This window comes from Pantoea sp. EKM10T (genome assembly GCF_011800685.1).
Lineage (GTDB): Bacteria > Pseudomonadota > Gammaproteobacteria > Enterobacterales > Enterobacteriaceae > Pantoea > Pantoea agglomerans.
On record NZ_JAALEU010000002.1, the window covers coordinates 455,983 to 513,653 of the forward strand.

Here is a 57,671-nt window from a genome sequence, read left to right on the forward strand (position 1 = left end):
CTGGCTATCCCAGCCACGGGTTAACAGCGCCAGCAGAGTGGATTTGCCGCAGCCGGTCGGCCCCAGCAGTGCAATGTGTTCACCGGCTGCCACCTTAAGGGTAAAGCGGTTCAGCACCTTATCCGGGCGGTCGGGATAGCTGAAGTCGAGCTGATCGATAGCAACCGCGAGTCGTCCTGGCCGGGCGTCTGAATCTGCCGGAAAGGTGATAGCGGGTGACTGATCGATAATGTCATTGACTCGCTGAGCGGCATTTATCACCTGCGACATGGGCAGAAAGGCCCCTGCAACCGGTGCCAGCGCCTCGAAAGCAGCCAGCGCGCAAAACACCACCAGGGCAATCAGCGAGCCGGGCAACTGCTGCTGGCTGATTGTCGCCGCACTGAGCCAGAGCAACAGTGTGACGGTTACGCCGCTGATCAGCAGCAGCAGGCTCTGTGCCGCAGCCTGCAAGCGCTGTTGCTGGCTCTGAGCCTGCTGCCAGCGCTGTTCATCTTCATCAAGTTGCTGACGCCAGCCCCGCGAGGCACCGTACAGGGTGAGTTCAGCCTGAGCCGCCAGCCACTGCATCAGCTGTAAGCGCCAGCGGGCGCGCCCACGGGCAATCGCGCCGCCTGCGGGCGATCCCAGACGGTAAAACAGCGCTGGCATCACCACCAGCGTACTCAGCATGATGCCGCCCAGCGTCAGTGCAAGCTGAAGATCGATAAAGCTCATTCCGAGGGTAACCACGACAATCACCACCAGTGCGCCGATCAGCGGCGAGATGACGCGCAGATAGAGATGATCCAGCGTATCGACATCGGCCACGAAGCGGTTGAGCAGGTCCGCCTGCCGGAACCGCGAAAGCTGGCCTGGCGAAAGGGCCATCAGGCGGCTGAAGGTGTGGACACGCAGATGCTGAAGAACCCTGAATGTTGCATCGTGGCTGACCAGCCGTTCAGCATAGCGTGCGGCAGTGCGAATGATGGCGGCGCCACGTACGCCTGCCGCAGGCAGCATATAGTTGAAGGTATAGAGACCGGCTACGCCTGCCACTGACGAGGCGGCCAGAAACCAGCCTGAAAGCGTCAGCAGGCCGATGCTGGCCAGCAGGGTAACAATCGCCAGCACGATGCCCAGCACCAGGCGATAAGGGTGGCGCAGCCAGAGACGAAGAAAAGGACGCAAGGCGGACATCAGCGAATCTCCTGTTGACGATGCTTCAGCATCTCACTGAACGCACCCGGCTGTTGCGACAGCTGCTGCCAGTTACCCTGTTGCACCAGCTTACCGGCTTCCATTACCCAGAGGGTCTGCCAGTGACTTAGCGTATCAATCTGATGGGTTATCATCAGCGTGGTCTGGCGGGCTGCCGCCTGGTTCAGCGCCAGCATCACATGACGTTCACTGAGCGCATCCAGGCTGGCTGCGGGTTCATCGAGCAGCAAAAAATGCGAGGATTTATAGAGTGCGCGCGCGACCGCGACCCGCTGCGCCTGACCCACCGACAGCTGATTACCGCCATCGCCTGGCAGGGTGTCAATGCCCTGGGGCAGACGAGGCAGGAACTCATTAATGCCGCACGACTCCAGCAGTGCCGCAAAACGCTCGTCATCCCAGGCCGCATTCATCACGATGTTGTCGCGCAAGGTGGCGGCCGGTAACTGAGGATTCTGTCCTACCCAGCTGAGCTGCTGATGCCAGTCATTCCGTCGTATATCGCGGAGTTCAACGCCATTCGCTTTCAGCGAACCCTGATAAGGCAGAAAACCGAGCAGGGCGTTCATCAGGGCCGTTTTACCGGCCCCGCTTTGACCGACCAGCGCAATCTGTTCGCCGGGGGCGACAGTAAAAGAGAGCGGGCCGCACAACACCTGACCATCAGGCGCACAGACACGCAGATCTTCGGCGGTAAGTGCGATTGAGCGATCGGCAGTGAAGGGCAACTGGCCTTCCTGCGGCGCGGTGGCAGGCGTCGCCTGCATAAAGGCTTCAAGGGCATCGGCACCGCCTACAGCCTGGGCTTTGGCGTGATAGAAAGCGCCGAGATCGCGCAGCGGCTGGAAAAACTCCGGGGCGAGGATCAGCACCAGAAAGCCGGCAAACAGCGTCACGCCCTGGCCGTAATCACCAAAATGCAATTCGCCCAGATAGGAGAAGCCAAAGTAGACGGCCACCACGGCAATCGCCAGCGAGGCAAAAAACTCCAGTACGGCAGAGGAGAGAAAGGCTAAGCGCAGCACTTCCATGGTGCGCTGGCGAAAATCGGTGGTGGCGGCGGCAACCGCCTCCTGCTCCGCTACGCCACGATGAAACAGCCGCAGCGTCTCTCTGCCGCGCAGGCGGTCGAGAAAGTTACCGCTCAGGCGGGCCAGCACCAGGAAGTTCCGGCGGTTGGCCTCGGCCGCACCCATCCCGACCAGCGCCATAAACAGCGGAATCAGTGGCGCGGTGGCAAACAGGATCAGACCCGCCGTCCAGTTGAGCGGAAAAATAGTCAGCAGAATGCAACAGGGGATCAGCACCGCCAGGGTCATCTGCGGCAGATAGCGCGCGTAATACTCCTGCATCTCTTCGATCTGCTCCAGCAGCAGCGTCGCCCAGCTGCCGGCTGGCTTTCCCTGAATCCACGCCGGCCCCAGATCAGATAACCGATCTAATACCTGCTGACGTAAAGCCTGACGGATAGCCTGTCCGGCACGATAACCGGTCAGTTCACGGGCATAGTTAATCAGGGCGCGGAGCACAAAGCAGAGCAGTAACAGCAGGATGCTGACTGTCAGGGATTCACGCGGCTGCTGGTCAACAATCAGAGCCTGCAGCAGCGAGGCCAGTAAACCCGCCTGAGCAATGATCAGAAGTGCACTTGCCATGCCCAGCAGGGTGTTGAGTCGCAACCAGCGACCGGCGAAATGACGTTGCTGACGAAGCCAGCGGGTAAGATGCTGCTGCCGCGATTTGTCCATGCGAGACCATGATGAATGTCGATGACGGGTGAAAATGGAAAGACATTTCCATCTCTTCAGGCGCAAGAATCTAGCATGAGAGCAATAAAAAAGGCGACGGAAAAACCGTCGCCTGGAACATTTGAGATCAGAGGGTTAACAACTTACTGATCGTTTTTAACCAGTCCGTCAAGAAAGCGCTCAGCGTCTAACGCGGCCATACAGCCGGTGCCCGCAGAGGTGATCGCCTGACGATAGATATGGTCCATCACATCGCCTGCCGCAAAGACGCCAGGGATGCTGGTCTGAGTGGCGTTGCCGTGCAGACCTGACTGAACTTTGATGTAACCGTTCTCCAGCGCCAGCTGACCCTCAAAAATGGCCGTATTCGGGCTGTGTCCGATAGCAACAAAGAGACCCGCCACCTCCAGCGCTTCTGTCTCATCACTGTTCTGGGTAGAACGCAGCGTCAGACCGGTGACACCCATCTGATCGCCCACCACTTCTTCCAGCGTGCGATGAGTGTGCAGCACGATATTGCCATTGCGCACTTTTTCCATCAGGCGGTCGATCAGGATCTTCTCTGCGCGGAAGCTGTCACGACGGTGAATAAGGTGCACTTCAGCCGCAATATTCGCCAGGTAGAGCGCCTCTTCCACAGCCGTGTTGCCACCGCCAATCACCGCGACTTTCTGGTTGCGATAGAAGAAGCCGTCACAGGTTGCACAGGCAGAGACGCCTTTGCCTTTGAAGGCCTCTTCGGAAGGCAGACCGAGGTAGCGCGCTGACGCACCGGTGGCGATGATCAGGGCATCTGCCGTGTATTCGCCGCTGTCACCCGTAAGGCGGAACGGACGGTTCTGCAAATCGACGGTGTGAATGTGATCGAAAATGATCTCAGTATTAAATTTTTCGGCATGCTCATGCATCCGCTCCATCAGCGATGGACCTGTCAGATCGTGCGGGTCGCCCGGCCAGTTCTCCACCTCGGTGGTAGTGGTCAGCTGTCCGCCTTTTTCCAGACCCGTAATCAGTACCGGGTTCAGGTTGGCGCGTGCAGCATAAACGGCTGCGGTATAACCCGCTGGGCCGGAGCCCAGAATGAGTAACTTACTGTGTTTGGCCGTACTCATGCGTTCCTCAGTTTCATTCGGCTGACATAGCCTGCGATTGTAGGGAATATCCGGCGACAATGACAAGGCTTAGGCAATTTTGTTAACGATAGCTGCAAACGGCGTAGACGATGAGCGACGGTTTTGCCTGGCCAATGCGCCAAAAGGGGGCAAAACTCGGGTTAGAGGGGTGCAATAGTGGAAAAATAGTCATTTAAAAACAGATACCCAGCGGACTGTCTGGCATCTTGTCCTGAATTTGGTGATTTTACTTTGACAATCGCCTGCGCTTTTGCGAAAACATTATCAGAAGCGAATAACATTTATCGGAACAAAACAGGTTTTCATCGCCCGTTTTGCACGTAACGCCGAATAAAAGCAGCCTGATATGGATAATGACGCATGATGTGGACAGACAACATGCGTCATATCGATAGGTGTCAGAACACAGGCTCTGTTAGCTCACTTCAGAAATGCCCCGAACAATGAGCGTTTTCAGGGCGTGGCAGGTAAAGGGAAGGAATTAAGAGAGACAATAATAATGGTAGACAATAAGAAACGCCCCGGGAAAGACCTCGACAGAATTGACAGGAACATTCTGAATGAACTTCAGAAAGATGGTCGCATTTCAAACGTAGAGCTTTCCAAACGCGTAGGCTTATCGCCTACGCCATGTCTTGAACGCGTGCGTCGTCTCGAACGTCAGGGATTTATTCTTGGCTACACCGCGCAGCTGAACCCGCACTATCTGGATGCGTCGCTGCTGGTGTTCGTTGAGATTACTCTGAATCGTGGTGCACCAGATGTGTTTGAGCAATTTAACGCCGCTGTGCAAAAACTTGAGGAAACTCAAGAGTGTCACCTCGTTTCCGGCGATTTCGACTACCTGCTGAAAACGCGCGTACCTGATATGTCAGCCTACCGTAAGCTGCTGGGTGAAACCCTGTTGCGCCTGCCGGGCGTAAACGACACGCGTACATATGTGGTGATGGAAGAGGTTAAACAGAGCAATCGACTGGTGATCAAAACTCGCTGATGCGGGGCAGGTGCAAAACCTGTGAGATTTCGGTACACTCCTGTGCATTCATACAGGATCAGCGTCGGGCTCGCCCGGCGCTGTTGCTTCTTACTTTACAGGCACCTGGAGAGTCCTCTTGAGCCAGGAATATACAGAAGATAAAGACGTTTCGTTACAATCGATGAGCAGTGGACGTCGTCTGCTGGAAGCAATGCTCATTCTGGTGGCGCTGTTTGCCATCTACCTGATGGTTTCTCTGGTCAGTTTTAACCCTTCCGACCCGAGCTGGTCGCAAACGGCCTGGCATGAACCTATCCATAATATCGGCGGCAGCGTCGGTGCCTGGCTGGCTGACACCTTACTCTTCATCTTTGGTGTGATGGCGTATGCCATTCCGCCCGTCATCCTGGGTCTGTGCTGGATTGCTTTCCGTCAGCGCGACAGCCAGGACTATTTTGACTACTTTGCCGTCGGGCTGCGCTTAATTGGCGTCCTCGCGCTGGTGGTGACGACCTGTGGTATGGCGGCGCTGAACGCTGATGATATCTGGTACTTTGCCTCGGGCGGCGTGATCGGCAGCCTGGTCAGTAATGCTATTGCACCCTGGTTCAGTCCGGCTGGCGGCACGCTGATGCTGCTCTGCGTCTGGGCGGCGGGTATTACCCTTTACACTGGCTGGTCATGGCTCACCATTGCAGAAAGAATTGGTGGCGTAGTCATGGGCGTACTGACGTTTGCCAGCAACCGCTCTCGTCACGATGAACCCTGGCAGGAAGAGGATGACGAGCGGGACGCGCGTGAATACGCGGATGTGCCTGAGCTTCATGCCGCCGATCAGGATGATGATGTGCTGCTTTCTGCCCCACGTGCAGCTGCTGAGCCTGCGACGTCACAACAGGATCCGCTGCTGGCTAAAGCTGCAGCAGCCACCAGTGCGGCAGTCGCGGCTACCGCTGAAGCCGCCGAGGTGACCCTCGCCCCGGCAGCCACGGTGACGCCTGCACCTGTCGCCGCATCTGCTGCTGCTGTGGTTTCAGCTTCGGCGCCTGCCGCGTCAGCGACATCCATTCCTGCATCGCCGTCTGCACAACCTGCGCCTGCGTACGCACAGAGCGCGCCAGCTCCGCAGAGTGTGGCGAACTCCCCGACGCCGCCGCAGAGTGCTTCTGCACCCGCAGACTCACCACCGCTTTATCACTTTGAAATGCCACACGACGCTCCGGCTACGCCGTCGTTCAGTGCTTACGACGATGATGAACCTAAAATGGGTAACTGGCGGGATACGTCAGCTATCCCTGCGGCATCGGCGGCAGCGGCATCCGCTGCAACGGCAGCCCAGGCAACAACGCGTACTGCGCCTGTTTTTGATTTAGCCCCTGAAACCAATCTCAATCCGCAGGTTAAACAAGGTATCGGTCCGGCACTGCCGCGTCCTAACCCGGTAAAACTGCCAACCCGTCGTGAGCTGGCCTCTTATGGCATTAAGCTGCCTTCTCAGCGCATGGCAGAAGAGAAAGCGAAAACGGAAGAGACCGAACCGGTTAGTGCTGGCTCCGTTTCCTCTGCTCCGGATGCTGAAGAGGCGCTGCAGCAGGCTGAACTGCGACAGGCTTTCCAGTCTGAACAGCAGCAGCGTTACGGCACCAGCTGGCAGCAGGACGAGGAAGATGAACAGGATGCACAGCAGCAGGATGCACTGGCCCGTCAGTTCGCCGAGCAGCAACAGCAGCGCTATGAGCCAGAAGTGAAAAAAGAGCCGGTATTCAATATTGATACCGCCTCAGCGTTTGATTTTTCACCGATGAAAGATCTGGTGGATGACGGTCCTTCTGAACCGCTGTTTACCATTGCGGCGACGCCAGAACCTGAAGCTCCAGCGGTTTCACACGAACCCTGGCAGCAGGTGAGTGAGGTTTCAAGACCTCAGGCTCCGGCTCATGTTCCTGCACCAGCCAGCTTTGCCCCGGCAGAACCTGCCTATAGCGCCCCGACAGCACCGTCTGAACCTGACTATGCTTCGCCTGCGGCAACCTCTGCGCCCGCTTATGGTGCCCCTGCGGCTCCTCAGGCTCCGGCTTACGCTGCGCCTGCCTTTGGCACGCCAGCGGCAGCGCCGGTTCAGCCGGTGGAAGAGGCGAAACCTTCACTGCATGACAGCCTGATTCATCCATTCCTGATGCGTCACGAGCAGCCGCTGGAGAAACCTTCCACGCCACTGCCTTCGCTGGATCTGCTGACCGCACCGCCTGAAGAGGAAGAGCCGGTTGATATGTTCTCGCTGGAGCAGACGGCCCGTCTGGTGGAGTCGCGCTTAGGCGATTATCGCGTCAAAGCGGAGGTGGTCGGTATCTCGCCTGGCCCGGTTATTACCCGTTTCGAACTTGACCTGGCACCGGGCGTGAAAGCGGCGCGTATCTCAAACCTGTCCCGCGATCTGGCGCGTTCGCTGTCGACGGTAGCGGTTCGTGTGGTGGAAGTGATCCCAGGCAAACCTTACGTAGGTCTGGAACTGCCAAACAAGCATCGTCAGACCGTCTATCTGCGTGAAGTGCTGGATTGCCCTAAATTCCGCGACAACCCTTCACCGCTGGCCGTCGTGCTGGGTAAAGACATTGCCGGTCAGCCGGTGGTGGCCGATCTGGCGAAAATGCCACACTTACTGGTCGCCGGTACCACCGGTTCCGGTAAGTCTGTGGGCGTGAACGCCATGATTATCAGCATGCTGTATAAGGCGACGCCGGAAGAAGTTCGCTTCATCATGATCGACCCGAAAATGCTTGAGCTGTCGGTCTATGAAGGTATTCCGCATCTGCTGACCGAAGTGGTCACAGACATGAAGGATGCTGCCAATGCGCTGCGCTGGAGCGTCGGTGAAATGGAGCGCCGCTATAAGCTGATGTCGGCGCTGGGCGTGCGTAATCTGGCGGGCTACAACGAAAAAGTGGAACAGGCCGAAGCGATGGGTCGTCCGATTCCCGATCCGTTCTGGAAGCCGGGCGACAGCATGGATATGACGCCGCCGGTTCTGGAGAAGCTGCCTTATATTGTTGTGATGGTCGATGAGTTTGCTGACCTGATCATGGCAGTCGGTAAAAAGGTGGAAGAGCTGATTGCCCGCCTGGCACAGAAAGCACGTGCTGCCGGCATCCATCTGGTACTGGCGACACAGCGTCCATCCGTGGATGTCATTACCGGTCTGATCAAAGCGAACATTCCGACGCGTATCGCCTTTACCGTTTCCAGCAAAATTGATTCACGTACCATTCTCGATCAGGGCGGCGCGGAGTCATTGCTGGGTATGGGTGACATGCTCTACATGCCGCCGAACTCCTCGCTGCCGATTCGTGTTCACGGTGCGTTTGTTCGTGACCAGGAAGTGCATGCAGTGGTTCAGGACTGGAAAGCGCGTGGTCGTCCGCAATATATCGACAGCATTACGGCGGGCGAAGAGAGCGAAAATGCCGGTGGCATCGACAGTGATGAAGAGCTCGATCCGCTGTTCGATCAGGCGGTCGGTTTTGTGGTCGATAAGCGCCGTGCGTCGATTTCAGGCGTTCAGCGTCAGTTCCGCATCGGCTATAACCGCGCGGCACGTATCATTGAACAGATGGAAGCGCAGGGCATCGTTTCTGCACCAGGACACAATGGTAACCGTGAAGTGCTGTCGCCACCGCCACACGATATGTAGTGGCTAAATGTTTTGAAACACAACGCAATGAGCCAGTTCCGACTGGCTCATTGTTTTTATGCGGTTAAACCCCATATCTGAATCAGCTTTCGGTTTTTTCCTCTGTTCTGATGGCGGAACGGCGGCCAGGCTTAATGCAGTTATCGATGGGAACGTTTAAATAAGGAATTGAAGCAGATGAAATTACGCGTAATCGCTCTGGGCCTGTTGACCACCTTTTCTTCAGCCAGCGTTCTGGCTGATGCTTCCAGTGATCTGCAACAGCGCCTGAACAAGGTCAGCAGCTTCCACGCCAGCTTCACCCAAAAAGTGACCGACAGCAGCGGCGCGAATGTGCAGGACGGCGAAGGCGAATTGTGGGTGAAACGTCCCAGCCTGTTTAACTGGCACATGACCGCGCCGGACGAAAGCATCATCATCTCCGACGGTAAATCGCTGTGGTTCTACAACCCGTTTGTTGAGCAGGCGACAGTCAGCCTGTTGCAGAATGCGACCAGCAACACGCCCTTTATGCTGATTGCCCGCAACCAGTCAAATGACTGGAAGCAGTACAATATCAAACAGCAGGGTGACAATTTTGAACTGACACCTAAGAACAGCGACGGCAACCTGAAACAGTTCACCATCCAGGTGACGTCCAGCGGGACCATCAACCGCTTCAGTGCTATCGAGCAGGATGGCCAGCGCAGCGATTACCAGCTGAAAAGCCAGCAGAATGGCGCTATCAGCCCGGATAAATTCACGTTCACACCGCCAAAAGGCGTGACGGTGGACGACCAACGTCAGTGAGGTCACGGTGAGTAACCTGTCCCTGGATTTTTCCACCGAAAATTTCAAACCTCTGGCCGCGCGTATGCGGCCAGAAACATTGAAACAGTACATTGGTCAGCAACATCTGCTGGGCGCAGGCAAACCTCTGCCGCGCGCGATTGAAGCAGGGCACCTGCATTCAATGATCCTGTGGGGACCTCCCGGGACCGGCAAGACCACGCTGGCTGAGATCATTGCCCATTACGGTAACGCCGATGTGGAGCGTATTTCGGCCGTCACCTCCGGCGTAAAAGAGATCCGTGAGGCGATTGAGCGGGCCCGTCAGAATAAACATGCCGGGCGGCGCACGATCCTGTTTGTGGACGAGGTCCATCGGTTCAACAAGAGCCAGCAGGATGCCTTTCTGCCCCATATCGAAGATGGCACCATTACCTTTATTGGTGCGACCACTGAAAACCCCTCTTTTGAACTTAACTCTGCGTTGTTGTCACGCGCCCGCGTTTACCTGCTGAAATCACTAACCCTGGAAGATATTGAGCAGGTGCTGGATCAGGCGATGCAGGATAAAGCGCGAGGTTATGGGGACAGTGACATCGTGCTGCCGGACAACACACGCAGGATGATCGCTGAACTGGTTAATGGTGATGCACGTCGGGCGCTGAACACGCTGGAGATGATGGCTGATATGGCCGAAATCACCGCATCAGGTCAGCGAGAACTGACGCCGCAGCTGCTTAACGAAGTCTCTGGTGAGCGATCCGCGCGGTTTGATAATAAAGGCGATCGTTTTTACGATCTGATTTCTGCACTGCACAAATCGGTACGCGGCTCCGCACCGGATGCGGCGCTCTACTGGTATGCGCGCATTATCACTGCGGGCGGCGATCCGCTCTATGTGGCTCGTCGGTTGCTGGCAATCGCCTCCGAAGATGTCGGCAACGCCGATCCGCGCGGTATGCAGGTGGCGATTGCGGCCTGGGATTGCTTCACGCGCGTCGGTCCGGCAGAAGGGGAGCGCGCGATTGCCCAGGCCATTGTTTATCTGGCTTGCGCGCCTAAAAGTAATGCGGTCTACAACGCGTTTAAAGCCGCAATGCGTGATGCACGCGACCATCCCGATTACGATGTGCCGGAACATCTGCGCAATGCCCCGACTAAGCTGATGAAAGAGATGGGCCTGGGTAAAGAGTACCGTTATGCCCATGATGAAACCAACGCCTATGCCGCGGGTGAAGTCTATTTTCCGCAGGAACTGGCCAGCGCGCGCTATTATACCCCAACCCAGCGCGGGCTTGAGGGCAAGATTGGTGAAAAGCTAAGCTGGCTGGCCGAGCAGGATCAAAATAGCCCGACAAAACGCTACCGCTGAAACAGACGTTACGGTAATGTGGGCAATGTTTTCAACGCATTCCGCTGGAATGCGTCCCTTCTTTCAACCAACTTTTTATACACAGGATAAGCATGCTCGATCCCAATCTGCTGCGTAACGAGCCAGACGCAGTCGCAGAAAAACTGGCACGCCGGGGATACAAACTGGATGTGGAAACGCTGCGTTCGCTTGAAGAGCGTCGCAAAGTGCTGCAGGTGGAAACAGAAAATCTGCAGGCAGAGCGTAACTCCCGATCCAAATCCATCGGTCAGGCCAAAGCACGTGGGGAAGACATCGAGCCGCTGCGTCAGGAAGTGAACGCGCTGGGCGAACGCCTGGATGCCGCAAAAGCAGAACTGGATGAACTGCAGAATCAAATCCGTGACTTCTCACTGGCACTGCCGAACATTCCGGCCGATGAAGTGCCGCTGGGCAAAGATGACAGCGAAAATCAGGAAGTGAGCCGCTGGGGTACCCCGCGCGAGTTCAGCTTCCCGGTTAAAGATCACGTTGAGCTGGGTGAAGCGGCTAAAGGCCTGGATTTTGCGTCTGCCGTGAAACTGACCGGTTCACGCTTTGTGGTCATGCAGGGGCAGATTGCCCGCCTGCACCGTGCACTGAGTCAGTTTATGATTGACCTGCACACCGAGCAGCATGGCTACCTTGAAACCTACGTGCCATATCTGGTTAACCACGAAACGCTTTACGGTACCGGACAGCTGCCTAAGTTTGGCGAAGACCTGTTCCACACCCGTCCGCTGGAAGAGGAGTCAGACAGCAGCAACTATGCGTTGATTCCTACCGCAGAAGTGCCGCTGACTAACCTGGTGCGTGATGAGATCCTCGAAGAGGATAGCCTGCCGGTTAAACTGACCGCGCATACGCCGTGCTTCCGTTCTGAAGCGGGTTCTTACGGTCGTGACACGCGTGGCCTGATCCGTATGCACCAGTTCGACAAAGTTGAGATGGTGCAGATCGTCACGCCGGAGCAGTCAATGGATGCCCTGGAAGAGCTGAGCGGTCACGCTGAGAAAGTGCTGCAGCTGCTGAACCTGCCATATCGTAAGGTTTTACTCTGCACCGGCGATATGGGCTTTGGATCGACTAAAACTTACGATCTGGAAGTCTGGCTACCGGCGCAGAATACCTATCGTGAAATTTCATCCTGTTCCAACATGGGTGATTTCCAGGCGCGTCGTATGCAGGCGCGTTGCCGCAACAAACAGGATAAGAAACCGCGTCTGGTTCATACCCTGAATGGCTCAGGGCTGGCCGTAGGCCGTACCCTGGTGGCGGTGCTGGAAAATTATCAGCAGGAAGATGGCCGCATCACTGTGCCTGAGGTTTTACGCCCCTATATGAATGGCGTCGAAATTATCGGCTAAGCAACAGTAACTCTCTGAACCCGGCCATGGCCGGGTTTTTTTATATTATTGCTCCGGAAAAACTGTTCTGTCAGGCCTCATTTTAATCACAAATAAACGTTATCGATATCAGCCAGGCCGGAATGGCTAAAAACCTAGTTTTTCATAGAGATAGCATTTAGCGACCTGCCGCTTCTTACGATTGTAACCCACTGAAGATTAGTAAATTAAATTGTCGCACAGCAAAATGTGCTGCCGTTAAAGTTCGCCCATTGACTTTAAAAAAGCCAGTGGCAAACTGCGCGCAATTTCCTTCATTTGCTCTGGTTTCTATCCCCTATGTCAACCTGGTCACGCCCCGTGATATTGCTGCTTTGCGGCCTGATGTTAATGACGGTCGCAATTGCCGTGCTGAATACGCTCGTTCCACTATGGCTGACGCATGACTTACTGACAACCTGGCAGGTGGGCATCGTAAGCTCCTCCTATTACACCGGTAATCTCGCAGGAACTCTGCTGGCTGGCTGGTTAATCAGGCATTACGGCTTCAACCGCAGCTACTACCTGGCTACCTTGATGTTTGCCGTCGCAACCCTGTGCCTGGCGATGATGTCGGGTTTCTGGGCATGGAGTTCAATGCGTTTCATCGCCGGTGTCGGCTGTGCGCTGATGTGGGTGGTGGTCGAGAGCGCACTTCTGTGCAGCGGAACGGTACGTAATCGGGGACAGCTGCTGGCGGCCTATATGGTTGTCTATTACATCGGCACCGTGACAGGCCAGTTGCTGGTCAGCAAACTGTCTACGGAATTACTCAGCGTGATTCCGTGGGTGACGTCGCTGGTCTTCTGCGCCGTGCTGCCACTGGTCTTTACTCGCGTCTCCGCCAGCGGTGAAGCGACAGAAGCCGCTCCGGCCCGCATCTGGCCGATGCTGCGTCGCCGTAGCTCACGTCTGGGCATCAATGGCTGCATTATCTCTGGCATCCTTCTGGGCTCGCTTTATGGCCTGATGCCGCTTTACCTGTCACATCAGGGAATGAGTGATGCCAATGTGGGTTACTGGATGGCGTTGCTGGTCAGCGCAGGCATTGTGGGCCAGTGGCCCATTGGCCGTCTGGCCGATCGTTTTGGTCGCATGCTGGTGCTGCGAGTTCAGGTCTTTGTGGTTATCCTGGGTGCGATGGCCATGTTAACCAATGCCGCGATGGCACCAGCGCTATTTGTTCTGGGGCTGGCGGGCTTTACACTCTATCCGGTGGCGATGTCCTGGGCTTGCGAGACGGTTGCACATCATGAACTGGTAGCGATGAATCAGGCACTGCTGATGAGTTATACAGTGGGCAGTCTGGCTGGACCGGCAATGACCTCTGTTCTGATGCAGAATTATTCTGACCAGCTGCTGTTCGTGATGATCGCTGCTGTGGCACTGATTTATCTGGTGATGCTGCTGCGCAAAGCGAATCATCAGGCTACGCCAGTGGCACATGCCTGATCGCTGAACAGCAAAAAGGGAGCGTTAAGCTCCCTTTTTTTGTGGCAGATTCTTCAGTACATCACTTCGTGGCCATAGCTGGCGAGAATGTTTTTCACGCGATCCATTGTCTCTTTGCTCGGTGGCTTCACCCCGTCCAGCTTGTACTCTTCACCCATCGCAATCCATTTATGCTTACCCAGCTCATGATAGGGCAGCAATTCAATCTTCTCAACGTTCTCCATGTCACGCGTGAATTCCCCCAGCCGATGCGCGGTGTCATCATCGTCGGAATAGCCGGGCACCACGACAAAACGAATCCATGTCCGTTTGCCTTTTTTCTGCAGGTAACGGGCGAAGTCCAGCGTACGGTGATTAGAGACACCCACCAGAATCTGATGGACGTCATCATTCATCTGTTTCAGGTCGAGCATCACTAAGTCGGTAACGTCGAGCAGTTCATCGATCACCGGATCATAGCGGCGTACGAAGCCGTTGGTGTCGAGACAGGTATGAATACCTTCGGCCTTACAGGCACGGAACCAGTCGCGCACAAATTCAGCCTGGAGAATGGCTTCACCGCCTGAGGCCGTGACGCCGCCACCAGAGGCGTTCATAAAATGGCGATAGGAGAGCACATCCGCCATCAGCGCTTCGACGCTGATCTCTTTGCCCCCGTGCGTATCCCAGGTGTCGCGGTTGTGACAGTAGAGGCAGCGCATCAGGCAGCCCTGGAAAAAGGTGATAAAACGGATACCGGGACCATCGACGGTGCCGCAGGATTCAAATGAGTGGATACGACCGTTAACTGACATTGCGATGTTTTCTCCAGTAAGTGCCGGGACAGACGGCGCAATCTCTGTTGCGCTCAGGGCAGGAAATCGATTCTGGTGGGAACCTTGATGGAGATGACCATCAGAACAGACTTTTAATTAAAAGGCTCCGCGAGGAGCCTTTTTTATCAGGTAGAGCAGTAATTACAGTGACTTAGTGAAGGTTCGGGTAATCACATCCTGCTGCTGTTCTTTAGTCAGTGAGTTAAAGCGTACAGCGTAACCGGAAACGCGAATGGTCAGCTGCGGATATTTCTCTGGATGTTCCATCGCATCCAGCAGCATTTCACGGTTCATAACGTTAACGTTGAGGTGCTGACCGCCTTCGATGCTGGCTTCGTGATGGAAGTAACCATCCATCAGACCGGCAAGGTTGGTTTTCCGCACGTTATCATCTTTACCCAGCGCGTTTGGTACGATTGAGAAGGTATAAGAGATACCATCTTTCGCGTAGGCAAACGGCAGTTTCGCGACGGAAGTCAGTGAGGCAACTGCACCTTTCTGGTCACGACCATGCATCGGGTTAGCACCTGGTCCAAACGGCGCGCCAGCGCGACGTCCATCTGGTGTGTTACCGGTTTTCTTACCATATACCACGTTCGAGGTAATGGTCAGAACAGACTGCGTCGGCACGGCATTACGATAGGTGTTCAGCTGCTGAATTTTCTTCATGAAGCGTTCAACCAGATCGCAGGCCAGGTCATCTACCCGTGAGTCGTTGTTACCGAACTGCGGATATTCGCCTTCAATATCGAAGTCGATGGCCAGACCATCTTCGTCACGAATCGGTTTCACTTTGGCATATTTAATGGCAGAAAGTGAATCCGCAGCGACGGAGAGACCTGCGATACCACAGGCCATGGTGCGGTAGACATCCCGATCATGTAAGGCCATCAGTGCCGCTTCGTAGCTGTATTTATCATGCATGTAGTGAATGATGTTCAGCGAAGTCACATACTGTTTTGCCAGCCAGTCCATGAAGTGATCCATACGCTCCATGACGGTGTCGAAATCCAGTACGTCGTCGCTGATTTTGTCGCCTTTCGGTCCAACCTGCATTTTCAGCTTTTCATCCACGCCGCCGTTGATTGCGTAGAGCAGCGTTTTCGCCAGGTTGGCACGTGCGCCAAAGAACTGCATTTGTTTGCCGACAATCATCGGGCTCACGCAGCAGGCGATTGCGTAGTCATCATTGTCGAAATCAGCACGCATCAGGTCATCGTTCTCATACTGCAAAGATGAGGTATCGATAGAGACTTTAGCGGCATATTTTTTGAAATTAATTGGCAGTTTTTCTGACCACAGGATGGTCATGTTCGGCTCAGGTGAAGGACCCATGGTGTAGAGGGTATTCAGGAAGCGGAACGTACTTTTTGAGACCAGGGTACGGCCATCAACGCCCATACCTGCCAGGGATTCTGTTGCCCAGATTGGGTCACCTGAGAACAGCTCATCATATTCAGGTGTACGCAGGAAGCGAACCATACGCAGTTTCATCACCAGATGGTCAATCAGTTCCTGTGCCTGCTCTTCAGTTAGTTTACCGGCTTTAAGGTCACGTTCGATGTAAACATCAAGGAAGGTTGAGACGCGGCCAAATGACATGGCAGCACCGTTTTGTGATTTAACTGCAGCCAGGTAGCCATAGTAAGTCCACTGTACTGCTTCAACCGCATTGGTAGCCGGACCGGAGATGTCATGGCCATATTTTGCTGCCATCTCTTTAATCTGGGCCAGCGCATGATGCTGGTCAGAAATCTCTTCACGCAGACGAATAGTCGCTTCCAGATTAACGCCATTCTCTAAATCTTCCTGCAGTGAGGCGAACTGAGCGAATTTATCCGCCATCAGGAAATCGATGCCGTACAGCGCCACACGACGATAGTCACCGATAATACGGCCACGGCCATAAGCATCAGGAAGGCCGGTCAGGATACCTGATTTACGGCAGCGCAAAATGTCCGGGGTATAAACATCGAACACGCCCTGGTTGTGCGTTTTGCGGTATTCGGTGAAGATTTTTTTCAGTGAAGGGTCGAGTTCACGGCCATACACTTTGCATGACCCTTCGACCATTTTGATGCCGCCATAAGGAATGATGGCGCGTTTTAATGGCGCTTCGGTCTGCAGACCAACAATTTTTTCCAGTGGCTTAATGATGTAACCCGCGTCGTGCGAGGTAATGGTTGAGGCGAGATCGGTGTCGAAGTCGACTGGCGCGTGGGTGCGGTTCTCAATTTTGATGCCTTCCAGCACGCTTTCCCACAGTTTGGTGGTCGCTTCAGTGGCACCCGCCAGGAATGACTCGTCACCTTCATATGGGGTGTAGTTTTTCTGAATGAAGTCGCGCACATTGACGCTATTCTGCCATTCGCCTTCAGCAAATCCTTCCCATGCTGAAGCCAGTTTTGCATTAAGTTCGGTCATAATATACCTGCCTTATATGAGGAGACTTTACGGTCGGGCACAGCCAACTTCCTGTGCCGTCAAAAATGCGTTTAATGAACCTGGTCACCTTTACGGAGATAGATAACCCAGTAGGTCAACCCAACCAGAACGCCGCCGCCGATAATGTTTCCGATGGTCACGGGAATCAGGTTGTCGATAATAAAGTTACTGAGGGTCAGCGAGTGAAACTGTGCCGCCGTGGTGCCAGCTGCCTGCCAGAATTCAGGTGTCGCGAAGTCACGAATAGCAATGGCATAGGGTATAAGAAACATGTTGGCGATACTGTGTTCGAAACCGCTTGCGACAAACATCGCAACAGGCAGAATCATCACGACCAGCTTATCGGTCAGGGTGCGGCCTGAGTAACTCATCCAGACGGCGAGACAGACCAGCAGATTGGCCAATGTACCCAGACAAACCGCCTCTATGAAGGTGTGATGCATCTTGTGATCGGCAGTTTGCAGGACATTCAATCCCCAGGCACCATTCGCGACCATGTGCTGTCCGGCAAACCACATCAGGGCGACAAAGAAGAGTGCACCTGCAAGGTTACCGGCGTAGACGTTAATCCAGTTGCGGGCCAGCTGTCCCCAGCTGATGCGGCCACTGGCTTTGGCGACAACGATTAATACAGTAGAGGTAAAAAGGTCGGCACCACATACCACGACCAGCATTAAGCCGAGTGAAAAGCAGATACCTCCAATCAGTTTGGCTATGCCATAGGGCATCGCGCCGCTACCGGTGGTCGCTGTAATATAAAAAACGAATGCGATTGAGATAAATACGCCGGCGTTTATTGCCAGAAAGAAGGTCGTAAAAGGATGTTTGGTTGCTTTATAGATACCCGCGTCTTCGGCCACTTTCGCCATCGCGGCGGGTAATAAAAGATTAAAAGGGTTGTCAGTTTTCACACTAACTTACTCCTGAAGTTGTCTGAAAAAATACTAACAAAGGAGTATAGGTCAGTAATTGATATGGATCATGTTTGCCAGGGTGGTAACCCACTGGTCGCAAATTAATGAGAAAATAATGAATTAACTAGCTGAATATAGACAAATAAATTTATTTTAAAAATACAAAAATATTTTAATATAAAGTGATGCGCCACTTTTTTAGTTCAGCCTGTGTTATTAATTAATGGCTTATATGTTAATTAAAATGATGTGATGTAATGGGAAGGAATTTTAAAGTAGCTAATGTTTCATAGAGAAAGTGGGGAAGGATGGCACCAGATAAATCCAGTGCCATGTTTAACCGTCTGCTTTCAGTCTGACGCGTCAGGGCTTACGCGTTTTTCCAGTAGTGACGTTTGGCGTTTTGCAGTTTTTCGTAGGCGGCAAGCAGCGACTGATGGGCAGGGAAGGCCTGCAGCTCATCATCAACAGCCTGAAGGCCGTTAAACGGATTCTCACCACTGATCGCGGCGGAGGCTGCTTCCATTGCGCTCTCACCATACATCCGCAGGAAAGCGTGATGATACTGCAATGGATCACGCTCATCTTCCATAGCCAGTAACAGCAGGGTCTGCAGGCAACGATAGTAGTTAGCGCGCTCTGGCGTAAAGATTGAGCTGTTAAACTCCATCGTCCATTCTGTCCAGATCAATGCCTGATCCAGATCGCCGCCCGCTAGCGCCAGCATCGCTTTTAATTCGCCAACACGCAGCGTGTACCAGCCATTGTCTTTACCGGTCGCCAGACCCAGCAGCTCACGAACGCGGGTGAAGTCATCAAAGCCTTCATCATCAAGCTGTCCAATCAGATCCAGATACTCTTCCGGATTCCAGTTGCTGTCAGGCAGGGCCAGCAGGGTTTCACGCATGCCCGCTCCCATGCTGTTGTTCGCCAGGAACAGGTCTTCTGCCGGGTAGATATCAGACATGCCTGGCACGATGATGCGGCAGGCATAGACACCCAGATGCTCGTAGTCTGCAATATAAACTTCCTGATCTTCCGAGGCGAAGATTGCCATCAGCGTGGCGAATTCCTGTTCGGTGCTGCCCGCGAATGACCAGTCGACAAAAGGATAATCCGCAGTTTCTTTAAACAGATCCCAGGAGATCAGGCCGCTTGAATCGATGAAGTGTGTTTCAAGGTTGGCATGCTCAGCCACTTCTTCGTCATCAAAGGTCGGTGGGGTAAACACATCCAGATCTTTGAGGCTTCGGCCCTGCAGCAACTCGGTAACGGTACGCTCCAGCGCCACACCGAAATCAGGGTGAGCACCAAATGAGGCAAAACAGGTTCCGTTGGTTGGGTTAAACAGCACCACGCAGATAACCGGATATTTACCGCCGAGAGAGGCGTCATAAGCGAAAATCGGGAAGCCTTCCGCTTCAAGACGTGCAATCGCTTCGATCACTTCAGGATAACGTTGCATCACGTCATCTGGAATCGCAGGCAGGCTGATCGCTTCAGCAATAATGCGGTTTTTAATGTAGCGCTCAAACACTTCAGACAGCCCCTGAACACGCGCTTCGTTCGCGGTATTACCTGCCGACATGCCGTTTGAGACATAGAGGTTGCCGATAATATTCATCGGGATATAGACAGTCTGCTGGTCGGACTGACGGGTAAAGGGCAGGGCGCAGATACCACGTTCAGTATTCCCGGACTGCAGATCAATCAGGCCGGAAGCCGTCAGTGCATTGTCGGGATCGTAAAATGCGCGCAGGCGCGGATCCAGAATACCTTCAGGTAAGGACTCATCATCAGGTAACGCAAACCATTTTTCATTGGGATAGTGAACAAAATCACCGTTAGCGATCTTTTTTCCCAGCCAGAAGTCAGCAAAAAAATAGTTAGTTGAGAGACGCTCGAAATACTCGCCAAGCGCGGAGGCCAGCGCCGCTTTTTTACTGGCGCCCTTGCCGTTGGTAAAACAGAGCGGGCAATCGCGGTCGCGGATATGCACTGACCAGACATGGGGGACAGGATTCAGCCAGGATGCTTCTTCAATGTTAAAGCCAAGATCCTGCAGCTTGTTCTGGAAACGCGCAATGGAGTCTTCCAGTGCGGCATCTTTGCCCGGGATAAATGTTTGCGTCATAGTGCCGCTCTCTCAGTTGTCATAGGGTGCGTAAAGCGCGCAATGATACGGATTTTGCTAACAGACCGCTATCAGGGCGGGACATTTTTACCGGCTTACTTTTCATCACTTCTGCTCTCAGGCCAAACGCGAATTAATGGCGCTGGATAAAGCCTCACAAAATTCCGCGCAGATTTGCATTGGTAACATAACCTCCGGCGAGCCGGATTCAGAAAATGTGACCGCTCCCTGATTTATGATTGCAGCTATCAGAATGCAGTGATAAAACCGGATGGTTATTCATAACCGTTCGATATGACAGTGGTGAGGGGAAATGACGCAAGTTTATAATTTTAGCTCTGGCCCGGCGATGCTACCGGTTGAAGTGCTTCGTCGTGCAGAACAGGAACTGACGAACTGGCGCGGTCTGGGTACCTCTGTAATGGAGATCAGTCACCGCAGTAAAGAGTTTATTCAGGTGGCTGAAGAAGCGGAGCAGGACTTCCGTGATCTGCTAAAAATACCGTCGAATTACAAAGTTTTATTCTGTCATGGTGGGGCGCGTGCGCAGTTCGCTGCCGTACCGGGAAATCTGCTGGGTAAAGCGACCCGTGCCGACTATGTTGATGGCGGTTACTGGGCGCATAGCGCAATAAAAGAAGCGGAAAAGTTTTGTTCCCCACGCACGCTTGATGTCAAAACAACGCGCGACGGTAAACGAGCCATCCTGCCGATGAGCGAATGGGAGGTGAGTGAGACGTCCGCTTACCTGCATTTCTGCCCGAATGAAACCATTGATGGCATCGCGATTGACGAACAGCCCGACTTTGGCAGTAAAACCGTTGTTGCTGATTTCTCATCCACCATTCTGTCACGCCCTATCGATGTGAGTCGTTACGGTGTGATTTATGCGGGTGCGCAGAAAAATGTGGGCCCGGCCGGATTAACGCTGGTTGTCGTTCGCGAAGATCTGCTGGGTCAGGCGCACGCCTCTGTGCCCTCAATCCTCGATTACAAAGTGCTGGCCGATAACGATTCGATGTTTAACACCCCGCCGACTTTTGCGTGGTATCTCTCAGGGCTGGTGTTTAAATGGCTGAAAGAGAAGGGCGGTGTGGCTGAAATTGATCGTATCAATCAGGCAAAATCTGACCTGCTTTATGGCGTAATCGATCACAGTGGCTTCTATCGTAATGATGTGGCAACAGAAAACCGCTCACGCATGAACATCCCTTTCCAGCTGGCCGATGCTTCACTCGATGCGCTGTTCCTGGAAGAGTCGTTTAAGGCGGGATTACACGCGCTTAAAGGCCATCGTGTAGTAGGCGGTATGCGCGCCTCTATTTATAATGCGATGCCGCTGGAAGGTGTGAAGGCCCTGACCGATTTCATGGTCGATTTTGAACGCCGTCACGGCTGATTATTAAGATATCAGCATTGATGCTGATGCCAGACCTCGTCACACGGCGAGGTCTCTGTATTTTTTGAGGATTTCGTTTCACATGCAGGACTCCCTGACTCTCCAACCGATTGCGCGCGTCAACGGCACGGTAAATCTGCCCGGCTCAAAGAGCGTTTCCAATCGTGCATTGCTGCTGGCTGCTCTGGCTAAAGGTACAACCCGTCTTACCAACCTGCTCGACAGCGACGACGTTAAGCACATGCTGAACGCGCTGACCGCGCTTGGTGTAAGCTATACGCTTTCCAGCGATCGCACCCTGTGTGAAGTGACGGGAAATGCCGGGCCACTGCACGCATCTCAACCGCTGTCACTGTTTCTGGGCAATGCCGGAACCGCAATGCGTCCGCTGGCCGCGGCGCTTTGTCTGGGCCAGCACGATATCGAACTGACCGGCGAACCCCGCATGAAAGAGCGTCCAATCGGGCATCTGGTTGACGCACTTCGTCAGGGCGGAGCAACCATTGAGTACCTGGAAAACGAAAACTACCCGCCGCTGCGTTTACGCGGTGGTTTTACCGGGGGTGAAGTCAGTGTGGATGGCAGCGTTTCCAGCCAGTTCCTGACAGCGCTGCTGATGACCGCGCCGCTGGCACAGCAGGATACCTGCATCACCATCAAAGGTGATTTGGTGTCGAAACCTTACATCGATATTACCCTTAATCTGATGCAGTGCTTTGGCGTCGAGGTTGAGAATCAGAACTATCAGCGCTTCCTGATCAAGGGACAGCAACAGTATCAGTCGCCGGGTGATTACCTGGTTGAAGGCGATGCCTCTTCCGCTTCCTATTTCCTGGCCGCTGCCGCTATAAAAGGCGGAACGGTTCGCGTCACCGGGATTGGACGCCAGAGTGTGCAGGGTGACATCCGGTTTGCTGACGTGCTGGAAAAGATGGGCGCGACGATTGAGTGGGGCGATGATTACATTGCCTGTACGGCCGGCAAACTGCAGGCCATCGATATGGACATGAATCATATTCCGGATGCTGCAATGACCATCGCGACTACGGCGCTATTTGCAGAGGGCACCACCCGGTTACGCAATATTTATAACTGGCGGGTAAAAGAGACCGATCGACTGAGCGCAATGGCCACAGAGCTGCGTAAAGTCGGGGCAGAAGTCGAAGAGGGTCATGACTACATCCGCATTACGCCGCCAGCGACGCTGATTCATGCGGATATTGGCACCTACAATGACCACCGCATGGCGATGTGTTTCTCTCTGGTTGCACTTTCTGATACCCCGGTGACCATTCTCGATCCTGGCTGTACTGCAAAAACCTTCCCGGACTATTTCGTTCAACTGGCTAAAATCAGCCAGAGCGCCTGATATCTCCCTTTCCGGTGCGGTTCGCACCGGAACTCCCCTGATTTTATCTGGCTGTAACAGGCCAGAGATCCTCTGAATTGACTAAGATTACGAACCTGATCAGTGCGAAAGGGTAACCAAGCCGTGCTATGCAGCGTATAATGCTAGTCATTAATGGTGACCGAAAGGTCAGGAAGCACGCAGCAACAGGAGGGAATAATGACAGTAACTGCCCCGGTCATAACTATTGATGGGCCAAGTGGAGCGGGAAAGGGAACCCTGTGCAAAGCGATGGCGGAATCGCTGCAGTGGCATCTGCTGGACTCCGGTGCTATTTATCGCGTGCTGGCGTTGGCCGCATTGCATCATCAGGTGGAGATTGAATCTGAAGAAGCGCTGGTGCCGATTGCTGCTCACCTGGATGTGCGCTTTGTGTCACAAAATGGTGAAATGCAGGTCATACTTGAAGGTGAAGATGTCACCGGTGAAATCCGTACTCAGGAGGTCAGCAACACCGCTTCTCGTGTTGCCGCTTTTCCCCGGGTACGCGAAGCATTATTGCGCCGCCAGCGCGGTTTCCGCGAGATGCCGGGCCTGATTGCTGATGGCCGTGATATGGGCACCGTGGTTTTTCCGGATGCGCCAGTGAAAATTTTCCTTGATGCCAGCCCGGAAGAGCGTGCTCAGCGCCGTATGCTACAGTTGCAGGATAATGGCTTTAATGTTAACTTTGACCGCCTTTTAGCCGAGATAAAAGAACGCGACGACCGCGATCGTAATCGCGCAATTGCGCCTTTAGTAGCCGCTGGCGATGCACTGGTTCTGGACTCTACCGAGATGTCTATCGATCAAGTCATTGAAAAAGCGCTACAATATGCCCGCGAGAAGCTGGGTATTACGGCTTAACTGAATCTACCACCCTGTACCATGGATCCGGTGCCGGGCATGTGAAACAACCCCATCCGACATGAAGTCAGATGGACGTTAAATTGAAGAATCCTGAAGATTATCAATATGACTGAATCTTTTGCTCAACTATTTGAAGAATCCTTAAAAACAATCGAAACCCGCCCGGGTTCTATCGTTCGTGGCATCGTCGTTTCTATCGACAAAGATGTCGTTCTGGTTGATGCGGGTCTGAAATCTGAATCTGCAATTCCTGCAGAGCAGTTCAAGAACGCAGCCGGCGAACTGGAAATCCAGGTAGGCGACGAAGTTGATGTTGCTCTGGATGCAGTGGAAGACGGCTTCGGTGAAACCCTGCTGTCCCGTGAGAAAGCTAAGCGCCATGAAGCATGGATCACGCTGGAGAAAGCTTACGAAGACGCTGAAACTGTTACCGGTGTTATCAACGGCAAAGTTAAAGGCGGCTTCACAGTTGAGCTCAACGGTATCCGTGCGTTCCTGCCAGGTTCACTGGTAGATGTGCGTCCGGTGCGCGATACGCTGCACCTGGAAGGCAAAGAGCTTGAATTCAAAGTGATCAAGCTGGATCAGAAACGCAACAACGTCGTGGTTTCACGTCGTGCGGTTATCGAATCCGAAAACAGCGCAGAGCGCGATCAGCTGCTGGAAAACCTGCAGGAAGGCATGGAAGTCAAAGGTATCGTTAAGAACCTGACTGACTACGGTGCATTCGTTGATCTGGGCGGCGTTGATGGCCTGCTGCACATCACTGACATGGCATGGAAACGCGTTAAGCATCCAAGCGAAATCGTCAACGTGGGCGACGAAATCACCGTTAAGGTGCTGAAGTTCGACCGCGAGCGTACCCGTGTTTCTCTGGGTCTGAAGCAGCTGGGCGAAGATCCATGGGTTGCTATCGCTAAACGCTATCCGGAAGGCACTCGCCTGACCGGTCGTGTTACCAACCTGACTGATTACGGCTGCTTCGTGGAAATCGAAGAAGGCGTTGAAGGTCTGGTACACGTGTCTGAAATGGACTGGACCAACAAAAACATCCATCCGTCTAAAGTTGTTAACGTAGGCGACGTGGTTGAAGTTATGGTTCTGGACATTGACGAAGAGCGTCGTCGTATCTCCCTGGGTCTGAAGCAGTGTAAATCTAACCCATGGCAGCTGTTCGCTGAGACGCACAACAAAGGCGATCGTGTTGAAGGTAAAATCAAGTCAATCACTGACTTCGGTATCTTCATCGGCCTGGATGGCGGCATCGACGGTCTGGTTCACCTGTCTGACATCTCCTGGAACGCGACTGGCGAAGAAGCCGTTCGTGAGTACAAAAAAGGCGACGAAATCGCTGCCGTTGTACTGCAGGTTGATGCAGAGCGCGAGCGTATCTCTCTGGGCGTTAAACAGCTGGCAGAAGATCCGTTCAACAACTACATCACTTTGAACAAGAAAGGTGCCATCGTCACCGGTAAAGTGACTGCAGTTGATGCTAAAGGTGCTACAGTTGAATTAGCAGACGGCGTTGAGGGTTACCTGCGCGCTTCTGAAGCTTCACTGGACCGCATTGAAGATGCAACTCTGGTTCTGAACGTTGGCGACGACGTTGAAGCTAAGTTCACCGGCGTTGATCGTAAAAACCGTGTCGTAAGCCTGTCTGTCCGTGCGAAAGACCAGGCTGATGAGAAAGAAGCTATCAATACTGTTAACACCAAACAGGAAGAAGGCAATTTCTCTAGCGCTATGGCTGAAGCGTTCAAAGCGGCTAAAGGCGAGTAATCGGCCTGAAGCACCGGGTGGGCAACCACCCGGTTTCGGTAAAAGCTGTCATACATTCCCATAGGGATAAACCGGAGGTTACATGACCAAGTCAGAACTGATCGAAAGACTGGCGGGACAGCATACTCATATACCGGCGAAAGTCGTTGAGGATGCAGTAAAAGAGATGCTTGAGCACATGGCCACTACGCTGGCACAGGGCGAACGCATCGAAATCCGGGGATTCGGCAGCTTTTCTTTGCACTATCGCGCTCCGCGTACTGGACGTAACCCGAAAACGGGTGACAAAGTGGATCTGGAAGGCAAATACGTTCCCCACTTTAAGCCAGGCAAAGAGCTGCGCGATCGCGCAAATATCTACGGCTAAGCCGATACCGAACCAGATAAACGACATCTCCGGATGTCGTTTTTTTTTGCCTGCGATTCAGGCTCAGATCTGACATCCGGATTGCTGTCATCAACACTGCAACACAGCACTCTCTTTGTGAGACCGCTCCAGCCTGCCTGATCATCCGCTATTACTTTTACTTCCTTTGCCCAGAATAATCGAACTGAATCAATGGATACGATTATGCTGACATGGACCGTTCTGGCGCGACTGGCGATCGTTGCAACGTTACCGCTATTGCTGATGGCCCGGCTGCCTTCCGGTGAGGTGATGGGGGGCTTCCTCCTCACAGGACTGGCTCTGCTGCATTGCCCTTACCAACCCGTCCGTCTGGCCGGTATTACTCTGCTGTTTCTGGCATGGGCCTGTAACGACGCCCGTCTGATGGTGCGGGATATCGAAAAGTTCTCGGCGCGTCCTGCCACCTACACCCTTCAGATCAGTGAACTGCGGAAAGAGCGGAAGCAAATCCGGGTTCGTCTGCTGAAAGAGGAGGGCAGGATGATTTTTCCGCCTCGCTTTGCCTGGATCTGGTTTGATGCTGATCCGGAGGTCTACTGTCCAGGACAACGCTGGACGATGAAACTGCGTCTGCGACCGGTACATGCCCGCCTTAATGAGGGCGATTTTGATGCGCAGCGTTTTGCACTGGCTAATAATACGCCGCTTCAGGGACGAATCCTTAAGCAGACTGCGGTAAGCGATCGCTGTGATAGCCGCTGGCGATTTATTTTATGGCATCGTGACAGGACCCGTGCAATGCCTGCACGTGCAACGCTGGAGGCACTGGCTTTTGGCATTCGGGATGAGATGAGCCAGCAGACGCGTCAGCTACTGCGGGATACCGGTACCGCGCATCTGATGGCGATATCGGGCATGCATATCGCCCTGGCCGCCAGCACCGGCTGGATGATTGCGCGTGGGGTGCAATTTATCTTGCCAGCCCGTTATATCAGCTATCTTTTCCCCCTCATCGTGAGCTGGCTGTTTGCTGCAATCTATACCTGGCTCTCCGGTGCACAGCCTCCCGCAGAGCGTTCGCTGCTTGCCCTGACGCTATGGGCGATAACACGGTTTGCGGGAGTTCAGCTGAATAGCTGGCAGGTCTGGACGTTCTGTATTGCATTGCTGCTGGTAACCGACCCGCTGACCGTGCTCTCTGACAGCTTCTGGCTCTCGGTACTGGCTGTGGGCATGCTGCTGGTCTGGTATCACTGGTTCCCGCTGCCTGCGGCGTTCCGTCAGCAACGGCGCTGGATTCCGGTACAGTTGCTGCATTTACAGGCGGGCATGATGATTTTAATGGTGCCGTTGCAGGTGGCGATTTTTAACGGCATCAGCCTGACTGCGCTGGTGGCGAATGTTGTCGCGATTCCGGTCGTCTCGTTTATTACCATGCCTCTGGTGACGCTCGCCCTGCTGCTGCCGGTGGCGCATTTATCTGGCTTCTTCTGGGGAGCGGCCGATCTCTCTTTACGTGCACTGTTTCATTGCCTGACGTTGCTGCCACCAGGCTGGTGGCCGCTGAGTGGCACAACCTGGTTTACGGTTATGGTATGGGGCGGCCTGACTCTCTGGCGTGCGCAGCTCTTCTTCTCTCTGCCACTAAGCAGCTGCGCCTTAGCGCTGGCGATGATACTGAGTCGCCAGCCAAATCAGGAGCAGGGCTGGCGCATCGATATGCTGGATATCGGGCACGGTCTGAGTCTGGTGATCAGCCAGGGCGACGAGGCCGTGATGTATGACACCGGCCCGCGCTGGCAGAACGATAATGCGGGGAGTCGGGTGATCATTCCATGGCTGGAGCGCAGGCAGTTACGGTTAAAACAGGTCATCCTGAGTCATAAACATCTGGATCATACTGGCGGGCTGGCGGCGATTACTCAACGCTGGCCAGCGGTTGAAGTCAGAAGTGCGCTGGCTGATGAGGCACACTTACCCTGCGTACGGGGCACGCAGTGGCGCTGGCGGCAGCTCCACTTTCGGGTGGTCTGGCCGCTGACGGCACCCCTGCCGGGCGGAAATAATGACTCCTGTGTGGTGATCGTCGATGATGGTCAGGTCCGGCTGATGTTAACCGGTGATATTGAAGCGAAAGCGGAACGCCAGCTGGTGGCGCTGGAGAAGCAGGGGCTGAAGGTCGATATTCTGCAGGTCCCGCACCACGGTAGCCGGACGTCGTCGACCTCATTGCTGCTGCGTAAAGCCGCAGGCCACACCGCTATCGCCTCGCTGGCACGCTACAATGCATGGCGTATGCCCGCGAAAAATGTGCTGGAAAACTATCGAACGGCCGGTTTTCAGTGGCTGGATACGGGCCAGTCAGGACAAATCAGTATCAGGATAGAGCAGGGCAGAGCGCAGGTTTCTACCCTGCGGGAACAATTAATGCCCCGTTGGTATCATCAGTGGTTTGGCGTCAAACGCGAATCCAGGTAGAATGGCCGGCTATTTCCAACAGCGTGAATAAATAATGCATCAAGATAAAGATCTCTCTACGTGGCAGACGTTTCGCCGACTCTGGCCGATGATCGCGCCTAATAAAGCGGGATTAATTGCGGCCTCAGTCGCCCTGATTATTAATGCTGCGGGCGACGCCTTAATGCTCTCACTGTTGAAACCGTTACTGGATGATGGTTTTGGTAAAGCTGACAGATCGGTGATGCTGTGGCTGCCGTTAGTGGTTATTGGCCTGATGCTGGTACGCGGAGTCACCAGTTATATCTCCAGCTACTGCATCTCCTGGGTCTCTGGCAACGTCGTGATGAACATCCGCCGTCGTCTGTTCAGCCATATGATGGGCATGCCGGTTTCGTTTTTCGACCAGCAGTCAACCGGCACCCTGTTGTCACGCATTACTTACGATTCTGAGCAGGTCGCCTCCTCTTCTTCGGGCGCGCTGGTCACCGTAGTGCGTGAAGGGGCTTCCATTATTGGCCTGTTTATCATGATGTTCTACTACAGCTGGCAGCTGTCGCTGATCCTGATTGTACTGGCACCTATCGTCTCCTTTGCTATCCGCACCGTCTCTAAGCGCTTCCGCACCATCAGCAAAAGTATGCAGAACACTATGGGGCAGGTGACAACCAGCGCCGAGCAGATGCTGAAAGGGCACAAAGAAGTGCTGATTTTTGGCGGACAGGACATTGAATCGGAGCGCTTTTCCCGCGTCAGTAACCGGATGCGTCAGCAGGGAATGAAACTCGTTTCAGCCTCCTCCATTTCCGATCCGATTATTCAGCTGATCGCGTCGCTGGCACTGGCTTTTGTGCTCTATGCCGCCAGCTTCCCCAGCGTCATGGATACCCTGACAGCCGGTACCATCACCGTGGTCTTCTCCTCGATGATTGCCCTGATGCGCCCGCTTAAGTCTCTGACCAACGTCAACGCCCAGTTCCAGCGTGGGATGGCGGCCTGTCAGACACTGTTCTCTATTCTGGATAGTGAGCAGGAAGTAGATAACGGTACGCGCGAAATCACCCGTGCTAAAGGGGATATTGAATTCCGTGATGTGACCTTTACCTACCCAGGTCGTGAAATTCCGGCACTGCGTAATATCAATCTGTCGCTGCCAGCAGGAAAAACGGTGGCGCTGGTGGGCCGTTCCGGTTCCGGTAAGTCTACGATGGCGAGCCTGCTGACCCGCTTTTATGATATCCAGCAGGGCGAAATCCTGCTGGACGGTCATGATCTGCGTGAGTACAGCCTGCGCTCATTGCGTAATCAGGTGGCGCTGGTGTCACAGAATGTGCACCTCTTCAACGACACGATTGCCAATAACATCGCGTATGCCCGCAGTGAGCAATACAGCCGTGAAGAGATCGAGCAGGCGGCCACCATGGCGCATGCCATGGACTTTATCAATAAAATGGATAAGGGCCTGGATACGATGATTGGCGAGAATGGCGTGCTGTTATCTGGCGGTCAGCGTCAGCGTATTGCCATTGCCCGTGCGTTGTTACGTGATTGCCCGATCCTGATCCTCGATGAAGCCACCTCGGCGCTGGATACCGAGTCTGAACGCGCGATTCAGTCTGCACTGGATGAGTTGCAGAAGAACCGTACCTCGCTGGTGATTGCACACCGACTCTCTACCATCGAGAAAGCGGATGAAATCGTGGTAATTGAAGATGGCCAGATTGTTGAACGCGGTACGCATCAGGTGCTGTTAGCAGAACGCGGTGCCTATGCACAGCTGCACAAGATGCAGTTCGGCCAATGATTGAACGTATCTGGAGTGGTCGCTCACCGCTATGGCTGCTGCTATGGCCATTCAGCCTGCTGTATGGTGCGATCACGGCCCTGATACGCTTCAGTTACAGGCGCGGCTGGCGTAAAAGCTGGCGTGCGCCTCTGCCGGTCGTGGTGGTAGGTAACCTGACTGCTGGCGGGAATGGAAAGACGCCGGTGGTCATCTGGCTGGTCGAGGCGTTACAGCAGCGCGGCCTGCGCGCTGGCGTGGTCTCCCGAGGATATGGCGGCAAGGCGGACCACTATCCCTTGCTGGTCACGGCGCAGACCCCCACCGAACAGGCCGGGGATGAGCCGGTATTGATCGCCCAGCGCACCGGGGCGCCGGTCGCGGTCGCCCCTCAACGGCGACGGGCGATTGAGGCGTTACTGAAACAGGGTTCGCTGGATGTGATCATCACGGATGATGGCCTGCAACATTACGCCCTGCAGCGCGATCGCGAAATCGTGGTGGTTGATGGGGTCCGTCGCTTTGGTAATGGCTGGTGGTTGCCTGCCGGTCCGATGCGTGAACGTGCCGATCGTCTGCAGCAGGTCGATGCCGTGATCATTAACGGCGGCGAAGCACAGCCCGACGAGATTGCCATGCAACTTCAGCCCGGGCTGGCCACCAATCTGCTGACCGGTGAAACCTGCCCGCCGGAGCAACTGGGTGCGGTAGTCGCCATGGCCGGTATTGGTCATCCCCCGCGTTTTTTCACCACGCTGAAACAGCAGGGTATAACGCCGGTCGCAGAGATCGCCTTTGCCGATCATCATGCCTACAGCAAAGATGAACTGACCCGATTACTCCAGGCGGGTCAGCAACTGCTGATGACCGAAAAAGACGCGGTGAAATGCCGTCACTTTGCCCAGCCTGACTGGTGGTATTTGCCGGTCGATGCCCATTTAACTGGTAATGCCGTGACGCCGTTACTGGATGACATTGAACAACTCTGCCGCCATATTTCCTGATACCCGCCCCCGTTCAGGTGAAGCCTGATAAGGAAGAGGATGAACAGTACGCATTCACTTTCGTTTCAGCAAGCACGCCACCTTCATCTCGCCGCGCAGGGCCTGCTGCGAACTCCGGCAAAACGTGCTGTTTATCAGGATCTGATTGACTGCATTTCCCGCATGTCGCTGCTGCAAATCGATACCATTCATGTGGTGGCCCGTAGTCCGTATCTGGTGCTGTTCAGTCGCCTTGGGAACTATCCTCAGGCATGGCTGGAACAGGCTCTGGCACAGGGCGAACTCTTTGAGTACTGGGCGCACGAAGCCTGCTTTATTCCCCGTGCCGATTACCGACTTCTTCGTCATCGCATGCTGTCGCCGGAACGTCTGGGCTGGAAATACAGTGCGCAATGGGTCGCTGAGCACCAGCAGGCCATTGCCGAATTACTTCAGCAGATCAGAGACAACGGCCCGGTACGCGCCGCCGATTTTACCCATGCCGATAACCCGAAGTCAGGCTGGTGGGCATGGAAACCGCACAAACGTCATCTGGAGAATCTCTTCAGCGCCGGTGAGCTGATGGTCACCGAACGCCGTAATTTTCAGCGCGTCTACGATCTTCGCAGCCGCGTAATGCCCGACTGGCAGGATGCGATACATGGCATCAGTGAAGCGGAGGCGACCCGTCAGATGCTGATGAATAGCGCCCGCAGCTTAGGGGTTTTCCGCTCGGCCTGGCTGGCGGATTACTATCGCCTGAAGCGGGCACCCGTGAACAACTTTATCGCTGACGCCCAGGCTGCGGGCGATCTGGTCGCCGTCAATACAGAGGGACTAGGTGAGATGTGGCTGCATCGTGACTACGTGCCGTTGCTGGATACGCCGCTGCAGGCGACGCACAGCGCGCTGCTGTCACCGTTTGATCCGGTGGTCTGGGATCGCAAGCGTGCGCGTGAGCTGTTCAATTTTGACTACCGTATTGAGTGCTATACCCCAGAGGAAAAACGCAAATTTGGCTATTTTGTTTTGCCCATCCTCCATCGCGGCCAGATAAAAGGGCGGCTGGATGCCCGCATGCTGCGTCAGGCAAAACAGCTGGAGATTAAAAATATCTGGCTGGAGGAGAAGACCCGCGTTACGGCGCGATTTTTGCTGGATATCCGGCGTGCTATCGAACGCTTCGCGACGTGGCAGGGTGCTGAAAGTGTCGCTATCCTGCAGGCACCCGACGCGCTTAACGATCAGTGGCCAGCCCTGTGGACGCTGGATTAATCAATTTTGCGGCAGCCGCTGCGGGATGGCGTTTTACCCCATCCCGCACGCGCCGCGCTATGGTATGCTTGAATCCTTAAGCATTCGGTCCCTGATGGAGGACATATGGATCATCGTTTACTCGAAATCGTTGCCTGCCCGGTTTGCAATGGCAAACTCTACTTCAACAATGCTCAACAGGAGCTGATCTGCAAACCTGATGGCCTGGCCTTCCCGGTCCGGGACGGCATTCCGGTGCTGCTGGAAACCGAAGCCCGCACGCTGTCAGTTGAAGAGATTCATCCATGAGTTTCACCGCTATCATTCCTGCGCGTTATGCGTCAACCCGCTTACCCGGCAAGCCGCTGCTCGATATCCACGGTAAACCGATGGTCGTGCATGTAATGGAGCGGGCCCGTGAATCGGGTGCCAGCCGGGTCATTGTTGCCACCGATCATCCCGACGTGGCGCAGGCAGTGGAAGCGGCAGGCGGCGAAGTCTGCATGACGCGCGCCGATCACCAGTCTGGCACTGAGCGACTGGCGGAAGTGATCGAAAAATATCAGTTTGCCGATGATGAAATCATCGTAAACGTGCAGGGCGATGAGCCGATGATTCCGGCCGAGATTGTGCGTCAGGTGGCGACCAATCTGGCGGGGTCGGCGGCCGGGATGGCGACGCTGGCGGTGCCGATCACCGATGTGGAAGAAGCTTTTAATCCGAATGCGGTGAAAGTCGTCATGGATGTGAATGGCTACGCGCTCTATTTTTCACGGGCGACCATACCCTGGGATCGTGAACGGTACGCCGCATCGCGCGAGCAGATCGGTGATACGCTGCTGCGCCACATTGGCATCTACGCTTACCGTGCTGGTTTTATACGCCGCTATGTCGCCTGGGCGCCTTGTCCTCTGGAACAGATTGAGCTGCTCGAGCAACTGCGTGTTTTATGGTACGGCGAAAAAATTCATGTCGCCGTCGCGAAAACCATTCCCAGTGTGGGTGTGGATACGCCAGACGATTTGCAACGCGTTCGTGATGCCATGCAGGCCTGACAAGCGGGGAGCCTGTCTCCCCGTTTCAGCGCAACGTTCTTGATCCGCCGCTAAACTTATCTCCAACACTTCCTTCAGGATATTGTGATACTCATCTGAGGAGGATGCCGCATGGAACAGCTTAAATCGGAACTCACGCTGGCGCTGGGTGAAACCATCAGCCGCCTCGAAATGATCAGTGAACATCCACCCACCCGGCTTTATGCGTTATACGATCGGGACGGGCGCCCCATGCCGGTGGTGGCGAAATATTTTCGTCATCAGGGCCGGGCGGCGATGGAAGCCAGAAAGCTGGCGCTGCTGGGCCAGGCCGGACTGATCGCCGTGCCAGCGGTCTATGGTCTGGTGATGAGCCAGCAGCCGCCGGTGCATGAAATGCTCCTGCTGGCGCGACTGAATGGCGTGACGGCGGAAGCGCCTGCGCGGGATGCTCAGCGCTGGCAACAGTTTTGCGAACAGGTGGTCGAGGGAGTGCTGGCCTGGCACCGGCTCGACAGCCATGGCCTGGTCGGTACGGTGGACAGCACGCAGCAGAACAGCTGGCCCGCCTGGTATGCACAACGGGTTGAGGTGCTATGGGCGACCCTGAGCTATCTGCGTCCTCCAGCCTTTACGCTGGAAGATCGTCAGATTCTGTTTCGCTGCCGGGCACGACTGGCGCATCTGTTTCGCGGCTTCGACGATCCCTGTGTGATGGTTCACGGCAACATTCAGCTGCAGAGCATGCTGAAAGATAACCGCAGTGACCAGTTAATCGCGATGACACAGCCGGGCACCATCCTCTGGGCACCCCGTGAATACGATCTTATCCATCTGGATACCTCGCCTGCCGAAACGGCGCTGCTGCACAATTACCTGCAACGGGCGCCGGTTTCAGAGGGTTTTGTCTGGCGTCGGTGGGTTTATCAACTGTGGGACTGCATTGAGCATCTGGTACAGACCGGCACGTTTAATCGTCCGCGTTTTGACCATGCACGCGCGCAATTACTTCCCTGGCTCGGCTGAGTCCGACTCCTCGCCTTTCAGCTGTTGCAATAGTGTGCCAAGCGTTTCGTAGACCGCACGTTCGCTGTGACTCAGCCAGGTCGATGAGGGTATCGCCCGTTCCCATCCATTCAGCGGTGACGTAATCGCCAGCTGATTCGCGGGAGCAGCCATCGGCTTCAACCCGACAGCGTGGAAAAAGCGTATTGCCCGCGGCATATGATTCGCGGATGTGACCAGCAGAAACGGGCGATCGCCCACCACGGTTTTGACCGCCTGCGCTTCATCCGCGGTGTCGCGGGGCTGGTCGAGAATCTGAACATGTTCGCGGGGAACGCCCAGACTTTCCGCCACCTGTGCCGCTACCCAGGCGCTACTCTTTGGATTGGTGCCGCCCGCTGCGCCGGTAAAAATCAGCTTCGACTGCGGATTCCGCTGCCACTGACGAACGCCTTCTGCCACGCGCGGCAGACTGTTATTCAGCAGGTTCGAGCTGGGCGCCCACGCCGGGTTAAAGGTGTAGCCTCCACCCAGCACCACAATGAACTCCACCTTCTCTGATCCGTTCCAGGTCGGATAGCGGCTATCCAGCGGCAAAAGCAGACGATCGGCCAGCGGTTGCAGGCTCAGCAGCAGCAGTAACAGCCAGCTGACGGAGATCACGGTTTTGCCGCTTTTCTGCCAGCCAGTAAACCAAAGCAGTAAAATGCCAAGCGCCATCAGCAAAAGCAGAAACGGCAGGGGTAAAAGCAGCCCGCCGATAACTTTTTTAAGGGTAAATAACATCAAAAAAGAGTCCTGTTGTCCGAAAATAGAGCACCCGGAAGGGAAGATGGGGATGAAAGGTTCATTCTTCTGGTGCCTGTGACAAAATAGCACAAGTCTCACCGCAGCATACCGGAGCGCATGCCATGCAGGATCGTAACTTTGACGATCTCGCGGATAAATTTTCGCAAAATATTTACGGCACCACTAAAGGGAAGATACGCCAGGCCATTCTCTGGGATGAGCTGGAGAAGATTCTGCCCGGTCTGTCACCGCACCCGCTATCGGTGCTGGATGCTGGCGGCGGTGTCGGCCAGGTCTCCAGCGGGCTTGCTGCGCAGGGCCATCAGGTTCTGCTGTGCGACCTTTCCAGCGAGATGCTGCGCCGGGCCGCGGAAAATGCAGCGGCACAGGGTGTGAGCCACAACATGCAATTCAGACAAATTAGCGCTCAGCAGGTGGGTGAACATTTGGATAAGCCGGTGGATCTGGTATTGTTCCACGCTGTGCTTGAGTGGGTCGCTGAACCGGAGAAGGTGCTGAAAGCGCTGTTCGATCTGCTGCGTCCGGGGGGCGTCATGTCGCTGATGTTTTACAATCTGCACGGCCTGACATTGCGCACCTTAACGCTGGGTAACTTCGGCTATCTGCGCACCAACCTGACCAAACGCAAAAAGCGAACGCTGTCGCCTGACTATCCGCGCGACCCCGAGCAGGTCTATCGCTGGCTGGAGGCGTGTGGCTTTGTGATTGAGCAGCGTGCCGGGATCCGGGTGTTCAGTGACTACATGAAGCCGCCGAAGGGCGAGCCAAAAAGCGACGACGAAATTATTGAGATGGAGCGGCGTTACTGCCGTCAGGAACCCTTTTTGAGCTTAGGGCGCTACATCCACGTGACCGCGCGTAAACCCGGGCAGAAGGACGAATTATGAGTGAATTTTCCCAGACGGTACCTGAACTGGTCTCCTGGGCGCGCAAAAATGACTTTTCCCTTGCGCTGCCAGTGGAACGTCTGGCCTTTTTGCTGGCTATCGCCACCCTCAACGGTGAGCGGATGGATGGCGAAATGAGCGAAGGCGATCTGATTGATGCTTTCCGTCACGTCAGTAAAGCTTTCGAACAAACCCATGAAACCGTGTTGGTTCGTGCCAACAACGCCATCAACGACATGGTGCGACAGCGCCTGCTCAACCGTTTTACCAGCGAAATCACGGAAGGCAATGCCATCTATCGCCTGACGCCGCTGGCGATCGGCATCACCGACTATTACATCCGTCAGCGTGAGTTCTCGACCCTGCGCCTGTCGATGCAGCTGTCGATTGTGGCCAATGAGCTTAAGCGGGCAGCCGATGCTGCGCAGGAAAACGGTGATGAGTTTCACTGGCACCGCAATGTTTTCGCGCCGCTGAAATATTCCGTGGCGGAGATCTTCGACAGCATCGATATGACCCAGCGTCTGATGGATGAACAGCAGCAGGCGGTTAAAAATGATATCGCCGAACTGCTGAACAAAGACTGGCGCGCGGCCATCTCCAGCTGTGAAATGCTGCTTTCTGAAACCTCAGGAACGCTGCGTGAACTGCAGGATACGCTTGAAGCCGCGGGCGACAAACTTCAGGAAAATCTGCTGCGCATTCAGGATGCCACGCTGGACAGTCCCGATCTAGGCTTCGTCGATAAGCTGGTGTTTGATCTGCAAAGCAAACTCGACCGTATTACCAGCTGGGGCCAGCAGGCGATTGACCTCTGGATCGGCTATGACCGCCACGTCCATAAATTTATTCGTACCGCCATCGACATGGATAAAAACCGCGTCTTTGCGCAGCGCCTGCGGGTATCGGTGCAGAATTACTTCGACGCGCCCTGGGCGCTGACCTATGCCAACGCCGACCGCCTGTATGACATGCGTGATGAGGCGCTGACGCTGCGTAACGACGAAGTGATGGGCGAACTGCCGCCGGAGATGGAGTACGAGGAGATCAACGAAATCCGCGAACAGCTGGCAGCGATGATTGAAGAAGCGCTGCAGGTCTACAAATCGCAACAAAAACCGCTCAACCTCGCGTCAGTGATGCGCGACTACCTGGCCCAGTATCCCCGAGCCCGCCATTTCGATCTGGCGCGTATTGTGGTGGATCAGGCAGTGCGCCTTGGCGTAGCGGAAGCTGATTTAGCCGGTTTGCCTGTGGAATGGCAAGCCATCAATGATTACGGAGCCAAGGTGCAGGCACATGTCATCGACAAATATTGAACAAGTGATGCCGGTTAAGCTGGCACAGGCACTGGCCAACCCGATTTTTCCCGCGCTGGACAGCCAGTTACGCGCCGGACGCCATATCGGTATCGAAGAGCTGGATAATCACGCTTTTCTGATGGACTACCAGTCGTTTCTCGAAGAGTTTTACAGCCGCTATAACGTTGAGTTAATCCGTGCGCCGGAAGGCTTTTTCTATCTGCGTCCGCGTTCAACCACGCTGATTCCGCGTTCCGTGCTCTCTGAGCTGGATATGATGGTCGGGAAGATTCTCTGCTATCTCTATCTCAGCCCGGAACGACTGGCCAATGAAGGTATCTTCACCCAGCAGGAGCTGTACGACGAACTGCTCTCTCTGGCCGATGAGAACCGCCTGCTGAAGCTGGTCAACCAGCGTTCAACCGGTTCGGATCTGGATCGCACCAAACTGCAGGAGAAAGTGCGCGCCTCTCTGAGCCGCCTGCGTCGCCTTGGCATGGTGTGGTTTTTCGGCAATGACAGCAGCAAGTTCCGCATCACGGAATCGGTGTTCCGCTTTGGTGCCGACGTGCGCGGCGGTGATGACGTCCGTGAAGCGCAGCTTCGTCTGATTCGTGATGGCGAAGCCATGCTACTGGAAAACGCGACAGCACCAGTCGACACCGATGACGGTGAAGGACAGGAAGGCGACGCGAGTGAGAACGCAGAGGAAGAACAGGCATGATTGAGCGCGGAAAGTTTCGTTCGCTTACGCTGATCAACTGGAACGGCTTTTTTGCCCGTACCTTTGATCTCGATGAATTAGTGACCACGCTGTCAGGCGGTAACGGTGCGGGTAAGTCCACCACGATGGCGGCATTTGTCACCGCGCTGATCCCCGATTTAACGCTGCTGCACTTCCGTAATACCACCGAAGCGGGCGCGACATCAGGATCCCGTGACAAGGGTCTGCACGGTAAACTGCGGGCTGGCGTCTGCTACTCCATGCTGGATGTGGTGAACTCACGCCATCAGCGTGTCGTGGTCGGTGTCCGTCTGCAACAGGTCGCCGGACGCGATAAAAAGGTCGATATCAAGCCATTCAGTATTCATGGCCTGCCCACCGACACCAACCCAACCGATATGCTGACGGAAGTGCTCAACAGCCGTCAGGCTCGCGTATTGCCGCTGAACGAAGTCAAAGATCGGGTTGAGGCGCAGGAAGGCGTGCAGTTCCGCGCCTATAACTCAGTCACCGATTATCACGCCATGCTGTTTGATCTTGGTGTGGTGCCGCGTCGTCTGCGCTCTGCCAGCGATCGCAGCAAGTTTTATCGTCTGATTGAAGCCTCGCTGTATGGCGGTATCTCCAGCGCCATCACCCGATCGCTGCGTGATTACCTGCTGCCAGAAAACAGTGGCGTGCGCAAAGCATTCCAGGATATGGAGGCCGCGCTGCGCGAGAACCGCATGACGCTGGAGGCGATCCGCGTTACCCAGTCTGACCGCGATCTCTTCAAGCATCTGATCTCCGAGGCGACCAGCTACGTTTCGGCTGACTATATGCGCCACGCCAACGAGCGTCGGGGACACCTCGACAGCGCGTTACAGCTGCGCAGCGAACTGTTCAGCAGCCGTAAGCAGCTCGCCACCGAGCAGTATCGTCATGTTGAGATGGCGCGCGAACTGGCCGAGCACAGTGGTGCAGAAAGCGATCTAGAAGTCGATTATCAGGCCGCCAGCGATCACCTGAACCTGGTACAGACGGCGATGCGTCAGCAGGAGAAGATTGAACGCTACGATGCGGATATCGAAGATCTGACGCTGCGGCTGGAAGAGCAGACCGAAGTGGTCGCCGAAGCGCGTGAAATTCAGGAAGAGAATGAAGCGCGGGCCGAAGCGGCTGAGCTGGAAGTAGATGAGCTGAAAAGCCAGCTGGCCGATTTCCAGCAGGCGCTCGACGTGCAGCAAACCCGCGCTATCCAGTATCAGCAGGCATTGCAGGCGCTGGAACGCGCCCGCACGCTCTGCCAGCTGCCCGATCTGAGCATTGACAATGCGGCTGAATGGCAGGAAAGCTTCCAGGCCAAAGAGGAAGAGGCGACAGAACGGTTGCTGCGCCTGGAGCAGAAGCTGAGCGTAGCGGAAGCAGCGCACAGTCAGTTTGAACAGGCGCTGGCGCTGGTGACCAGCATTGCCGGTGACGTGACCCGTCAGGACGCCTGGCAAACCGGCCGCGAACTGCTGCGTGATGCCAGCAACCAGCGTCATCACGCCGAACAGCTCTCGTCGCTGCGTCTGCGTCTCAATGAGCTGGAACAGCGTCTGCGCGAGCAGCATGAGGCGGAGCGCCTGTTGGCGGAGTTCTGCAAGCGTCAGGGGCAGCATTATGAAGCGGATGCGCTGGCAGGCCTGCAGCAGGAGCTTGAAGCACAGATTGAACAGCTGAATAGCAGCGTCTCCGACGCCGGTGAGCAGCGCATGATGATGCGCCAGGAGCTGGAGCAGCTGCGCGAACGCATCACCAGCCTGACCGCCCGTGCGCCACACTGGCTGGCGGCGCAAGAGATCCTGACTCAGCTCAGCGAACAGACCGGCCAGACGCTGAACAGCAGCCAGGACGTCACCGAATATATGCAGCAGCTGCTGGAGCGTGAGCGTGAAACCACCGTCGAGCGCGACGAAGTGGCGGCGCGTAAACGCGATATCGAGCGGCAGATTGAACGTCTTAGCCAGCCAGGCGGTGCGGAAGATGCGCGCCTGACCCAGCTGGCAGAACGGTTTGGCGGCGTGTTGCTGTCAGAGATTTACGATGATGTGACGCTGGATGATGCGCCTTACTTCTCGGCGCTCTACGGTCCGTCGCGTCATGCGATTGTGGTGCCGGATCTCTCGCGCGTTCGTGAGTTGCTGGATGGTCTGGAAGAGTGTCCGGAAGATCTCTACCTGATCGAGGGTGATCCGCAGTCGTTCGATGACAGCGTCTTCAGCGTCGATGAACTGCAGAATGCAGTGGTGGTGAAGGTGGCGGAGCGTCAGTGGCGCTACTCCCGCTTCCCGAAAATACCGCTGTTTGGCCGCGCGGCGCGTGAGAATCAGCTGGAGCTGCTGCACCTTGAGCGCGATAAGCTGGCCGAACGCTACGCCACGCTGTCGTTCGACGTGCAGAAAACGCAGCGTCTGCATCAGTCATTCAGCCGCTTTATCGGCAGTCATCTGGCCGTCGCCTTTGACGCCGATCCGGAAGCGCAGATCCGTCAGCTCGGCGCGCGCCGGGGTGAGCTGGAGCGCGCGCTGAATCAGCATGAGAGCAACAATCAGCAGCAGCGTCAGCAGTATGAGCTGGCCAAAGAGGGTGTGTCACAGTTAAACCGGCTGCTGCCACGCGTCAATCTGCTGCTGGACGACACGCTGGGCGATCGCTGTGAAGAGATCCGCGAGCAGGTCGATGCCGCACAGGAAGCGGCGCGCTTCCTGCATCAGCATGGTGCTAAGCTGGCGAAACTGGAACCGATTATCGCCGTGTTGCAGAGCGATCCGGAACAGCATGAGCAGTTACAGGCGGATTATCAGCAGGCGCAGCAGCAGCAGCGCAACGCGCGTCAGCAGGCCTTTGCCCTGACAGAGGTGGTGCAGCGTCGCGCCCACTTCAGCTACGACGATTCGGCCAGCATGCTCAATGGCAACAACGACCTCAGCGATAAGCTGCGTCAGCGTCTGGAGCAGGCTGAGGGCGAACGCAGCCGCAGTCGTGATCGCCTGCGTGAACATCAGGCGCAGCTGACGCAATACTCCCAGGTGCTGGCCTCGCTGAAAAGCGCCTATGACGCCAAGCGTGACATGCTCAAAGAGCTGCAGCAGGAGATGCAGGACATTGGCGTCCAGGCTGACAGCAGCGCCGAAGAACGCGCGCGTGTTCGCCGTGACGAACTCTACACGGCGCTAAGTCATAACCGCGCCCGCCGCAATCAGCTGGAGAAACAGCTTACCTTCTGCGAAGCGGAGATGGATAACCTGCAGAAGCGACTGCGTCAGCTGGAGCGTCAGTATCATCAGGTGCGTGAGCAGGTGGTCAGCGCCAAAGCGGGCTGGTGTACCGTACTGCGTCTGGTGAAAGAGAATGGCGTTGAGCGTCGTCTGCATCGCCGTGAACTGGCCTACCTGAGCGGCGATGAGCTGCGCTCTATGTCGGATAAAGCGCTGGGTGCGCTGCGTCTGGCGGTGGCGGACAACGAACATCTGCGAGACGTGCTGCGACTGTCGGAAGATCCAAAACGTCCGGAACGTAAAATTCAGTTCTTTATTGCGGTTTATCAGCATCTGCGCGAGCGTATTCGTCAGGATATTATTCGTACTGACGATCCGGTCGAAGCAATTGAGCAGATGGAAATCGAACTGAACCGTCTGACGGAAGAGCTGACGGCGCGTGAGCAGATGCTGGCAATCAGTTCGCGCAGTGCGGCCAACATCATCCGTAAAACGATCCAGCGTGAACAGAACCGTATCCGCCAGCTCAACCAGGGCCTGCAGACCGTCAGCTTTGGTCAGGTACGCAGCGTGCGGCTCAACGTGAACGTGCGTGAAACCCACGCCATGCTGCTGGATACGCTGTCGGAAGAGCACGAGCAGCATCAGGATCTCTTTAACAGCAATCGCCTGACCTTCTCTGAGGCGCTGGCGAAGCTCTACCAGCGTCTTAATCCGCATATCGACATGGGGCAGCGTACGCCGCAGACCATCGGTGAGGAGCTGCTGGACTACCGCAACTATCTGGAGATGGAAGTGGAAGTCAATCGCGGTTCCGATGGCTGGCTGCGCGCAGAGAGCGGGGCGCTCTCAACCGGTGAAGCGATCGGTACCGGTATGTCCATTCTGGTGATGGTAGTGCAGAGCTGGGAAGAAGAGTCCCGTCGTCTGCGCGGCAAAGATATTTCGCCATGCCGACTGCTGTTCCTTGATGAAGCGGCCCGTCTTGATGCCCGCTCCATCGCCACGCTGTTTGAACTCTGTGAGCGACTGGAGATGCAGCTGGTGATTGCAGCACCGGAGAATATCAGTCCGGAAAAAGGCACGACCTACAAACTGGTGCGTAAGGTGTTTAATAACACCGAGCATGTGCATGTGGTCGGTCTGCGTGGTTTTGCTGCCGATCCTTCGCCGGTGCGGGCGGGAAGCGACGCAGATGCGCTGCCCGATTTAACCGCTGAAAATTCGCAGGCGGAAACGTAGTCAAAAACTGAACCATTCGTTAATCTGGTTACGGCATTTGTCGCATGAGGCAAATGCCGTTTTTGTTTGTATACTCACATGATGAGTCACGGCGCGGTCGCAGTGGATACAGGGAACACTGCGAAGTTGAAAAACAAGGGGGCAGGGATGTTGCTGGTAAAAAAATTAAATCATCATCGCGTTCTATCATTGTTAGCGCTGGCGCTAACCGTTGTTCCATTTACGCTACCGCAGGCCGCTGTTATCGCCGCTTTGCCCGGGACAACGCAGGCGGCTATCTCCGTTTCCGAAAGTCAGCAACGCATCCGGCAGGCGTTTTCCAGCGCCGATCAGCCGTTTTATCTGGCACCGCTGGCGACGCTCTATGCATCCCGCCATATGCAACCGCTCTGGCAGGATCCCCAGGCGATACAAAAATTTCAGCAGCAGCTGGCTGAAGTGGCGCTTTCTGGTGTTCAGCCACAGTTCACGCGCTGGATTGAGCGTCTGACAAACCCGGCGATCACCGGCTTTGCCCGGGATGTCGCGCTGTCCGATGCGATGCTGGGCTATCTGCAATTTGTTTCGAATGTGCCGACGCAGGGTGAAACCTGGCTTTACAGCAATGTTCCCTACCGGCTGACACAGCCGTCGGTGGCGGTCGTGAATCAGTGGCAGAACGCGGTCAATGCAGGATCGGGCAACACGTTTATTGCGTCACTGCAGCCGCAGCACCCGCAGTATCAGCCGATGCACGCCGCGCTGAAAACCCTGCTAGGTGATAAGCAGCCCTGGCCGCAGCTGAAAAGCAGTGAAACGCTGCGTCCGGGACAGGTCAGTGACGATGTGCCGGCGCTGCGTGAAATCCTGCAGCGCAGCGGCATGTTAACGGCGCAGGTTAATGCACCTGCACCGGATGACGATGCGGTGCCGGTGGCCGCCTCACCAGTGACCCACAGCGACCAGCCGGTTGCGGTCAGCCCTTCTGCCGCGCCAGTCACCGATCTGTCTGCGCCTTCACTGCAATCGCCGGGTAACGTTCAGAGTCAGACGCTGGAAGGGAACACCGCCAATGTCTATGACGAGACGCTGGTGGCGGGTGTGAAGCGTTTCCAGCAGTGGCAGGGACTGGATGGCGACGGTGCTATCGGTGCCAGAACGCGGCAGTGGCTTAACGTCTCTCCGCAGATGCGTGCTTCGTTGCTGGCGCTGAACATTCAGCGACTGCGCCTGCTGCCGGACGATATGCACAACGGCATTATGGTGAACATCGCCAACTACTCGCTGATTTATTACAACAACGGTAACAAGATCCTCTCATCACGGGTCATTGTCGGGCGTCCCGATCGCAAAACGCCGTTGATGCGCAGCGCGCTCAATAATGTGGTGCTGAACCCGCCGTGGAATGTGCCAACCACGCTGGTGCGTAAAGATATCATTCCTAAAGTGAAGCAGGATCCGACCTATCTCTATAAGCATGGCTATACCCTGCTGTCGGGCTGGAGCGCTGACGCTGAAGTGATCGACCCCAGCATGATCGACTGGCGCATGGTCACCGCTTCATCGTTCCCCTATCGGTTGATTCAGGCACCGGGTGTGGCGAATGCGCTGGGCCGCTATAAATTTAATATGCCCAGCTCAGATGCGATCTATCTGCACGACACGCCGAACCACAACCTGTTCCAGCGGGATATCCGCGCGCTCAGCTCAGGCTGCGTCCGGGTGAATAAAGCGTCTGAACTGGCAGGTTTATTACTGCAGGACGCGGGCTGGAACGATGCCCGCATCTCCAGCACGTTAAAAGAGGGTGACACCCGCTACGTGCCCATCCGCCATCGTATTCCGGTCAATCTCTATTATCTGACGGCGTGGGTCGCTGATGATGGCAAACCACAGTTCCGCACAGATATTTACAATTATGATGACACCGCGCGTTCGGGCAGCCAGGCTTTGAGTCGGGCTGAGCAATTGCTGCTCTAGTGATTGATTTTAAATCGTTAGCGGCGGGCCGGTTATTCAGAAAAATATTATCAAATGGCGATTCCTGCAGGGATCGCCACGCAAACAGGTTGCAGATGGGTTGACGCTCTACTGAGAGAAAGTTATGGTTCGGGCTGTGCGCTTTTTGCACATTTCTATGGCTTCACTCTCAGGTAAATCGTTACATGTCTACTATTGATTCTTTTCGTCGCAAACTACTGCTGTGCGGTAGCGCCGCCGCCGGTCTGGCATTATTACCCGCTTCTGCAAGGGCCTCGCTTTCTACCTCTCGCCCGCGTGTATTGATGCTTAATAATCTTCATACCGGTGAAACCCTTAAAACTGAGTTTTTTAATGGTAAGAGTTACGACAAGGATGAGTTGTCACGATTAAATCACTTTTTCCGTGACTATCGCGCCAATAAAGTGAAAAGCATCGATCCGCACCTGTTTGATCAAATCTTCCGCCTGCAGGCGCTGCTGGGAATGCGTAAACCGATACAGCTGGTTTCGGGCTACCGTTCACTGGCAACCAACAACATGTTACGTGAGAGCGGTCCTGGGGTGGCAAAGCACAGCTATCATACCAAAGGCCAGGCAATGGATTTCCATATCGAAGGGGTTTCTCTGGCCAATGTACGCAAAGCGGCGTTATCTCTGCGTGCGGGTGGTGTAGGATATTATCCCCGCAGTAACTTTGTACATATTGATACCGGGCCGATCAGGCACTGGTAATGACACCGGCAACGCTGCGTGAGCCGGTCATGGAGCGTTATGAATTACCACATTATTCCTGTTACCGCGTTTGCCCAGAACTGTTCAGTTATCTGGTGCGAGTCTACTCGTGAAGCCGCGCTGGTCGATCCAGGCGGCGATGCCGATCTGATCAAAGAGACGCTGGAACAACGCCAGCTTAAACCTTCCCGGATTCTGCTGACTCATGGACACCTTGATCACGTCGGGGCCGCCGTCGAGCTGGCTGCCTTCTGGCAGATTCCGATTGTCGGACCACAAAAGCGTGATGCATTCTGGCTGGAGGCGCTGCCTACCCAGAGCCGGATGTTCGGACTTGATGAATGCGCGCCTTTTACCCCCGATCGCTGGCTGGAAGAGGGGGAGAGCGTACAGGTAGGGCTGACCACGCTGGAAGTGCTGCACTGTCCGGGCCATTCGCCTGGCCATGTGGTGTTCTTCGATCGGCCAGGACGGTTACTGATCTCAGGCGATGTGATTTTTAATGGTGGTGTGGGACGCACAGACTTCCCGCAGGGCGATCATCAGCAGTTAATCGATGCTATCCGCACGAAACTGCTGCCGCTGGGCGATGATGTCACTTTTCTGCCCGGTCACGGCCCGATTTCTACGCTGGGGCATGAACGCATCAGCAATCCTTTCCTGCAATAAAAAATGGGCCAGCAGGCCCATTTTTCAATTCGCTCATCCTGCTTACAGCACGGCGACAATCGCTTCGCACAGCGCCGACATATTGTCTGGCGTCATGCCCGCCACATTCACCCGACCTGAGTTCACCGCGTAGACGCCAAACTCTTCACGCAGGCGAATCACCTGCTCTTTGGTTAAGCCACTGAACGAGAACATGCCGTTCTGCTTAATAATAAAGCTGAAGTCGCGCTGTGCGCCTTTTTCCGCCAGGGTATTTACGAAGAGCTGGCGCATGCGCTGAATACGCTGGCGCATGTCCGACAGCTCCTGCTCCCAGATGGTACGCAGGGTATCGTTGCCCAGAATGGTGGCGACGATGGCGGCGCCATGTGCCGGCGGATTGGAGTAGTTGGCGCGAATGGTGTACTTCACCTGACTGAACGCGGTATCTGCCACGCTCGCATCGGCGGCAACCAGCGTGATGGCACCAACACGCTCGTTATACAGGCCGAAATTCTTGGAGTAAGAGCTGGCGACGATCAGTTCCTGATGCGAGGCGGCAAAAATACGCAGGCCTTCTGCATCTTCCTCCAGACCACGGGCAAAACCCTGGTAAGCGAAGTCAAACAACGGCAGCCAGCCGTTGGCCTGTGACAGCTCCGCCAGCTGTTGCCACTGCTCAGCGGTCGGGTCGATACCGGTCGGGTTATGGCAGCAGCCGTGGAACAGCACCACATCGCCTGGCTGAACCTGTTTCAGTGACGCGACCATGCCATCGAAATCCAGCGTATGGTTTGCCGGGTCGTAATAGTGGTATTCACAGACCTCAAGACCGGCAGCGTTAAACACGTTGTTGTGATTCGGCCAGCTTGGATTGCTGATCCAGACCCGCTTCACCGATGTTTGCGTGGCGAGGAAATCGGCTGCAACGCGTAGCGCGCCTGTACCACCCGGTGTCTGAGCCGTGCGAGCGCGGCCAGTGGTGATTAGCGGGCTCTGGTTGCCAAACAGCAGGGCCTGTGTGCAGCGGGCGAAATCAGCTAGGCCATCAATGCTGAGATAGTTTTTGGTGGTTTCATTTTCCAGCAGATATTGCTCAGCTTTTTTAACACTGGTCAGCACCGGGGTCTTGCCGGTTTCGTCTTTATAGACGCCGATACCCAGATTGATTTTTTCCGGGCGGTCGTCAGCACGAAACAGATCGGCCAGCCCAAGAATAGGATCGGCGGGTGCAGCAGAGATCGATTCAAACATGTGTCAGGTCCATTAGCGTGAACTTTAGCGAAAAGAGCTCTCAGGTTAGCGTCCGGCCAGACAAATGCCAACCGTTTGCGAGACAAATTCATACATTTTGTAGTGTGGATTGCGTGACGGGGAAAGGTAGTGATTAAAGCGGGGTAACGGCGCGAGGAAAAACGCACCTGTCGGGAATAGCAGCCATAAAAAAACGGGGCCGTAGCCCCGGTTTTAAACATGTTTTAAGCGGAATTAGAACTGGTAAACCAGGCCTACACCAACCACGTCGTCTGTGTTCAGACCCAAGCGGTTGTTGTCATTCAGCTGGTTGATCTGATAGTCCACATAGGTCGACATGTTTTTGTTGAAGTAGTAAGTCGCGCCAACGTCGATGTATTTAATCAGGTCAGCATCGCCCACGCCTTCAATGTCCTTGCCTTTAGACTGTACATAGGCAATGGATGGACGCAGACCGAAGTCGAACTGATACTGTGCAACAAGTTCAATGTTCTGTGCTTTGTTTGCAAAGCCAGTGGTAGAGAACGCGTTGCCGTTAGCCAGAGTACCAGTAGCAGTAACTGGTGTTGAGTTGCGAGTTTCACCGTACATTGCAGCCAGATAAACGTTGTTTGCATCGTACTTAATAGCCGTTGCCCAGTTTTCAGCGCGTTTACCAGCACCCTGACCGGTGACATTGGTAACTGCAGCACCGCCGCCATTAGCCTGGCTAGGTGTAACAGTTGTCTGTGCGCCTGCTGCCTGAGCATTAGTACGATCGCTGCTGCTATAAGCACCTACGATACCCAGACCGATTGGTGAGGTATAAGAGGTTGACACACCGTAGCCGTCACCGTTGGAGCGACGCAGGCCGTCGGTACCGGTGCGCTCGTTTTTACCCTGATACTGAACTGCGAAGTCCCAGCCATCAACCAGGCCGAAGAAGTTGGTGTTGCGGTAGGTCAGCAGGCCGGTGCTACGGCCGTTCATGAAGTTATCTGAGTATCCTGAGTCGCCACCGAACTCTGGCAGCATATCGGTCCAGCCGATTGCATCATAAACCACACCGTAGTTACGGCCGTAGTCGATTGAGCCAGCATCGCCGAATTTCAGACCGGCAAAGCCCAGACGGGTTTTGTTGCCATTCTGTGCATCAGAACCTTCAGAGTTGTTCGCCTGAACGTTATATTCCCACTGGCCGTAACCGGTCAGCTGGTCATTAATCTGGGTTTCGCCTTTAAAGCCGAAACGAACATACGATTTGTCACCGTCGTTGTCTGAGGCATCAGAGAAGTAATGCAGGCCAACAGCTTTACCGTACAGGTCCAGTTTGTTGCCGTCTTTGTTATAGATTTCTGCAGCGTTTGCTGCGCCGGCGGCTAACAGAGCAGGGATAACCACTGCAAGAATATTGCGCTTCATCATTATTCATTACCCTCATTGGAGTTATTTGTACACCTGCCACTGCCGTCAAGAAACCTTTACGGGAACCCTGAACGAAGTTTGGTGTCTTCCTGTGTCTGCACGCATCTTTCCATCCCACCCGCCGTAATTCTAGCGCTTAAATGCTACTAAACTCGTAATCTTGTTTCAGTAAGAAAATATGTATTACAAAATGTAAAAAACACGGAACTTTGTGAGAGAACTCAAAAATTACAAAAATAAAAAAAGGCCGGCAGTGCCGACCTCGTTATATATATGAATTTCTTATATTTAATGCCGAATATCAGAAACTCGCGTTGCGTGGGGTGCGCGGGAAGGGGATTACGTCCCTGACATTTTGTACGCCGGTAACATAGGCGATTAAACGTTCAAAGCCTAATCCAAAGCCAGAATGTGGCACGGTACCGTAGCGACGCAGGTCACGATACCACCAGTAATCTTCTTTATTCAGACCCATCTCTTCCAGACGCGCATCCAGGACATCCAGACGTTCTTCACGCTGTGAACCACCAATGATCTCACCAATGCCTGGCGCCAGAACATCCATCGCCGCCACGGTTTTGCCATCGTCATTCAGGCGCATATAGAACGCTTTAATGTCCTTCGGATAGTTTTTCACCACCACCGGCGCTTTAAAATGTTTCTCGGCCAGGTAACGCTCATGCTCAGAGGAGAGGTCAATACCCCAGGAAACCGGGTTTTCGAAGGTCTGATCGCATTTCATCAGGATCTCAACCGCATCGGTGTAATCCACCTGCGCGAAATCGGTGGTGATGAAACGCTGCAGACGCTCAACCGCCTCTTTATCTACCCGCTCAGCAAAGAAGGCCATGTCATCGGCACGCTCTTCAAGCACCGCGTTGAAGACATACTTCAGCATTGATTCGGCCAGTGCAGCGGCATCATCCAGTGAGGCAAAGGCGATTTCCGGCTCCAGCATCCAGAATTCCGCCAGGTGGCGGCTGGTGTTGGAGTTCTCTGCGCGGAACGTCGGACCGAAGGTGTAGATCTTCGACAGGGCGCTGGCATAGGTTTCGCCATTCAGCTGACCGGAAACGGTCAGGAACGCCTCTTTACCAAAGAAATCTTCGCTGAAGTCAACTTTGCCCTGATCGTTACGCGGCAGGTTTTCCATATCCAGCGTAGAGACACGGAACATTTCGCCGGCACCTTCGGTATCGGAGGCGGTAATCAGCGGCGTCGAGACCCAGAAATAGCCATTTTCATGGAAGAAGCGATGCAGCGCCTGCGCCAGGGTGTGGCGAACACGGGCGACCGCGCCAATCAGGTTGGTGCGCGGACGCAGGTGAGCCACTTCGCGCAGATACTCGATACTGTGGCGTTTCGCCGCCATCGGGTAGCTGTCGGGATCTTCCACCCAGCCCACGACTTCCAGGCTGGTCGCCTGAATCTCAAACGCCTGGCCCTGACCCGGTGAGGCCACCACTTTACCGGTGACGATAACGGAACAGCCCGTAGTCAGACGCAACACTTCATCCTGATAATTATTCAGAGAATTATTGACGACAGCCTGAACGGGATTAAAGCAGGAGCCGTCATAGACAGCGATGAAGGAAAGACCGGCTTTGGAATCTCTTCGGGTACGCACCCAACCACGTACGGTGACTTCACTGTCAACCGCGACGCGACCGTGCAGTACGTCCGCTACAGGCACTACGCTCATAAATATCTCTCTATATAGAAGAAGTGAGTAAAAAAGTTGCCCCATCCGGGGTTTTGCTATGTTACTTGCGAGTCTTCAGGAAACAAGCAAAATTCAGGGGGAAAGCAGATTTATTACAGCAGAGGCGGGGCGTATCAACGCCCCGGTAAGAAGAGGATTAACTCGCTTTTTTCACCAGCGGCAGATCAAAAGCTTTACGCAGGGCCCTGACAAAGGCTTTATCCTGGCAGATGGTTTTGCCCGGGCTGTCTGAGAGTTTCGCCACCGGCTTGCCATTGCACTGCACCAGTTTGATAACGATATTCAGTGGCGTCACGCCCGGAATATCGCAGGTGAGGCGGGTTCCGATGCCGAACACCACGTTCGTCCGCTGACCAAAGTGGCGGTAAAGCGCCAGCGCTTTGTCGAGATTTAAGTTGTCAGAAAAGACCAGGTGTTTGCTTTGCGGATCGATACCCAGCTTCTGGTAGTGGGCGAGGGCTTTCTCGCCCCATTCGACCGGATCGCCGGAGTCGTGGCGCAGTCCCTGATAGCGGCGGGCAAACACCGGACCGAAATCACGCAGGAATGCGTCCATGGCGATGCAATCGGTCAGGGCGATGCCCAGCTTATCGTCATACTCATCCAGCCACGCCTGTAGCGCCGCGCGCTGGCTGTTGGCCAGTACCGGACTGATCTGCTGGAAGGCCTGGAACCACTCATGCGCCTGTGTTCCCACTGGCGTCAGTGACAGACGGCGCGCCAGATCATAGTTACTGGTGCCAATCAGCCACGGAAAATCCTGTTTCAGCGTTGAGACGATCGACTGCTGCACATCCTGCGAATAGCGACGACGGGTGCCGAAATCCATCAGGCGGAAGCGTGACATATCAAGGTCAGCAAGCTGGCCTTTAAAGTCGCCGAGTTTCTGATGTAAGTGGTCAAGTGCCTGCTGAGTAGTGACCTGCGGCGTGCGATGACGATGCACAATCTCACTGATCAGCGCCAGCAGCGGCACCTCCCACATGATCACTTCGCGCCACGGCCCCTGAATACGGAGTTCCAGCTTGCCATGGTGATTGCGCACCTCAACCTGATCCGGGTTATAGCGGAACTGGCGTAACCAGCTGAGGTAATCCTGCCGGAAGAAGGGAAGGTGAGACAACCAGGTCGCTTCATCATCAGTCAGCGCCAGGTGTTGCATTGCGGTTATCGCGTCACGAATTTCGTCAGCGTAGAGACCCAGCAGTTCGTCGCCGCGGCAGCGAAACTCCGCCGCCACCGTTATGTCATGATAGCGGTGGAAAACGGCCTGTTGCATATGGAGCTTATAGGCGTCCGTATCCAGCAGCGAGGTCAGTATCGGGGAAGCATGTCCTGTCATGGCGCGTTTCAGCATCCTGTTCGGTGGCGCAGAGCCCGGTGTTGTACACAGTCATAAAGACGCAAAAGTATAATTCACTATCTGAAGCCGATCACAGCATATTTCAGACGGGCGGGTCGAGGCCAATCTGTGCCATTGTTAACAAAGTGTAGCCATTTCACCCTTTAGGTGCATTGTGCGTGGCAAGCTTGTAGTAACAAGCTTAGACTTTGCCGGTAAACTTATAACAACGCGAGACGCAATATGACGCAACAGCCCCAAATCAAGTATCGCCACGACTACCGTGCGCCTGAGTACACCATCACCGATATCGATTTAACTTTTGAACTGGATGCGTCCACCACCCGCGTAACGGCCATCAGCCAGGTTAAACGGCTGGGCGACAGCCAGGCTGAGCTGCGACTGGACGGCGAAGCGTTAACGCTGATTGCGCTGGAGGTTGACGGGCAAGCCTGGACGGCCTTCCGTGAAGAAGAGGGCGCACTGGTCATCAGCCAGCTGCCGGAAAGCTTCACCCTGAAAATTATTAACGATATTCATCCGGATCAGAACACCGCGCTGGAAGGGCTGTATAAATCGGGCGAGGCGCTCTGCACCCAATGTGAGGCTGAAGGCTTTCGTCATATTACCTGGTATCTCGATCGCCCCGACGTGCTGGCGCGCTTTACCACCACCATTTATGCCGATGGTGAGCGCTATCCATTCCTGCTCTCCAACGGTAACCGCATTGATAGCGGCCGGGATGAGCAGGGTCGCAGCTGGGTGAAGTGGCAGGATCCGTTCCCGAAACCCTGCTACCTGTTTGCGCTGGTGGCGGGCGATTTCGACGTGCTGCGCGACAGCTTCACTACCCGTTCAGGACGTGATGTGGCGCTGGAGATCTTCGTCGATCGCGGTAACCTCGACCGTGCCGACTGGGCGATGACCTCGCTGAAAAACAGCATGAAGTGGGATGAAGAGCGTTTCGGTCTGGAGTATGACCTCGACATCTTTATGATCGTGGCGGTGGACTTCTTCAACATGGGCGCCATGGAGAACAAAGGCCTTAACGTCTTCAATGCCAAATATGTGCTGGCTAAAGCGGAAACGGCGACGGACAAAGATTACCTGGGCATTGAAGCGGTTATCGGTCACGAATATTTCCATAACTGGACCGGTAACCGCGTGACCTGCCGCGACTGGTTCCAGCTCAGCCTGAAAGAGGGACTGACGGTGTTCCGCGATCAGGAGTTCAGCTCTGATCTGGGTTCACGCGCGGTGAATCGCATTGATAACGTGCGTATCGTACGCGGTGCGCAGTTCGCCGAAGATGCCAGCCCGATGGCACACCCGATCCGTCCGGATCAGGTCATCGAGATGAACAACTTCTATACCCTGACGGTGTATGAAAAAGGGTCAGAAGTGATCCGTATGATGCACACCCTGCTGGGTGAAGAGAACTTCCAGAAGGGCATGAAGCTCTATTTTGATCGCCACGACGGCAGCGCCGCCACCTGCGATGATTTTGTTCAGGCGATGGAAGATGCTTCAAATGTTGACCTGTCGCAGTTCCGCCGCTGGTACAGCCAGTCCGGTACGCCAGTGCTGACGGTGCGCGACGATTACAACCCGGAGCTGGAGCAGTATACGCTGCACGTCACGCAGCACACGCCTGCGACTGCCGATCAGAAAGAGAAGCTGCCGCTGCATATCCCGCTGGATATTGAACTCTATGATGGCGAAGGCAAGGTGATCCCGCTGCAGAATAATGGTCATCCGGTACATCATGTGCTGAATGTCACCGAGGAGTTCCAGACCTTTATTTTCGATAACGTCTACTTCCAGCCGGTGCCGTCGCTGCTGCGCGAATTCTCTGCTCCGGTGAAGCTTGATTACAAATGGAGTGATGCTCAGCTCACTTTCCTGATGCGTCATGCACGCAACGACTTCTCCCGCTGGGATGCGGCTCAGAGCCTGCTGGCGACCTATATCCGTCTGAATGTCGCCCGCTATCAGCAGGGCCAGCATCTGTCACTGCCGCTGCATGTCGCCGACGCCTTCCGCGCGGTGCTGCTGGATACCGACTGCGACCCGGCACTGACCGCGCTGATTCTGACGCTGCCGTCGGAAAATGAGATTGCCGAGCTGTTTGATACTATCGATCCGCAGGCGATTGCGCTGGTGCGTGACGCGCTGCAACGCACGCTGGCACGCGAACTGGCCGATGAGTTTTTTGCGATCTACAACGCCAATCAGCAGCCTGAATACCGCGTGGAGCATGACGCGATTGGTCAGCGCAGCCTGAAAAATATCTGCCTGACCTATCTCGCCTTCAGCGATGCGCAGCTGGCGGATAAACTGGTGCAGACCCAGTATCACCAGGCGACCAACATGACCGATGCGCTGGCGGCGCTTTCTGCTGCTGTTGCGGCACAGTTACCGTGCCGTGATGCGCTGCTGGCAGCTTACGATGAGCGCTGGCATCAGGATGGTCTGGTGATGGACAAATGGTTTGTGCTGCAGGCGACCAGTCCGGCCGCTAACGTGATGCGCAATGTGCGTCAGCTTCTGAATCATCGCTCCTTCACCATGAGTAATCCGAACCGCGTTCGCTCGCTGGTGGGTGCCTTTGCCTCGGCTAACCCGGCCGCCTTCCATGCTAAAGATGGCAGCGGGTACAAGTTCCTGGTGGAGATGCTTACCGACCTTAACACCCGCAATCCGCAGGTTGCGGCACGGATGGTGGAGCCGCTGATTCGCCTGAAACGTTATGACGAAGGCCGTCAGGCGATGATGCGCCAGGCGCTGGAGCAGCTGCTGGAGCTGGATAAACTTTCTGGTGACCTCTACGAGAAAATTACCCGGGCACTGAACGCCTGATAATTAAAAAGGGGAGTGTCTGAGACACTCCCCTTTTTCAGCGCTGCTGCGCGTAACGAACCGGCTGCGGTCGTTCCGTACGCTGCATGACCCGATCCAGAACCTCTGCTTCCAGCTCGGCCAGCCGTGCCGATCCGCGACGGCGAGGACGGGGCAGATCCACCAGCAGATCCAGCCCGATTTGACCCTCTTCGATCAACAACACGCGATCTGCCATCACCACCGCTTCACTGACATCATGCGTGACCAGCAGTACGGTAAAGTGATGCTGCTGCCACAGTGACTCAATCAATCCCTGCATTTCAATGCGGGTCAGGGCATCCAGCGCCCCCAGCGGTTCATCCAGCAGCAGTAAACCGGGCCGGTGGATCAGCGCCCTGGCCAGTGCGACGCGCTGTTTCTGGCCGCCGGAGAGGGCGGCTGGCCACTCATCAGCCCGATCGGCGAGGCCTACCGCCGCCAGCGCATCCAGCGCCGCGCTGCGCCATTCGCGTCCGCGCAGACCCAGCCCGACGTTATCGATCACTTTTTTCCACGGCAGCAGTCGCGCATCCTGAAACATCAGGCGGGTATCTTCACGTGCCGACTGCAGCGGCGCATTGCCTGCCAGCAGTTCACCGCTGGAGCTCTGTTCGAGACCGGCCAGCAGGCGCAGCAGCGTGCTTTTGCCACAGCCGCTGCGACCCACCACCGCCACAAACTGACCTGAGGGAATATGCAGGTCAATCTTATTCAGAATGGTGCGGCTGCCATACTGTTTGCTGACGCCGTTAACGCCAACCGGGGTGCCGGTGTTAAGGCGCGCCGGTGAGAGAATCTGACTCATGCGTTCTCCTCCTTCAGTTGATAAGCGGGATGCCAGCGCAGCCAGACACGTTCAAGCAACAACGCAGCGACATCCGCCAGTTTGCCGAGCAGGGCGTAAAGAATAATGGCGACCACCACCACATCGGTCTGCAGGAATTCACGCGCGTTCATGGCCAGATAACCGATACCCGCGTTGGCAGAGATGGTCTCTGCGACAATCAGCGTCAGCCACATCAGACCCAGCGCGAAACGCACGCCGACCATAATATTGGGCAGCGCGCCGGGCAGGATCACCTGGATAAACAGGCTCCAGCCGGAAAGGCCATAGCTGCGCGCCATCTCAACCAGCCCGCGATCGATGTTGCGGATGCCGTGATAAGTATTCAGGTAGATTGGGAACAGCGTCCCCAGCGCCACCAGAAAGATCTTGGCGGACTCATCAATACCGAACCAGAGGATTACCAGCGGGATCAGCGCCAGATGCGGCACATTGCGCAGCATCTGTACCGAGGTATCCAGCAGTCGTTCACCGGTTCTGGATGTGCCGGTAATCAGCCCGAGTAGCAGGCCGATAGAGCCGCCGATACTGAAGCCGATCAGCGCCCGCCAGCTACTGATCGCCAGATGCTGCCAGAGTTCACCACTGGCGGTCAGCTGCCAGAAAGTGGTCACAATTTTCTCCGGTGCGGGCAGAATACGGGTCGACAACCAGCCGGTTTGCGAGGCAATCTGCCACACCACCACCAGCAGCGTCGGCAGCAGCCAGGGCACCAGCGTATCAGCAAGGCGTTTTCGGGTTCTGGTCATCATGCTCTCCTCAGCCCCGGGCGACTTTTTTCTCTGGGGTAAAATCGTTGGCTACCGCTTCACCGTGTGCCTGAACCACGCGCGGCTGGGGCACCAGTGGAATCTGCAGATCAAGATGCGGGAACAGCAGTTCGCCGACGCGATAAGCCTCTTCCAGGTGCGGATAACCCGACAGGATGAAGGTCTCAATGCCCAGCGCTTCATACTCTTTGATGCGTGCGGCCACGGTCGGGCCATCGCCGACCAGCGCGGTCCCGGCTCCGCTGCGCACCAGGCCGACGCCTGCCCACAGGTTAGGGCTGATTTCGAGCTTGTCGCGGCGACCGCCATGCAGTGCGGCCATCCGGCGCTGCCCCACAGAATCTGCCCGCTGGAACGCCGCCTGCGCTTTGGCGATGGTGGCGTCATCCACATTGGCAATCAGTTTGTCTGCGGCCTGCCAGGCCTCTTCATTGGTTTCACGCACGATCACATGCAGACGGATGCCGAACCGGACGGTGCGTCCCTGGGCTGCCGCTTTCGCGCGCACCTGCTCAATCTTCTCTTTAACCTGCGCAGGGGGTTCGCCCCAGGTGAGGTAAACATCGACCTGTTCGGCCGCCAGCTCCTGGGCGGGTTCAGAAGAGCCGCCAAACCACAGCGGGGGACGAGGCTGCTGCACCGGTTTAAACATCAGACGCGCACCGCGAACCTTCACGTGCTTGCCTTCATAATCGACGGTTTCGCCTTCCAGCACCCGACGCCAGACGCGGGTAAACTCGGCGGATTCCGCGTAACGCTCGCGGTGATCGAGAAACACGCCGTCGCCCGCCAGCTCTTCCGGATCGCCGCCGGTCACCAGATTAAACAGCGCACGTCCGTTAGAAAGACGGTCCAGCGTGGCGGCCTGACGTGCTGCCTGGGTCGGTGAAATCACCCCAGGACGCAGCGCCACCAGGAATCGCAGGCGCTGCGTCACCGGAATCAGCGAGGCGGCAACCAGCCAGGCATCTTCGCAGGAGCGGCCGGTGGGGATCAGTACGCCGCCAAAGCCAAGGCGGTCAGCGGCCTGCGCCACCTGTTGCAGATAGGCGTGATCAACCGGTCGCGCCCCTTCGGCGGTACCAAGATAGTGGCCGTCGCCATGCGTCGGCAGGAACCAGAAAATGGATACGCTCATTGTTGCTCCTTATTGCGTCACGGTATGCGGATGCCAGATGCGATCCTGAATCGTCACTTTTACTGGCAAGAGATGATTGGCATAGAACAGGTCAGCGGTGCGCTGCTGAGCTGCGGCAGTTTCGGCACTGACCGGCGAAATGCGGGTGGGTGGCCGATGGCTGAGGTAGCTGGCGATAACCGGTTCGGGCAAGCCCATCGCCTGCGCCAGTAACGTGGTGCTCTGCTGACGCTGGCTGATTGTCAGCGCGTCAGCAGAGCTGAAGGTGTCGAGCACCTGCTGAATAAACGCGCCATGGGCTTCGGCATAGCTGCGGGTCGCTAAATAGAAGGAGCCGGTCAGGTTAAGGGAGCTGCCATCAATCAGCAGGCGCGAATTCCCCTGCAGCAGCACTGATGAATAGTAGGGGTCCCAGATTGCC

Annotated in this window: 42 protein-coding genes (2 of these 42 only partly in view); 26 read left to right on the forward strand and 16 right to left on the reverse strand. The window is 55.4% G+C overall.

All coding sequences use genetic code 11. The features are described from left to right. The 3 genes from cydC to trxB all read right to left on the reverse strand — a co-directional run. A protein-coding gene (gene cydC / locus HFD95_RS05725) for a cysteine/glutathione ABC transporter ATP-binding protein/permease CydC (RefSeq protein ID WP_167429934.1) crosses the window boundary here: on the reverse strand, nt 1-1,179 show its 5' portion. The gene continues 552 nt to the left of window position 1, outside the view; only the first 1,179 of its 1,731 coding nucleotides appear in the window; the start codon lies at nt 1,177-1,179; the stop codon falls past the left edge of the window. After that, nucleotides 1,179-2,948 carry a cysteine/glutathione ABC transporter permease/ATP-binding protein CydD gene (cydD, locus tag HFD95_RS05730; RefSeq protein WP_167429935.1) on the reverse strand — a complete coding sequence of 590 codons (1,770 nt, stop codon included), beginning with the start codon at nt 2,946-2,948 and terminating at the stop codon, nt 1,179-1,181. Before cydD ends, cydC begins: the two co-directional genes overlap by 1 nt. Before the next feature lie 143 nt (nt 2,949-3,091). Beyond that, the gene (gene trxB / locus HFD95_RS05735) at nt 3,092-4,060 is read right to left on the reverse strand and encodes a thioredoxin-disulfide reductase (protein WP_003849329.1); all 969 of its coding nucleotides are present in this window, start codon (nt 4,058-4,060) and stop codon (nt 3,092-3,094) included. 520 nt (nt 4,061-4,580) lie between these two features. On the opposite strand from trxB, the gene lrp reads away from it, so the two are divergent. The 6 genes from lrp (at nt 4,581) to HFD95_RS05765 (ending at nt 13,740) form a co-directional block, all read left to right on the forward strand. Then, nucleotides 4,581-5,075: a leucine-responsive transcriptional regulator Lrp gene (lrp, locus tag HFD95_RS05740; protein ID WP_006118610.1), complete on the forward strand. Its 495-nt coding sequence runs from the start codon at nt 4,581-4,583 to the stop codon at nt 5,073-5,075. A 118-nt stretch (nt 5,076-5,193) separates the two neighbouring features. Further along, nucleotides 5,194-8,745, forward strand: coding sequence for a DNA translocase FtsK 4TM domain-containing protein (locus tag HFD95_RS05745; RefSeq protein WP_167429936.1), 3,552 nt, complete (start codon nt 5,194-5,196; stop codon nt 8,743-8,745). 177 nt (nt 8,746-8,922) lie between these two features. Then, on the forward strand, nt 8,923-9,534 hold the full coding sequence (gene lolA / locus HFD95_RS05750; RefSeq protein WP_167429937.1) for an outer membrane lipoprotein chaperone LolA: 612 nt from the start codon (nt 8,923-8,925) through the stop codon (nt 9,532-9,534). A gap of 7 nt (nt 9,535-9,541) precedes the next feature. Further along, a complete protein-coding gene (locus tag HFD95_RS05755) occupies nt 9,542-10,885 on the forward strand; it encodes a replication-associated recombination protein A (protein ID WP_033757131.1) in 1,344 nt (447 codons plus the stop codon). Nucleotides 10,886-10,977: 92 nt separating this feature from the next. Continuing rightward, nucleotides 10,978-12,270 (forward strand): serine--tRNA ligase, encoded by a 1,293-nt coding sequence (gene serS / locus HFD95_RS05760; protein WP_167429938.1) that lies wholly within the window; start codon nt 10,978-10,980, stop codon nt 12,268-12,270. A 318-nt stretch (nt 12,271-12,588) separates the two neighbouring features. After that, the gene (locus HFD95_RS05765; RefSeq protein ID WP_010254932.1) at nt 12,589-13,740 is read left to right on the forward strand and encodes an MFS transporter; all 1,152 of its coding nucleotides are present in this window, start codon (nt 12,589-12,591) and stop codon (nt 13,738-13,740) included. A gap of 53 nt (nt 13,741-13,793) precedes the next feature. Here the strand turns inward: HFD95_RS05765 and pflA are convergent, their stop codons facing one another. From pflA to ycaO, 4 genes are all read right to left on the reverse strand, one after another. Further along, the gene (gene pflA / locus HFD95_RS05770) at nt 13,794-14,534 is read right to left on the reverse strand and encodes a pyruvate formate lyase 1-activating protein (RefSeq protein WP_010669755.1); all 741 of its coding nucleotides are present in this window, start codon (nt 14,532-14,534) and stop codon (nt 13,794-13,796) included. Between the two features lie 162 nt (nt 14,535-14,696). Continuing rightward, a complete protein-coding gene (gene pflB / locus HFD95_RS05775; RefSeq protein WP_010254936.1) occupies nt 14,697-16,979 on the reverse strand; it encodes a formate C-acetyltransferase in 2,283 nt (760 codons plus the stop codon). Nucleotides 16,980-17,050: 71 nt separating this feature from the next. Further along, nucleotides 17,051-17,911: a formate transporter FocA gene (gene focA / locus HFD95_RS05780; RefSeq protein WP_010254939.1), complete on the reverse strand. Its 861-nt coding sequence runs from the start codon at nt 17,909-17,911 to the stop codon at nt 17,051-17,053. 373 nt (nt 17,912-18,284) lie between these two features. Further along, entirely contained in the window at nt 18,285-20,048 is a 1,764-nt protein-coding gene (gene ycaO / locus HFD95_RS05785) for a 30S ribosomal protein S12 methylthiotransferase accessory factor YcaO (protein ID WP_010254940.1), read from the reverse strand. A gap of 313 nt (nt 20,049-20,361) precedes the next feature. Here ycaO and serC point away from each other — a divergent pair, with 313 nt between their 5' ends. From serC to HFD95_RS05845, 12 genes are all read left to right on the forward strand, one after another. Next, nucleotides 20,362-21,447, forward strand: a complete 1,086-nt coding sequence (gene serC / locus HFD95_RS05790; protein WP_167429939.1) for a 3-phosphoserine/phosphohydroxythreonine transaminase — start codon at nt 20,362-20,364, stop codon at nt 21,445-21,447. Between the two features lie 82 nt (nt 21,448-21,529). Further along, a complete protein-coding gene (gene aroA, locus HFD95_RS05795; RefSeq protein ID WP_010254943.1) occupies nt 21,530-22,816 on the forward strand; it encodes a 3-phosphoshikimate 1-carboxyvinyltransferase in 1,287 nt (428 codons plus the stop codon). Nucleotides 22,817-23,014: 198 nt separating this feature from the next. Then, nucleotides 23,015-23,701, forward strand: coding sequence for a (d)CMP kinase (gene cmk, locus HFD95_RS05800; protein WP_010254946.1), 687 nt, complete (start codon nt 23,015-23,017; stop codon nt 23,699-23,701). A 108-nt stretch (nt 23,702-23,809) separates the two neighbouring features. After that, on the forward strand, nt 23,810-25,483 hold the full coding sequence (gene rpsA / locus HFD95_RS05805) for a 30S ribosomal protein S1 (RefSeq protein WP_003849352.1): 1,674 nt from the start codon (nt 23,810-23,812) through the stop codon (nt 25,481-25,483). A gap of 82 nt (nt 25,484-25,565) precedes the next feature. Next, complete coding sequence (gene ihfB / locus HFD95_RS05810) at nt 25,566-25,850, forward strand: integration host factor subunit beta (protein WP_003849360.1); 285 nt, start codon at nt 25,566-25,568, stop codon at nt 25,848-25,850. Between the two features lie 204 nt (nt 25,851-26,054). Further along, nucleotides 26,055-28,310 (forward strand): DNA internalization-related competence protein ComEC/Rec2, encoded by a 2,256-nt coding sequence (locus HFD95_RS05815; protein ID WP_167429940.1) that lies wholly within the window; start codon nt 26,055-26,057, stop codon nt 28,308-28,310. A gap of 34 nt (nt 28,311-28,344) precedes the next feature. After that, nucleotides 28,345-30,093, forward strand: a complete 1,749-nt coding sequence (msbA, locus tag HFD95_RS05820; protein ID WP_010669759.1) for a lipid A ABC transporter ATP-binding protein/permease MsbA — start codon at nt 28,345-28,347, stop codon at nt 30,091-30,093. Next, nucleotides 30,090-31,076: a tetraacyldisaccharide 4'-kinase gene (gene lpxK, locus HFD95_RS05825; RefSeq protein ID WP_010254951.1), complete on the forward strand. Its 987-nt coding sequence runs from the start codon at nt 30,090-30,092 to the stop codon at nt 31,074-31,076. Before msbA ends, lpxK begins: the two co-directional genes overlap by 4 nt. Nucleotides 31,077-31,115: 39 nt before the next feature. Beyond that, entirely contained in the window at nt 31,116-32,330 is a 1,215-nt protein-coding gene (locus HFD95_RS05830) for a winged helix-turn-helix domain-containing protein (protein WP_010254953.1), read from the forward strand. Nucleotides 32,331-32,435: 105 nt separating this feature from the next. Then, nucleotides 32,436-32,618 carry a Trm112 family protein gene (locus tag HFD95_RS05835; RefSeq protein ID WP_003849374.1) on the forward strand — a complete coding sequence of 61 codons (183 nt, stop codon included), beginning with the start codon at nt 32,436-32,438 and terminating at the stop codon, nt 32,616-32,618. Beyond that, the gene (gene kdsB, locus HFD95_RS05840; RefSeq protein ID WP_010254955.1) at nt 32,615-33,364 is read left to right on the forward strand and encodes a 3-deoxy-manno-octulosonate cytidylyltransferase; all 750 of its coding nucleotides are present in this window, start codon (nt 32,615-32,617) and stop codon (nt 33,362-33,364) included. The genes HFD95_RS05835 and kdsB overlap by 4 nt, the downstream gene beginning before the upstream one ends. A gap of 111 nt (nt 33,365-33,475) precedes the next feature. Continuing rightward, on the forward strand, nt 33,476-34,369 hold the full coding sequence (locus HFD95_RS05845) for a fructosamine kinase family protein (RefSeq protein WP_167429941.1): 894 nt from the start codon (nt 33,476-33,478) through the stop codon (nt 34,367-34,369). Here HFD95_RS05845 and elyC read toward each other — a convergent pair. Beyond that, on the reverse strand, nt 34,349-35,134 hold the full coding sequence (gene elyC / locus HFD95_RS05850; protein WP_167429942.1) for an envelope biogenesis factor ElyC: 786 nt from the start codon (nt 35,132-35,134) through the stop codon (nt 34,349-34,351). The two genes, HFD95_RS05845 and elyC, sit on opposite strands and share 21 nt — an antisense overlap. 125 nt (nt 35,135-35,259) lie before the next feature. On the opposite strand from elyC, the gene cmoM reads away from it, so the two are divergent. From cmoM to HFD95_RS05885, 7 genes are all read left to right on the forward strand, one after another. After that, on the forward strand, nt 35,260-36,045 hold the full coding sequence (cmoM, locus tag HFD95_RS05855) for a tRNA uridine 5-oxyacetic acid(34) methyltransferase CmoM (protein ID WP_010669764.1): 786 nt from the start codon (nt 35,260-35,262) through the stop codon (nt 36,043-36,045). Continuing rightward, complete coding sequence (gene mukF / locus HFD95_RS05860; protein WP_010254963.1) at nt 36,042-37,364, forward strand: chromosome partition protein MukF; 1,323 nt, start codon at nt 36,042-36,044, stop codon at nt 37,362-37,364. The genes cmoM and mukF overlap by 4 nt, the downstream gene beginning before the upstream one ends. Beyond that, entirely contained in the window at nt 37,345-38,070 is a 726-nt protein-coding gene (gene mukE, locus HFD95_RS05865) for a chromosome partition protein MukE (RefSeq protein ID WP_167429943.1), read from the forward strand. Before mukF ends, mukE begins: the two co-directional genes overlap by 20 nt. After that, nucleotides 38,067-42,554 (forward strand): chromosome partition protein MukB, encoded by a 4,488-nt coding sequence (mukB, locus tag HFD95_RS05870; protein ID WP_167429944.1) that lies wholly within the window; start codon nt 38,067-38,069, stop codon nt 42,552-42,554. Before mukE ends, mukB begins: the two co-directional genes overlap by 4 nt. A 147-nt stretch (nt 42,555-42,701) precedes the next feature. Beyond that, nucleotides 42,702-44,513: a L,D-transpeptidase gene (ldtD, locus tag HFD95_RS05875; protein WP_010254970.1), complete on the forward strand. Its 1,812-nt coding sequence runs from the start codon at nt 42,702-42,704 to the stop codon at nt 44,511-44,513. A 185-nt stretch (nt 44,514-44,698) separates the two neighbouring features. Next, entirely contained in the window at nt 44,699-45,247 is a 549-nt protein-coding gene (locus tag HFD95_RS05880) for a YcbK family protein (protein WP_010254972.1), read from the forward strand. A 39-nt stretch (nt 45,248-45,286) separates the two neighbouring features. Continuing rightward, a complete protein-coding gene (locus HFD95_RS05885; RefSeq protein ID WP_010254975.1) occupies nt 45,287-45,916 on the forward strand; it encodes an MBL fold metallo-hydrolase in 630 nt (209 codons plus the stop codon). 42 nt (nt 45,917-45,958) lie between these two features. Here HFD95_RS05885 and HFD95_RS05890 read toward each other — a convergent pair whose 3' ends face one another. The 4 genes from HFD95_RS05890 to pncB form a co-directional block, all read right to left on the reverse strand. Next, the gene (locus tag HFD95_RS05890; protein ID WP_045140578.1) at nt 45,959-47,149 is read right to left on the reverse strand and encodes an amino acid aminotransferase; all 1,191 of its coding nucleotides are present in this window, start codon (nt 47,147-47,149) and stop codon (nt 45,959-45,961) included. Between the two features lie 234 nt (nt 47,150-47,383). Continuing rightward, the gene (gene ompF, locus HFD95_RS05895; protein WP_022625936.1) at nt 47,384-48,553 is read right to left on the reverse strand and encodes a porin OmpF; all 1,170 of its coding nucleotides are present in this window, start codon (nt 48,551-48,553) and stop codon (nt 47,384-47,386) included. 301 nt (nt 48,554-48,854) lie between these two features. Then, nucleotides 48,855-50,255 carry an asparagine--tRNA ligase gene (gene asnS, locus HFD95_RS05900; RefSeq protein ID WP_033757166.1) on the reverse strand — a complete coding sequence of 467 codons (1,401 nt, stop codon included), beginning with the start codon at nt 50,253-50,255 and terminating at the stop codon, nt 48,855-48,857. Between the two features lie 157 nt (nt 50,256-50,412). Beyond that, on the reverse strand, nt 50,413-51,618 hold the full coding sequence (pncB, locus tag HFD95_RS05905; RefSeq protein WP_050679503.1) for a nicotinate phosphoribosyltransferase: 1,206 nt from the start codon (nt 51,616-51,618) through the stop codon (nt 50,413-50,415). Between the two features lie 243 nt (nt 51,619-51,861). Here pncB and pepN point away from each other — a divergent pair, with 243 nt between their 5' ends. Continuing rightward, nucleotides 51,862-54,477 (forward strand): aminopeptidase N, encoded by a 2,616-nt coding sequence (gene pepN / locus HFD95_RS05910; RefSeq protein WP_033766848.1) that lies wholly within the window; start codon nt 51,862-51,864, stop codon nt 54,475-54,477. Between the two features lie 37 nt (nt 54,478-54,514). Here the strand turns inward: pepN and ssuB are convergent, their stop codons facing one another. The 4 genes in view from ssuB to HFD95_RS05930 are tightly spaced (at most 10 nt apart) and all read right to left on the reverse strand, a layout consistent with a single transcriptional unit that may run on beyond the window. Continuing rightward, nucleotides 54,515-55,303 carry an aliphatic sulfonates ABC transporter ATP-binding protein gene (ssuB, locus tag HFD95_RS05915; RefSeq protein WP_167429945.1) on the reverse strand — a complete coding sequence of 263 codons (789 nt, stop codon included), beginning with the start codon at nt 55,301-55,303 and terminating at the stop codon, nt 54,515-54,517. Further along, the gene (ssuC, locus tag HFD95_RS05920) at nt 55,300-56,091 is read right to left on the reverse strand and encodes an aliphatic sulfonate ABC transporter permease SsuC (protein WP_010254987.1); all 792 of its coding nucleotides are present in this window, start codon (nt 56,089-56,091) and stop codon (nt 55,300-55,302) included. The genes ssuB and ssuC overlap by 4 nt, the downstream gene beginning before the upstream one ends. A gap of 10 nt (nt 56,092-56,101) precedes the next feature. Then, complete coding sequence (gene ssuD / locus HFD95_RS05925) at nt 56,102-57,250, reverse strand: FMNH2-dependent alkanesulfonate monooxygenase (RefSeq protein ID WP_167429946.1); 1,149 nt, start codon at nt 57,248-57,250, stop codon at nt 56,102-56,104. Nucleotides 57,251-57,259: 9 nt separating this feature from the next. Then, nucleotides 57,260-57,671, reverse strand: the final stretch of a protein-coding gene (locus HFD95_RS05930) for a sulfonate ABC transporter substrate-binding protein (protein ID WP_010254990.1). Its footprint extends 542 nt past the window's final position; the window shows 412 of its 954 coding nt (coding positions 543-954); the start codon falls outside the window, past its right edge; it ends in the stop codon at nt 57,260-57,262.

Bases quoted from the DNA above. Each gene is read 5' to 3' on its own strand.
- cmk (WP_010254946.1), top strand. From the start codon at position 23,015: ATGACAGTAACTGCCCCGGTCATAACTATTGATGGGCCAAGTGGAGCG.
- serS (WP_167429938.1), top strand. From the start codon at position 10,978: ATGCTCGATCCCAATCTGCTGCGTAACGAGCCAGACGCAGTCGCAGAA.
- lolA (WP_167429937.1), top strand. From the start codon at position 8,923: ATGAAATTACGCGTAATCGCTCTGGGCCTGTTGACCACCTTTTCTTCA.
- pflB (WP_010254936.1), bottom strand. From the start codon at position 16,979: ATGACCGAACTTAATGCAAAACTGGCTTCAGCATGGGAAGGATTTGCT.
- pflA (WP_010669755.1), bottom strand. From the start codon at position 14,534: ATGTCAGTTAACGGTCGTATCCACTCATTTGAATCCTGCGGCACCGTC.
- HFD95_RS05885 (WP_010254975.1), top strand. From the start codon at position 45,287: ATGAATTACCACATTATTCCTGTTACCGCGTTTGCCCAGAACTGTTCA.
- cydD (WP_167429935.1), bottom strand. From the start codon at position 2,948: ATGGACAAATCGCGGCAGCAGCATCTTACCCGCTGGCTTCGTCAGCAA.
- msbA (WP_010669759.1), top strand. From the start codon at position 28,345: ATGCATCAAGATAAAGATCTCTCTACGTGGCAGACGTTTCGCCGACTC.
- ssuC (WP_010254987.1), bottom strand. From the start codon at position 56,091: ATGACCAGAACCCGAAAACGCCTTGCTGATACGCTGGTGCCCTGGCTG.
- mukE (WP_167429943.1), top strand. From the start codon at position 37,345: ATGTCATCGACAAATATTGAACAAGTGATGCCGGTTAAGCTGGCACAG.
- HFD95_RS05890 (WP_045140578.1), bottom strand. From the start codon at position 47,149: ATGTTTGAATCGATCTCTGCTGCACCCGCCGATCCTATTCTTGGGCTG.
- asnS (WP_033757166.1), bottom strand. From the start codon at position 50,255: ATGAGCGTAGTGCCTGTAGCGGACGTACTGCACGGTCGCGTCGCGGTT.
- mukB (WP_167429944.1), top strand. From the start codon at position 38,067: ATGATTGAGCGCGGAAAGTTTCGTTCGCTTACGCTGATCAACTGGAAC.
- pepN (WP_033766848.1), top strand. From the start codon at position 51,862: ATGACGCAACAGCCCCAAATCAAGTATCGCCACGACTACCGTGCGCCT.
- ycaO (WP_010254940.1), bottom strand. From the start codon at position 20,048: ATGACGCAAACATTTATCCCGGGCAAAGATGCCGCACTGGAAGACTCC.
- cmoM (WP_010669764.1), top strand. From the start codon at position 35,260: ATGCAGGATCGTAACTTTGACGATCTCGCGGATAAATTTTCGCAAAAT.
- trxB (WP_003849329.1), bottom strand. From the start codon at position 4,060: ATGAGTACGGCCAAACACAGTAAGTTACTCATTCTGGGCTCCGGCCCA.
- serC (WP_167429939.1), top strand. From the start codon at position 20,362: ATGACGCAAGTTTATAATTTTAGCTCTGGCCCGGCGATGCTACCGGTT.
- HFD95_RS05830 (WP_010254953.1), top strand. From the start codon at position 31,116: ATGAACAGTACGCATTCACTTTCGTTTCAGCAAGCACGCCACCTTCAT.
- HFD95_RS05765 (WP_010254932.1), top strand. From the start codon at position 12,589: ATGTCAACCTGGTCACGCCCCGTGATATTGCTGCTTTGCGGCCTGATG.
- pncB (WP_050679503.1), bottom strand. From the start codon at position 51,618: ATGACAGGACATGCTTCCCCGATACTGACCTCGCTGCTGGATACGGAC.
- ompF (WP_022625936.1), bottom strand. From the start codon at position 48,553: ATGATGAAGCGCAATATTCTTGCAGTGGTTATCCCTGCTCTGTTAGCC.
- kdsB (WP_010254955.1), top strand. From the start codon at position 32,615: ATGAGTTTCACCGCTATCATTCCTGCGCGTTATGCGTCAACCCGCTTA.
- ldtD (WP_010254970.1), top strand. From the start codon at position 42,702: ATGTTGCTGGTAAAAAAATTAAATCATCATCGCGTTCTATCATTGTTA.
- lpxK (WP_010254951.1), top strand. From the start codon at position 30,090: ATGATTGAACGTATCTGGAGTGGTCGCTCACCGCTATGGCTGCTGCTA.
- HFD95_RS05880 (WP_010254972.1), top strand. From the start codon at position 44,699: ATGTCTACTATTGATTCTTTTCGTCGCAAACTACTGCTGTGCGGTAGC.
- HFD95_RS05835 (WP_003849374.1), top strand. From the start codon at position 32,436: ATGGATCATCGTTTACTCGAAATCGTTGCCTGCCCGGTTTGCAATGGC.
- HFD95_RS05845 (WP_167429941.1), top strand. From the start codon at position 33,476: ATGGAACAGCTTAAATCGGAACTCACGCTGGCGCTGGGTGAAACCATC.
- aroA (WP_010254943.1), top strand. From the start codon at position 21,530: ATGCAGGACTCCCTGACTCTCCAACCGATTGCGCGCGTCAACGGCACG.
- ihfB (WP_003849360.1), top strand. From the start codon at position 25,566: ATGACCAAGTCAGAACTGATCGAAAGACTGGCGGGACAGCATACTCAT.
- mukF (WP_010254963.1), top strand. From the start codon at position 36,042: ATGAGTGAATTTTCCCAGACGGTACCTGAACTGGTCTCCTGGGCGCGC.
- elyC (WP_167429942.1), bottom strand. From the start codon at position 35,134: ATGTTATTTACCCTTAAAAAAGTTATCGGCGGGCTGCTTTTACCCCTG.
- ssuB (WP_167429945.1), bottom strand. From the start codon at position 55,303: ATGAGTCAGATTCTCTCACCGGCGCGCCTTAACACCGGCACCCCGGTT.
- ssuD (WP_167429946.1), bottom strand. From the start codon at position 57,250: ATGAGCGTATCCATTTTCTGGTTCCTGCCGACGCATGGCGACGGCCAC.
- HFD95_RS05815 (WP_167429940.1), top strand. From the start codon at position 26,055: ATGCTGACATGGACCGTTCTGGCGCGACTGGCGATCGTTGCAACGTTA.
- rpsA (WP_003849352.1), top strand. From the start codon at position 23,810: ATGACTGAATCTTTTGCTCAACTATTTGAAGAATCCTTAAAAACAATC.
- lrp (WP_006118610.1), top strand. From the start codon at position 4,581: ATGGTAGACAATAAGAAACGCCCCGGGAAAGACCTCGACAGAATTGAC.